At 42.6% G+C, this 57,671-nt stretch carries 40 protein-coding genes (2 of these 40 cut by a window edge); 16 read left to right on the forward strand and 24 right to left on the reverse strand.

Annotated elements, in window-relative coordinates:
* Positions 1–326 carry the 3' portion of a DUF1622 domain-containing protein gene (locus JMY00_RS02605; RefSeq protein WP_197707720.1) on the forward strand. The gene continues 76 nt to the left of window position 1, outside the view, so only the last 326 of its 402 coding nucleotides appear in the window; its start codon lies beyond the left edge, outside the window; the stop codon is at positions 324–326.
* A gap of 79 nt (positions 327–405) precedes the next feature.
* Here the strand turns inward: JMY00_RS02605 and dusB are convergent, their stop codons facing one another.
* From dusB to JMY00_RS02620, 3 genes are all read right to left on the reverse strand, one after another.
* Positions 406–1,437, reverse strand: coding sequence for a tRNA dihydrouridine synthase DusB (gene dusB, locus JMY00_RS02610; RefSeq protein WP_201579023.1), 1,032 nt, complete (start codon positions 1,435–1,437; stop codon positions 406–408).
* 121 nt (positions 1,438–1,558) lie between these two features.
* Positions 1,559–3,604 (reverse strand): BCCT family transporter, encoded by a 2,046-nt coding sequence (locus JMY00_RS02615; RefSeq protein WP_201579024.1) that lies wholly within the window; start codon positions 3,602–3,604, stop codon positions 1,559–1,561.
* A 313-nt stretch (positions 3,605–3,917) separates the two neighbouring features.
* Entirely contained in the window at positions 3,918–4,358 is a 441-nt protein-coding gene (locus JMY00_RS02620; RefSeq protein WP_201579025.1) for an HIT domain-containing protein, read from the reverse strand.
* Between the two features lie 233 nt (positions 4,359–4,591).
* On the opposite strand from JMY00_RS02620, the gene JMY00_RS02625 reads away from it, so the two are divergent.
* The 3 genes from JMY00_RS02625 to JMY00_RS02635 all read left to right on the forward strand — a co-directional run bounded on the left by JMY00_RS02625 (position 4,592) and on the right by JMY00_RS02635 (position 8,950).
* A complete protein-coding gene (locus JMY00_RS02625) occupies positions 4,592–5,347 on the forward strand; it encodes a hypothetical protein (protein WP_201579026.1) in 756 nt (251 codons plus the stop codon).
* A gap of 220 nt (positions 5,348–5,567) precedes the next feature.
* Positions 5,568–7,454 carry a dihydroxy-acid dehydratase gene (gene ilvD / locus JMY00_RS02630; RefSeq protein ID WP_201579027.1) on the forward strand — a complete coding sequence of 629 codons (1,887 nt, stop codon included), beginning with the start codon at positions 5,568–5,570 and terminating at the stop codon, positions 7,452–7,454.
* Positions 7,455–7,702: 248 nt separating this feature from the next.
* Positions 7,703–8,950, forward strand: a complete 1,248-nt coding sequence (locus tag JMY00_RS02635) for a cation:proton antiporter (RefSeq protein ID WP_201579028.1) — start codon at positions 7,703–7,705, stop codon at positions 8,948–8,950.
* A 55-nt stretch (positions 8,951–9,005) separates the two neighbouring features.
* Here the strand turns inward: JMY00_RS02635 and JMY00_RS02640 are convergent, their stop codons facing one another.
* The 4 genes from JMY00_RS02640 to JMY00_RS02655 all read right to left on the reverse strand — a co-directional run bounded on the left by JMY00_RS02640 (position 9,006) and on the right by JMY00_RS02655 (position 13,923).
* Entirely contained in the window at positions 9,006–10,442 is a 1,437-nt protein-coding gene (locus tag JMY00_RS02640) for a serine hydrolase domain-containing protein (RefSeq protein ID WP_201579029.1), read from the reverse strand.
* Between the two features lie 211 nt (positions 10,443–10,653).
* Positions 10,654–11,121, reverse strand: coding sequence for a sulfur transferase domain-containing protein (locus JMY00_RS02645; protein ID WP_240990637.1), 468 nt, complete (start codon positions 11,119–11,121; stop codon positions 10,654–10,656).
* Between the two features lie 162 nt (positions 11,122–11,283).
* Positions 11,284–12,198: a MaoC/PaaZ C-terminal domain-containing protein gene (locus JMY00_RS02650; RefSeq protein WP_201579030.1), complete on the reverse strand. Its 915-nt coding sequence runs from the start codon at positions 12,196–12,198 to the stop codon at positions 11,284–11,286.
* A 324-nt stretch (positions 12,199–12,522) separates the two neighbouring features.
* A complete protein-coding gene (locus tag JMY00_RS02655; RefSeq protein WP_201579031.1) occupies positions 12,523–13,923 on the reverse strand; it encodes a 3-oxoacyl-ACP reductase in 1,401 nt (466 codons plus the stop codon).
* A 549-nt stretch (positions 13,924–14,472) separates the two neighbouring features.
* Between JMY00_RS02655 and JMY00_RS02660 the strand changes: the two genes are divergently transcribed.
* Together JMY00_RS02660 and ppk2 are read left to right on the forward strand one after the other, a co-directional pair.
* Complete coding sequence (locus tag JMY00_RS02660) at positions 14,473–15,987, forward strand: acetyl-CoA C-acetyltransferase (protein ID WP_201579032.1); 1,515 nt, start codon at positions 14,473–14,475, stop codon at positions 15,985–15,987.
* A 185-nt stretch (positions 15,988–16,172) separates the two neighbouring features.
* A complete protein-coding gene (gene ppk2 / locus JMY00_RS02665; protein ID WP_240990629.1) occupies positions 16,173–17,252 on the forward strand; it encodes a polyphosphate kinase 2 in 1,080 nt (359 codons plus the stop codon).
* Positions 17,253–17,417: 165 nt separating this feature from the next.
* Here the strand turns inward: ppk2 and JMY00_RS02670 are convergent, their stop codons facing one another.
* The 10 genes from JMY00_RS02670 to rsmG form a co-directional block, all read right to left on the reverse strand.
* Positions 17,418–17,765, reverse strand: a complete 348-nt coding sequence (locus JMY00_RS02670) for a PilZ domain-containing protein (protein WP_101205408.1) — start codon at positions 17,763–17,765, stop codon at positions 17,418–17,420.
* Between the two features lie 111 nt (positions 17,766–17,876).
* Positions 17,877–19,007 carry a DNA polymerase III subunit delta' gene (locus tag JMY00_RS02675; RefSeq protein ID WP_201579033.1) on the reverse strand — a complete coding sequence of 377 codons (1,131 nt, stop codon included), beginning with the start codon at positions 19,005–19,007 and terminating at the stop codon, positions 17,877–17,879.
* A 104-nt stretch (positions 19,008–19,111) separates the two neighbouring features.
* Positions 19,112–19,924, reverse strand: coding sequence for a 3-deoxy-manno-octulosonate cytidylyltransferase (gene kdsB, locus JMY00_RS02680; protein ID WP_201579034.1), 813 nt, complete (start codon positions 19,922–19,924; stop codon positions 19,112–19,114).
* Positions 19,925–19,973: 49 nt separating this feature from the next.
* Positions 19,974–21,104: a tetraacyldisaccharide 4'-kinase gene (gene lpxK / locus JMY00_RS02685; RefSeq protein WP_201579035.1), complete on the reverse strand. Its 1,131-nt coding sequence runs from the start codon at positions 21,102–21,104 to the stop codon at positions 19,974–19,976.
* 66 nt (positions 21,105–21,170) lie between these two features.
* On the reverse strand, positions 21,171–22,940 hold the full coding sequence (msbA, locus tag JMY00_RS02690) for a lipid A export permease/ATP-binding protein MsbA (RefSeq protein WP_201579036.1): 1,770 nt from the start codon (positions 22,938–22,940) through the stop codon (positions 21,171–21,173).
* A 75-nt stretch (positions 22,941–23,015) separates the two neighbouring features.
* Positions 23,016–23,447: a biopolymer transporter ExbD gene (locus tag JMY00_RS02695; protein WP_201579037.1), complete on the reverse strand. Its 432-nt coding sequence runs from the start codon at positions 23,445–23,447 to the stop codon at positions 23,016–23,018.
* A gap of 65 nt (positions 23,448–23,512) precedes the next feature.
* Positions 23,513–24,238: a MotA/TolQ/ExbB proton channel family protein gene (locus JMY00_RS02700; RefSeq protein WP_201556020.1), complete on the reverse strand. Its 726-nt coding sequence runs from the start codon at positions 24,236–24,238 to the stop codon at positions 23,513–23,515.
* An 85-nt stretch (positions 24,239–24,323) separates the two neighbouring features.
* Positions 24,324–25,493 (reverse strand): ParB/RepB/Spo0J family partition protein, encoded by a 1,170-nt coding sequence (locus JMY00_RS02705; protein WP_201579038.1) that lies wholly within the window; start codon positions 25,491–25,493, stop codon positions 24,324–24,326.
* Between the two features lie 157 nt (positions 25,494–25,650).
* Positions 25,651–26,430 (reverse strand): ParA family protein, encoded by a 780-nt coding sequence (locus JMY00_RS02710; RefSeq protein WP_102078567.1) that lies wholly within the window; start codon positions 26,428–26,430, stop codon positions 25,651–25,653.
* Positions 26,431–26,670: 240 nt separating this feature from the next.
* On the reverse strand, positions 26,671–27,387 hold the full coding sequence (gene rsmG, locus JMY00_RS02715) for a 16S rRNA (guanine(527)-N(7))-methyltransferase RsmG (RefSeq protein ID WP_201579039.1): 717 nt from the start codon (positions 27,385–27,387) through the stop codon (positions 26,671–26,673).
* 357 nt (positions 27,388–27,744) lie between these two features.
* Here rsmG and JMY00_RS02720 point away from each other — a divergent pair, with 357 nt between their 5' ends.
* The 3 genes from JMY00_RS02720 to JMY00_RS02730 all read left to right on the forward strand — a co-directional run bounded on the left by JMY00_RS02720 (position 27,745) and on the right by JMY00_RS02730 (position 32,702).
* The gene (locus JMY00_RS02720; protein ID WP_201579040.1) at positions 27,745–30,585 is read left to right on the forward strand and encodes an ATP-binding protein; all 2,841 of its coding nucleotides are present in this window, start codon (positions 27,745–27,747) and stop codon (positions 30,583–30,585) included.
* A 227-nt stretch (positions 30,586–30,812) separates the two neighbouring features.
* Positions 30,813–31,955 (forward strand): WYL domain-containing protein, encoded by a 1,143-nt coding sequence (locus JMY00_RS02725; protein WP_201579041.1) that lies wholly within the window; start codon positions 30,813–30,815, stop codon positions 31,953–31,955.
* A gap of 99 nt (positions 31,956–32,054) precedes the next feature.
* Positions 32,055–32,702: a TerD family protein gene (locus JMY00_RS02730; RefSeq protein WP_201579042.1), complete on the forward strand. Its 648-nt coding sequence runs from the start codon at positions 32,055–32,057 to the stop codon at positions 32,700–32,702.
* 127 nt (positions 32,703–32,829) lie between these two features.
* Here the strand turns inward: JMY00_RS02730 and JMY00_RS02735 are convergent, their stop codons facing one another.
* Positions 32,830–33,813 (reverse strand): ion transporter, encoded by a 984-nt coding sequence (locus JMY00_RS02735; protein WP_201579043.1) that lies wholly within the window; start codon positions 33,811–33,813, stop codon positions 32,830–32,832.
* Between the two features lie 714 nt (positions 33,814–34,527).
* Here JMY00_RS02735 and JMY00_RS02740 point away from each other — a divergent pair.
* On the forward strand, positions 34,528–35,154 hold the full coding sequence (locus tag JMY00_RS02740; protein WP_201579044.1) for an OmpW family outer membrane protein: 627 nt from the start codon (positions 34,528–34,530) through the stop codon (positions 35,152–35,154).
* A 154-nt stretch (positions 35,155–35,308) separates the two neighbouring features.
* Here JMY00_RS02740 and JMY00_RS02745 read toward each other — a convergent pair whose 3' ends face one another.
* The gene (locus JMY00_RS02745) at positions 35,309–37,027 is read right to left on the reverse strand and encodes a 2-oxo acid dehydrogenase subunit E2 (RefSeq protein ID WP_201579045.1); all 1,719 of its coding nucleotides are present in this window, start codon (positions 37,025–37,027) and stop codon (positions 35,309–35,311) included.
* Between the two features lie 28 nt (positions 37,028–37,055).
* A complete protein-coding gene (gene aceE, locus JMY00_RS02750) occupies positions 37,056–39,866 on the reverse strand; it encodes a pyruvate dehydrogenase (acetyl-transferring), homodimeric type (protein WP_201579046.1) in 2,811 nt (936 codons plus the stop codon).
* A 556-nt stretch (positions 39,867–40,422) separates the two neighbouring features.
* On the opposite strand from aceE, the gene JMY00_RS02755 reads away from it, so the two are divergent.
* The 5 genes from JMY00_RS02755 (at position 40,423) to JMY00_RS02775 (ending at position 51,477) form a co-directional block, all read left to right on the forward strand.
* Positions 40,423–42,087 (forward strand): hypothetical protein, encoded by a 1,665-nt coding sequence (locus tag JMY00_RS02755; RefSeq protein ID WP_201579047.1) that lies wholly within the window; start codon positions 40,423–40,425, stop codon positions 42,085–42,087.
* Between the two features lie 270 nt (positions 42,088–42,357).
* The gene (locus JMY00_RS02760) at positions 42,358–42,822 is read left to right on the forward strand and encodes a hypothetical protein (protein ID WP_201579048.1); all 465 of its coding nucleotides are present in this window, start codon (positions 42,358–42,360) and stop codon (positions 42,820–42,822) included.
* 66 nt (positions 42,823–42,888) lie between these two features.
* Complete coding sequence (locus tag JMY00_RS02765) at positions 42,889–45,078, forward strand: DUF11 domain-containing protein (RefSeq protein ID WP_201579049.1); 2,190 nt, start codon at positions 42,889–42,891, stop codon at positions 45,076–45,078.
* Between the two features lie 151 nt (positions 45,079–45,229).
* A complete protein-coding gene (locus JMY00_RS02770; RefSeq protein ID WP_201579050.1) occupies positions 45,230–50,545 on the forward strand; it encodes a DUF11 domain-containing protein in 5,316 nt (1,771 codons plus the stop codon).
* A 155-nt stretch (positions 50,546–50,700) separates the two neighbouring features.
* A complete protein-coding gene (locus JMY00_RS02775; RefSeq protein WP_201579051.1) occupies positions 50,701–51,477 on the forward strand; it encodes a hypothetical protein in 777 nt (258 codons plus the stop codon).
* A gap of 116 nt (positions 51,478–51,593) precedes the next feature.
* Here JMY00_RS02775 and JMY00_RS02780 read toward each other — a convergent pair whose 3' ends face one another.
* The 4 genes from JMY00_RS02780 to glpK all read right to left on the reverse strand — a co-directional run bounded on the left by JMY00_RS02780 (position 51,594) and on the right by glpK (position 56,183).
* A complete protein-coding gene (locus JMY00_RS02780; protein ID WP_057759404.1) occupies positions 51,594–52,286 on the reverse strand; it encodes a TetR/AcrR family transcriptional regulator in 693 nt (230 codons plus the stop codon).
* 237 nt (positions 52,287–52,523) lie between these two features.
* Positions 52,524–53,546 (reverse strand): endonuclease/exonuclease/phosphatase family protein, encoded by a 1,023-nt coding sequence (locus tag JMY00_RS02785; RefSeq protein WP_201579052.1) that lies wholly within the window; start codon positions 53,544–53,546, stop codon positions 52,524–52,526.
* A gap of 266 nt (positions 53,547–53,812) precedes the next feature.
* Positions 53,813–54,325, reverse strand: coding sequence for a hypothetical protein (locus tag JMY00_RS02790; protein WP_057759401.1), 513 nt, complete (start codon positions 54,323–54,325; stop codon positions 53,813–53,815).
* Positions 54,326–54,572: 247 nt separating this feature from the next.
* On the reverse strand, positions 54,573–56,183 hold the full coding sequence (gene glpK, locus JMY00_RS02795) for a glycerol kinase GlpK (protein ID WP_201579053.1): 1,611 nt from the start codon (positions 56,181–56,183) through the stop codon (positions 54,573–54,575).
* Between the two features lie 547 nt (positions 56,184–56,730).
* Between glpK and JMY00_RS02800 the strand changes: the two genes are divergently transcribed.
* Positions 56,731–57,671 carry the 5' portion of a TolC family protein gene (locus tag JMY00_RS02800; RefSeq protein WP_201579054.1) on the forward strand. The gene runs 718 nt beyond the window's last position, so 941 of the gene's 1,659 nt are visible here — the first part of the coding sequence; the start codon lies at positions 56,731–56,733; the stop codon falls past the right edge of the window.

Below are 57,671 nucleotides of genomic sequence, written 5' to 3' on the forward strand. Positions count from 1 at the left end.
TTGGACTATTTCTTGCTTTATATAGAGCTTTTCGAGCGTCTGGTCATTTTAATAATGATACTTATGTAGAGATCAGACAGACCGTAGGCAAGTCTATATTGTTGGGGTTAGAGGTACTAATCGCCGCTGATATCGTGGCTACTGTCGTCACCGAGCCATCGCTACGCAGCGTACTGGTGCTAGGTTTTATCGTACTGATTCGAACCTTTTTAAGCTTATCATTACAGGTTGAACTAGAAGGTCGATTCCCTTGGCAAAATAGAAAACCTGCGCCTGATAAACCGTCTGATACTGATAATCATACTGTGCCAATTGATAAAGCATAGCTGTTGGATAAAAATGCCATCAAAAAGCGATGCATAGACATGATTAGCACTGGTTTATAAAACAAAATTTAAACGATTACTACTCGTGCGCCTGTAAAAAAGTCTCGACCACTTTGAATTGCCCAGCGGTACTTTCTTCACCATACATCGCCTGTCTAAAGGCGTTAGAATTTGGAATGCCTGTCGTATACCATGCAATATGTTTGCGAGCGATACGGCAGCCTGAGTACTCCCCGTAGAAATCATAAAGCTCTTGCAAATGGGCCAGTACGATCTCTTTTATTTCACTAACGCTCGGTGCCTCTAGACGCTCGCCAGTACGCAAGAAATGCTCAATATCGCGAAATATCCATGGTTGCCCTTGTGCAGCACGCCCAATCATCACTGCATCACAGCCTGTCATCTCATAGACGTGTTGGGCTTTTTGCGCGCTGTCGATATCGCCATTGGCAATGACAGGAATACTAATACTTTCTTTAACTTCGCGTATTAGCTCATAGCGTGCATTGCCTGTATACATGTCTTCACGCGTACGTCCATGAATAGCAATTGCTGCAATGCCTGCCTGCTCAGCACGCTTAGCGACTCGTAAGATGTTTTCACGACCGTTTTCGAAACCCAGACGTGTCTTTAGCGTGACAGGCGCATCCACGGCATTGACCGTTGCATCTAACAGTCGCGCGACCAAATCCTCGTCTTGCAACAATGCAGAGCCTGCCAGCTTACGGCAAACTTTTTTGGCCGGACAGCCCATATTGATATCGATAATCTGTGCACCATTATCAATTTGATAACGGGCGGCTTCAGCCAGTTTATCCGGCTCAGCTCCTGCTATCTGCGCCGAGATAGGCGCAATCTCATTGTCAAAATTGGCACGGTACAAGGATTTTTTGCGCGCATAAAGTGCCGTATCAGCGATGATCATTTCACTGACCGCATGACCTGCGCCAAATGATTTGCACAATCGACGAAAGGGGTTGTCCGTTACGCCTGCCATCGGTGCGACCATCAAACGGTTTTCAATCGTCAGGCCACCGATATTTAATGGCTGTAATAGAGGATGATCAGACAAAGTCGAAGAAGAAGGTAAAACAGGAGAATCAATAGGCATAAAAAAACGGCTTGATTTGTAAGGAAAACAAGCCGTTATTCTAAGGATTCCTGCGTTTATTGCAAGCGATTAACGTGAATAGCTTGCATAAGCATTACACGTTTTTGATACATTTCATGCATTATTTATCAAGCACACTGCCCTGCTCTAGTGTGATGTCATCATCATGCTCTTGCATACGCCACGGCAGGCTATCAGGCGACACATTGAGGAAATGTAAATACTTCTCAAACTGATCAATAATGTCATTAATCACTGATTCAGATTTGTAGCCGTATAAGTCATAGGTCTGACCACCACGGCGTAGATACACCTCAGCGCGATGATGATGCTCTTGTGGCAAGGTATCCGCACTGTCTTCAGTATAATAATCAGGCGCATCATGCTCAGATAAGCGAACTTCATACCAAAACTCGACATCGTCACCGCGTTGTAACTCAAGCACCGCACGGTTATTGACCGCGTCATAGTTGACCTCAGTCGTCCAGCCAGTTTCTGCAAATTTAGACGACACCTCCATCATCGAAGGCATAACCACTTCTTTGATATAACTTAAAACCTTGTCACGCGTTGGCTTATCGGTCATATAATCAATACGCTCGCGCCATGCAGACGGTTTGAGTAAATGCGGCGGCAGTCTGTTGTCATTACCAAGGCTCTGATTACGATGTCCTTCGATACGCAGCGCACGCCACATACCAAACATAGAAATAAGAATAATAATCGCAAATGGTAACGCACTAACGATAGCTGCTGTTTGTAGGGCTTCTAAACCGCCTGCAAGTAGTAATACTGCTGCGACAGCACCTTCAGTCACTACCCAAAAGCTGCGCTGCCACCATGGTGTATCACTGCGACCACCTGCCGCTAGCGAGTCGATTACCAATGAGCCAGAATCCGATGACGTCACAAAAAAGGTAATAATCAATAAAATGGTCAACGACGACACAAATTCAGTAAACGGTAGATTCTCTAACAGTTTAAATAAAGCAATTGCTTGGTTGTTTTGTACTTCACTGATTAATGAGGTATAACCATCGACCATGATCATGTGTAGTGCGGTATCGCCAAACACCGAAAACCAAAAGAATGTAAAGAAGGTCGGTACCAGCATCACACCCAAAACGAACTCACGAATAGTACGACCACGGCTAATCTTGGCGATAAACAGACCTACAAATGGCGCCCATGCAATCGTCCATGCAAAAATAAATAAAGTCCAGCTGCCGATCCAATTGCTATTCTCGTATGCCTGCAAGCTAAAGGTACGCTCGACAATATTACCCAAATAGCTACCCGTATTTTCCATAAAGGCATTTAAGATAAAAATGGTCGGACCGACAACAAATACGAACAGCATCAACGCAGTTGCTAATAGCATATTTAAAATAGATAAGCGTTTTACACCCTTATCCATCCCTGCCAATACCGATACCAATGCCGCGGCTGTCACCAAGGCAATGGCAATCACCTGTACGGTGGTATTTACTGGAATAATATCTGGCAATAGATAATTGAGTCCCGCATTGATTTGCGACACCGATAAGCCAAGACTGGTCGCAATACCAAACATCGTACCTAATATCGCAAACACATCGACTGTATGACCGATAGGGCCATGAATCCTTTCACCAATAATCGGATACAGCGTCGAGCGTATTGATAGTGGTAGACCATGACGAAACGCAAAATAAGCTAGTGATAAACCAACGACACCATAAATCGCCCAAATATGAAAACCCCAATGAAAATACGCAATTTGCATTGCCTCTTTTGCCGCAGCAATAGTCTGCGGATCCGACATTGGCGGACTAGAAAAGTGCATCACTGGTTCTGCTACCCCATAAAACAGTAGCGCAATCCCGTAACCTGCCGAAAACAGCATGGCAAACCATTCCAGGAATCCGTACTCCGCCTCAGCATGATCAGGGCCCAGCTTGATACTGCCATAAGACGAAAACGCCAGTACAATAATGAACATCAAAAACAGTGCCACTGCCAGCATATAAAACCAGCCGAATGTCTCAGTCGTAAAACTAAGCACATCACTAAACAGAGCACCCGCTGCTTCAGGATTAATAGCCGTACCAATGACCAATAACAGCATAATAATTGCTGCAGGTACAAAGACTGGTAATAAAATAGTCGAACGAGGTAATTTACTCATGAAAGATAATATCCTCAAAAGTTGACGATGCCTTTTTATAGAAAAGTTTTAATTAAGGCAAAGATTAGAAAATGTGTGTGAATGGTTATAATAATTATCACACTCTTTTCCAAAACCCTAGACAAGCGTTCAACTCGTAACATGACTTTAACGAATGTTACATGACTATTACCAAGAAAATAAAAAAGGCAGCTTGCTAGCTGCCTTTGGATTGTATATGTACTCTACTTTGGTAATTTATAATCTATAAATGCTCGCTAATTCATAAATACCAGTATTTGTTGTACCTAAACAGAAGCAATCTGTCTCCTAACTATGCATCAATCACTGCCGCCAACTTCTGCGCAATATCTGCCAAATCACTATTATCGGCTTGGGTCACTGCATGACGACCCAATTCATGAATACTTGATGGAATGAGATGCACATGATAATGAAAGACCGTTTGACCTGCTTGTGAGCCATTCAACTGCATTTGGATAACGCCTTCACGCTCAAATACTTGGCGCTGAGCTTGCATGACTTTCTTAGACGTCATTAGCACCGCAGCAGCATATTCAGGCTCAAGATCCGCCAAATCAACGGCTTTCTGTTTTGGTATGACCAATACATGGCCTTCTGCTTGTGGCATGATATCCATAAAGGCGAGCGTTTTATCATCTTCATATACTTTGTGATATGGAATATCACCATCTAACATTTTGGCAAAAATATTATTGTCGTCATAAGCAGTCTTTTGATTTACTTCAGTCATTATTTTTTCCTTTAAGAGTTTTATTATTAGTTAATTAATAGCTCAATAGCTATCCAAAATAGATAAAAGCATCTGTCATATAGTGGACGAAATATAACTTTAGTACAAGTCAGTATGACAACCGAATTTGAAAAATATCAAGCCATATTCCAACCATGCTAGCTCACTAATTTATTGGCGAGTCATGCCCTTAAAATGTTATATTAACCCTCTATTTTAATAACGCTATGTTTATGGATTTGCCTACTTTGCCAACTCAAACAAATATGGATAACACTACCGCAACCCTTGATAATCAGGAAGAACACTCTGATATTGAGAGTGAAAGTGGTACTCAAACCATTGATCCGAACGCTATCATATTAGCAGAAGCATTGACTGATAAAGCCATCAGCTGGCAGATACACAATTGTAAAATTATAAAGAAGACTGTCACGCAAGATTTGCCACTGCCCTTTTTGTATCACTATGACAGTTTAGATAATGCGATCAAACAGACGCACCCGCTTACTCCTGAGCTGCTGATTCAATTCAACACACCCATGTCGGCTCATGAAGCTGCCAAATTAATTGGCATTGACGAGGAGCTGCTGACCAGTCCTTGGCATGTAAAAATTATCGGCTCGTTGGTGGTATTTAGTGAGGCATTGCAATTGGCCGTACGACTCCACTGGACCAATACAGGTAAAGAGACGCAGCAGGTATATACCAAGGATGCCGCCGACGCTATTATTGCCGCTTTTAAAGACTGGCAGTTTTTTGGTCGTGTAGACGTCCTTTATAAAAACAATAAGCAAATATTAATTAGTATTGACGAGCAAGACTCCAATACGCAAGCACTACCTGTCGAATCATTGCTGACGATTGACGCTAGTGGCGATTATCAACAGCTACTGGCTACTCATGCGCTTGCAGCCATTGTAAAACTAGAAGCAGACAAAGCTGATCTTCCTTGGTTTGACAAAGCCATATTAGAACGTATTGAGTAGCTATTTTGAATAACTGTTTTTTCGCTCATCGCTTTTGGTTATTAATTCTTTATTATTAATTCACTGTTATTAGCATATTGTTTTTAGTTATTCATATCTAATGGTATGGTAACGAATTAGTATTATTCACTAGTACTCACTCTCTATAAAAAGCACACTATCCCTATTAAAACTGAGGGTGCACATTTTTATAACCCCGCCTATTTGTAAGGAATATCACATGGATTATCGCTCAAAAACCTCTACCGGCGGTCGTAATATGGCAGGCGCGCGCGCATTATGGCGTGCAACCGGCATGACTGACGGCGACTTTGGCAAGCCAATCATTGCGATTGCTAACTCTTTTACCCAGTTTGTACCCGGCCATGTGCATCTAAAAGACCTTGGACAACTGGTCGCCCGTGAGATTGAGCAAGCAGGCGGCGTTGCAAAAGAGTTCAATACCATTGCGGTCGATGATGGTATTGCGATGGGCCATAGCGGTATGTTGTACTCGCTACCAAGTCGTGATTTGATCGCTGATTCTGTCGAGTATATGGTCAATGCTCACTGTGCAGATGCACTAGTTTGTATTTCTAACTGTGACAAAATCACTCCGGGTATGTTGATGGCCGCCATGCGCCTTAACATTCCAGTGGTATTTATCTCAGGTGGGCCAATGGAAGCAGGCAAAATCTTAGCCAGTACCGTTGGTAAGAGCCACAATACCGATAGTAGTGACAGTAGCGCTGTTCGCAAACTTGACCTTGTCGATGCCATGATGGACGCGGCTGATGATAGCATCAGTGATGAAGACGTCGCCGCTATCGAAGCCTCAGCCTGCCCTACTTGTGGTTCGTGCTCTGGTATGTTTACCGCCAACTCGATGAACTGCTTGACCGAAGCTTTAGGCCTAGCACTACCAGGTAATGGCTCACTGCTAGCTACTCATTCATTGCGCCGCGAGCTATTTTTAGAAGCGGGTCGTACCATTGTGTCGCTTGCTAAGCGTCGTTATGAGCAAGATGATGACTCTGTGCTACCACGCTCTATCGCTACCAAAGCCGCTTTTGAAAATGCCATGAGCTTAGATATCGCTATGGGCGGCTCAACCAATACCATCTTGCATCTACTTGCTGCGGCCAATGAAGCAGAAATCGACTTTAAGATGGCTGATATTGACCGTCTAAGTCGCGGTGTGCCTTGTCTGGCAAAAGTAGCGCCTGCTTCACAGAAATACCATATGGAAGATGTGCATCGTGCTGGCGGTGTATTTGCATTACTCGCTGAGCTTGATCGCGCTGAGTTACTAAAAACTGACGTGCCAACTATCCATAGCGCCACGATGAAAGAAGCGATCGATAAGTGGGACATCATGAACCCTGACAATAATGAGGCACGCGCTCGCTTCCTTGCTGCTCCTGGTGGCGTACGTACCACAGAAGCGTTTTCACAATCAAAAGAGTGGTCAAACCTCGACGTCAACCGTGAGTCAGGCTGTATCCGTAGTGCCAAACACGCCTACTCTACAGATGGCGGCTTAGCCGTACTATATGGCAATATCGCTGAGCGCGGCTGCGTGGTCAAAACTGCAGGCGTTGACGAAAGCATCTTGACCTTTACTGGTCGTGCGCGACTATTTGAATCACAAGATGATGCGGTTGCTGCGGTATTGGCTGATCAAATCGTTGCAGGCGATGTGGTCATCATTCGCTACGAAGGCCCTAAAGGCGGCCCTGGTATGCAAGAAATGCTTTATCCAACGACTTATCTGAAGTCAAAAGGATTGGGCAAAGAATGCGCCCTACTGACTGATGGTCGTTTCTCTGGTGGTACATCAGGTCTATCAATTGGTCATGCTAGCCCAGAAGCTGCTGAAGGCGGGGCGATTGGTTTGGTTGAAGAAGGCGATAGTATTCATATCGATATCCCAAATCGTACCATCAACATGCAAGTAAGCGATGCAGACTTAGCTGCTCGCCGAGAAGCTATGGAAGCGCGTGGTCGTGATGCATGGAAGCCTGTCAACCGTGATCGTCATGTCTCGCCAGCATTACGTGCTTATGCTGCTATGACTACCAGTGCTGATACTGGTGCCGTACGTGACGTGAGCCAAGTCGAGCGCTAGTTTGTAAGCTATCAATGCTCCAGACATACTGATAAAAATATTAAGCCTGCGTAATGCAGGCTTTTTTTTCACCAAAAAACAACGTAGCTGTCGTTTTGATAACTATTTTTTGCGGTAATTATTTTATTTTGACGTCATGATAAAGAGTATCAGTGACTGACTATCAACTATTGCTGTGAATTATCATCAATATCTGAAATTACCCTCTTAAAATCGACCCTTAAAACATAACGACGTGCGTAAACCTTATGATTGAAAAATATAACTTATTCTTATTAATCTGCGGGATTGCCTTTTTACTCGGGGCCTTGTTTCCTGTTATTTTTAAGCGCACCTCTATCTCATTACCGATGCTCCAAGTCAGCTTCGGTCTGATGATGGGCTACTGGTGGACGTCTTTATCCTTTTTAGACCCACTTGATAACGGTTTACTCATCGAGAAGCTGACTGAGATTGTTGTATTGGTCTCATTGGTTGGTGCTGGTATTAAAATCGATACAGAGTTGTCTTGGCGATTGTGGCGACCAACAGTAAGACTGCTACTCATTACCATGCCTATTGGTATTTTTGCGATGGCAGTCTTGGGGTATTACGCGTTTGGTTTGAGCCTTGGTGCAGCTATTTTATTAGGTGCAGTGTTAGCGCCTACTGATCCAGTATTGGCTTCGAGCATTCAGGTGGGACCTCCTAATACAGGAGGAGAAGACACACCGCGCTTTACCTTAACGTCAGAGGCCGGGTTGAACGATGGTCTGGCTTTTCCATTTGTGTATCTAGCGATTAAAATTGCGGAAGTGTTCAGTGAAGGCAAAGCCTTTACTTACGAGATGCTATGGTCGTGGTTTACTCATGATGTCTTATGGAAGATTGGCGCAGGCGTAGTGGTAGGTGTATTGGTTGGTAAAATATTGGCCAAAGTCGTGTTTTCTAAACATACCCGTGAGACTACTATCTCGCAAGGCTATGTGGTTATTGCGTTGACGCTACTAGCCTATGGTCTTGCCGAGTATGTACATAGTTATGGCTTTATCGCTGTATTCGTGGCCGCATTTGCGTTTCGTCGCTCGGAGTGTGAGCATACCTATCACCAAAAACTGCATGATTTCGCTGAGCAATCAGAAGGCTTACTAATGTCATTAGTGCTGGTTATCTTCGGCATGTTCCTTGGTCAAGGATTGCAGGCAGATGTCGAGTTGACATGGCGCGTCTATATCGTCAGCTTTACCTTCCTATTACTTATACGTCCGATTGGTGGATTTATTGCCTTATCAGGATTGAACTTACCCCATACCGAGAAATACGCAATATCAGCTTTGGGTATTCGCGGTATCGGTACCCTATATTATCTTTCCTATGCGCTCAATCAAGGATTCTTCGCGGATGAGGATGCGCTCAAACTATGGATTGTTTGTTCGATTGTCATTTTGACTTCTATCTTTATCCATGGTCTCAGCGCATCAAGATTGCTTAAAATGACACCAAATAAGCAGCATTAACATTAATGCTGCTTATATTTGAAACAGAATCAATTCGCGATTGAAGTTGGCGTTATTAAAGTATCTCTTCTACCCAGCTCAAGACGGCTTCTGTCAGCGCAAACTGACGAACGTCATTGAGCATAGTGGTATCAAAATTATGAATAAAAGCAAATGACAATTGGCGCTCAGGGTCGCACCAAGCAACCGAACCGTTATACCCCATATGCCCAAATCCTGATAAAGCAGGACTCATTCCCTTATCCGTATCATCATTGTTAGCATACAAACTAAATAATCTATGGTAGCCCAATCGCCATTTCATAGCTGCTGGCATAACCGCATCTAAACCCTCAACCTGCGGAGTAGATAACTGCTCAAAAGTAGCACTATCGATCAGTGTTTTCCCTTGCCATACACCGCCATTAGCAAGCATTGCATAAATCGTTGCCAGTGCTTTAGCGGAAGCGACACCATTTGCCGCTGGAATGACAGCTTGTAGCGTCTGGCGCTTATGATAATCAAGGGCATGTTTGCCAGCAGGTATCAGCGCCGCCTTATAGTTCTTTAGATTAAGCTGACTGGTATTGAAATATAAGCTATTAATACGCGCAGTATTCAAGATAGATTGCACGCTGTCAGTATCAGGGCTATTTAGATTTTCATCAAGGCTGTTATCAAGGCTACTTTGCGTCTCAGCTGCACGCTTGTCACTTAGCATTTTCTCTTGCCAGCAATGATAACTAGGTAAGCTTGCATAAGTACGTAAAGTTTCTTGAGAGTCTACTTTTAAGGTTGGTTTTTGACGTCTCGATTTTAATTGGGAGCTCGTATCCTCTGTTTCTTCAAAATCTTTGGCCAATTTTGCCACCTGATCTACTTTGCTATCCGGCACACCAAAATAGCAGCTGTCGGCAATGCCCAGAGGCTCCGTTAGATACTGGCGCAGTGCTTCAGCGAACGATAGATTCGTGACCGCCTCTACTACGCCGCCCAATACCCAACCGTAGACCAATGCACTATAAGCGCTGTCATATTTGGGCGCATCTTCGGGAGAGGTAATGGGCATCGCTGCAATGTGGCGCAGCATCGTATCCCAATCGAGTACCGTCTCGCTATCGACATCGATACTTTGAATCGAAAACAAGTCGGCCTGATGCGACATGATTTGTCGCAACGTAATTTGATCTTTGCCGTTTGCAGCAAATTCTGGCCAGTAATGGGCAATAGGTTTGTCATATTCAAGCAGTTGCTGCGAAACCAGCACATGAACGAACGTTGCCAATACCCCTTTACCGGTAGAAAAATTAATGGCCAACGTATCGGGCTGCCACGGCATATCAGGACGCGCCATACCTGTACTGGCTTGTGCTATACAATGACCTGCTTGATACACGGCCACAGCCCCGCCAGCAGGTGCATCATCAAGCTGTAAGTCTGTCAGTAATTGCTGTAATTTTTTTTGAAAGTCAGCATTTATAGATGTATTAGAATTTTCTGTATTATGACCCATTATTATTACCTTACTCCAGTGATATGAATTATTCTATTTTTAAGATGATAGTAATACACAAGCTATATAAAATATTTGAACCAGTATAAATGAATTGTGAGCCAATAAAAAAGGCCACCTATTGGTCGCCTTTTTTATTATTTATTTCGATGATATTTTTAAAGTTTGCTAACGTCTAAGACAGCACTAACATTTAAAGCCGCAAATTTAGTTAACGCGGTACTAGCAAACGATTATGAACTTCTTGTTCAAGCTTGGTCAAACCATGACTGCGACCACGTTCCATCGCTGTATCCATCTTACGTCCACGCAACCATCCTGCCCGCAGCGCAATTGCGGCTCCTACTCTATTACCCGACCCACAGTGCATAGCGATTTTTTTGCCATGATGTTGACGTAGTACATTATCAAACGCCAATATCTTAAGCTGCTTTAGCTCTTTAGCACCGCTGATAGGCAGTTGTTCGTAGTGCATACCTGCTCGCTCAACTGCTGATGCCTCATCAAAGCTCAACTCATCATCAGGCTGCAAGTTGATGACCAGCTCGACGCCCGCTTTCGCTAAAGCCGTAACTTTTTCGTCATCTAATGCACCGCACACGATAGTGTTTGCATCTGGACGAAAATAAGGCTCAAAGATATCGGCCAAATCAACGCCATTATCGGCACTAATATGCATGTTAGCGCCGCTATCGTTAGCAGCGGCCGTATTAGTCGCTATCGAGCTATCTGTTTGATCTACGTCTATCGCGTTTTCTTCTGAAGGCATGTTTTGTGAAGTCATAATAATAAATATGTACGTTAAATATGGCTGTTAAATAGAAGCTTTATGATACTTACTCTACTTGCTGTCGCTCTTTAGGGTTACAACACCCGCCAAATGCGGTTTATTGTTTTTAGAGCTATATAATCCAAACTCACAAGTATCATCTACGTTTTTGAGCTGGGCTACTGGCTCAGCAATCAGCTCTACTTCAGCTGGCAAAAAGATAGGCAGCTTAAATGAGACGTCAATTGTATAAGCATCAGGCAAATCACCCATTAGAGCAAGACACTTAGCCTTTGACCACATACCGTGCGCAATCGCTTTAGGGAAACCAAAGGCACGTGCTGATAGCGGATGCAAATGAATCAAGTTAAAATCGCCTGAGACAAAGGCATAACGACGACCGATATCTTCTGGCACTTCAAAAATGCTATGAACACCTTCTTCGTTTACTTCAGGCTTGACCATGACCGGACGCGGTGTGCTCTTTTTATCTTTACTGCTAGGTTTTTTGCTACGTGATAAATAAGTCGACGTACCTTCCCAGATGACTTCATCTTCTGACTTTACGATAGTCACGAAGTCAAACTGCTGACCTTGGGCATGATCGCGCAGGTTATCAAAAGTGACCGACATTGCTACCGTTTCACGCTCTCCAATCGGGCGATACTGGGTGACGCTATTATCAACGTGAACAAGACCTAACATGGCAAATGGGAATGGCTCTTTGACCATCATATTCATCTGCAGCGTCTGTGACAATACCGAGAAGTAAGTCGCTGGCACTTTACCATCATCAGAAAAACCGCAAATTTTGCGATAGTCATCTAGGTTTTCTTGATCGATATGCAAGTCATCTACATAGTAAGTAGATTGTGGCAACTGGTCTCTACTGACCTTGCCACCATTACCGATAGGCAATAAGCTTTTGACAATATTGGCATAAGTGGTGTGCGCTTTTGGCAACGCATCATAATGTTTGTCTGACATAAGTACATCCTAAGTGTGGCTTGAACAAGTTCTTTAACGTATATAAAGACAATCTGCAGTCATTGACTAAAGCCTACTATTAAATCATCTAATAAGCATTAAATTTAATCAACCTCATGAGTATCTTTAATAGCAAAAAATAGTTTGGCTATTGGTTCTTGTGTTTTTATCATAAAAAAGCCACCCTTGGGCAGCTTTATTACACTTTATCAGAGATTATTTCGTAAGCATATGTGATACAAACGATAAATAATAGGCCATATGATACAACTACTGTCTCTATCTGTACCTTATTTCTCACATATACTCATCAATTAATCAACATTATGCACCAAGTAAGCTTTGACCACAGACGCGAACCGTGTTGCCATTTAGACCGCCAGACGCAGGTGAAGCAAACCATGCAATAGTCTCAGCCACATCTACTGGCAAGCCGCCCTGGCTCATTGAGTTCATGCGGCGACCAGCTTCACGAATAGCAAATGGAATGGCTTCTGTCATTTGGGTTTCGATGAAACCAGGAGCGACTGCATTAATCGTCATGCCTTTAGCATTGTCTTCTAATTGCTTGGCAGTTGCGTTAACCAAACCAATTACACCGGCTTTAGAAGTGGCATAGTTGGTCTGACCCATGTTGCCCGCGATACCTGAAATCGACGATACACATACGATACGTGCGTTTTCTTTCAACACATCGTTATCCAACAAGTAGCGGTTCAATCTAGCGATACTGCCCAAGTTGATATCAATGACCATGTTCCATTTTTTCTCATCCATCTTAGCCAACGTCTTATCACGAGTCACGCCAGCATTATGGATGATTGAATCTAGACCACCACGTTTCTGGGCAGCGTCAGCGATTTCTGCACCAGCGTCTTCACTAGTGATATCTACTGTCAAAGCAGAGCCGCTGATTTCGCTAGCAACTTTTTGTAGGTCAGCTTGCTGCTGTGGTACATCTAGACAGATAACATGCGCCCCTTCACGAGCCAATACACGAGCGATAGCTTCGCCAATACCACGACTTGCGCCAGTCACTAGCATCGTTTTTCCGCCCAAAGGCTGGTTCCAGTCAACATCGACTGAGCTGCCTTTACTGACACGTACTACTTGTCCTGATACATAAGCTGAACGAGCTGAGGTAAAAAAGCGTAAGGTTGAATCTAGGTTTTGCTCTGCGCCTTCTTCAACATAAATCAGCTGCGCTGTAATACCGCGCTTAAACTCTTTACCCACTGATTTCACAAAACCTTCAAGTGAGCGTTGAGCCATTGCTGTTTCAATATCCGTGATGTTCTCTGGCGTACGACCAACCACAACCACACGGCCTGATTTTTCTACGCGGCGTGCAACTGTATGGAAAAACTCATAAAGCTCTTTTAGCTGTTCAGCATTGCTGATATTACTGGCATCAAAAAGTAGTACTTTGAATTGATCATCGCTGCCCGTGTTGGCTTTTGCCTCTACGCCTGCATCAGCAAGTGCGTCTTTGATATCATCGCTGCTGTTTACATATACTTCGGCATGCACATCTGACAGGATACGGGCAACAGACTCACTGACACTCTTGTCATCACCAGTAGCTCGGCCAACCAAAACACTACCACGCACCAAACGCTCGCCGCTTTCGAAACGATCAAGCGTCGTTGGCATCGGCAAACCTAAGTTTTTTGCTACCTTTTTGCCAATAGAAGATTGAACAAAATCACCGTAACGGTCTGACATAATATAATCCTTATAATTAATGATTCGTATAATAATAAAAAATGCAATGAATCTATTATATAGAGACATTGACATCGTAATTATTTAAATTTAGTAAATCGCCTCAAAACTAGCCTAACTATACACTTCCCTTATAAACAAGTCCAAAAACAGATAATGTCTACAACAATCTGTAAACAAGTCAGTATACAAGCCAGTCGTTTTTAGCAGCGTTAAGCGCCACTATAACATGTTAAAATCTGACCTATAGGTTATGGCATACTTAATTATTGATAACAATATATTATCAAACGTACTGTTATGCAATGCTAATATTTCTTACTAGTCAGTCTATTAGAGCGATGCGTCATGGTCATGAATCTACTACCGACCTCATACAAGCGTCACATAGTTTGCTAAAGAGATACATTAAGTGAATAAAAAACGCCTTATGATAAACAGCTGTATTGCGTAATAAATGATAATATTTGCTTGTATAAAATAACTTAACTATTTTTTATTGTTACCTATCACTTTTTACTTCTACCCATACTTTTTAAGGATAATATTATGAGTAATAAAAACAATCATCCAGATAGCCCTGTTGTTGAAAGTACAGTTGTTAAAGCAACGGATACAAAATCAGATACAGCAAAAAAAGAAACCGCTGCAAAAAACACCTCGACTAAAGATACTAGCGCTAAAGAAACTGCTAGCAAAAAAGCGGTCGATGAAAAAGTAGAAACCCCTGCGGCCAAAAAACCTGCTCCAGCTAAAAAAGCCAGCACAACCAAACCAGCTTCAAACCTAAACCGTGTTGCGATCTTAGGTGGTAACCGTATTCCATTTGCGCGCTCGAACGGATCATACGCTGATGTTAGCAACACAGACATGCTAACCGCTGCATTGGACGGCTTGGTTGAGCGTTATAACTTGCAAGGCGAAACCGTAGGCGAAGTGGTATCTGGTGCGGTTATGAAACTTAGCCGTGATATCAACCTTACTCGTGAAGCCACGTTGAATACCGCGCTAAACCCACATACACCAACTTATGATATCTCACAAGCTTGCGGTACTGGCTTACAAGCGACCTTTGCTTCTGCTAACAAGATTGCACTTGGTCTGATCGATTCGGCAATCACTGGCGGTGTAGATACTACTTCTGACGCTCCTATTGCTATCGGCGATGGCTTGCGTAAAGTACTGATTAAACTTGGTGCGGCAAAAGACAACAAACAACGTCTAAAAGCACTAATGGGTCTCAATCCAAAAGATTTAATCGATTCACCACAAAACGGTGAGCCACGTACTGGCCTATCAATGGGCGATCATCAAGCGATTACCACGCTTGAGTGGAATATCAGCCGTGAAGCGCAGGATGAGCTTGCATTTAACAGCCATCAAAACCTAGCACGCGCTTATGACGAAGGTTTCTTTGACGACTTGATCACGCCGTACAAAGGCCTAACTCGTGATAACAACTTGCGTCCAGATACTACATTAGAAAAACTGGGTAAATTAAAGCCAGTATTTGGCAGAAAAAATGCCAATCCAACGATGACAGCTGCCAACTCTACGCCGCTTACTGATGGCGCTTCTTGTGTACTACTAGGTACTGATGAGTGGGCAAAAGAGCACGGGCTAAAACCACTTGCTTATATTGTCCATCAAGAAACCGCAGCGGTAGACTTCATTGGTAAATCTGGTACTACAGAAGGCTTACTAATGGCACCAGCTTATGCGGTACCACGTATGCTTGAGCGCGCTGGTCTGACTCTACAAGACTTTGACTTTTACGAGATTCATGAAGCCTTTGCTTCACAAGTACTATCAACCTTAGCTGCTTGGGAAGATGAGAAATTCTGTGAAGAACGCCTAGGCTTAGATGCCCCACTAGGTTCTATTGATCGTAGCAAGCTAAACGTAAATGGTTCATCATTAGCCGCAGGTCATCCATTTGCGGCAACTGGTGGTCGTATTCTAGCCACTGCTGCTAAATTGTTGGATCAAAAAGGTTCGGGGCGTGCACTTATCTCTATCTGCGCAGCAGGTGGCCAAGGTGTGACTTGTATCCTAGAAAAATAAGCTTAGTCACTTTTAAGTGAAAAAGATACGCTGACTTATTATTTCAATCAGTACATATTTATCAATAAAAAATGCCCTTTAATTTATTTAAAGGGCATTTTTTATTGTCTGTACTTTGCTATGATAGAAATGACCTAGATAGTAGCCTCTTAAAAAAGCCGATACGCAAAACAAAGGTAATATTTATGGGTAAGACAAAAATTTTATTAAGAAAAATGAGGCAAGTCATTTTTGGCTCAGAAAAACTGGTGATGACAGAACCGCTTGCAACCGCTGATTTTCAATCTCTAACGACTGAGGAAGATTTAGATCGGTACCATCAGGAGCAAGCCATTCTTACTGAACGCATCGAAAAAGACATTCTTGATGATGATTTACGTCGAAGAATGCACCAAGACTTAATCGATACATATGATGAAGAACTAGAAAATGAAATAGATGACTATGCACGTGACTTTCGTTTTAACGGACGTGAGATGAGCGAGCAAGAAAAACTGGATCGACGCACCTACTTTCAAGAGTTGGTACGACTACAGCGAGAACTGATAAAATTACAAGATTGGGTCGTTGATCGCGGTGAACGTATTGTCGTTATCTTTGAAGGGCGGGATTCTGCTGGTAAAGGTGGCGCCATTAAACGCATTACCCAACGATTAAACCCACGCGTGTGCAGGGTAGCTGCCCTGCCGGCTCCCACTGAGCGCGAGCAAACGCAATGGTACTTCCAACGTTACGTGGCCCACTTGCCTGCAGCAGGCGAAATCGTATTGTTTGACCGTAGTTGGTACAACCGCGGAGGCGTTGAGCGTGTCATGGGGTTTTGTACTGACGCGCAATATGAAGAATTTTTTCAATCAGTACCAGAATTTGAGCGTATGCTCGTACGCTCAGGCATTCGCTTAGTAAAATACTGGTTTTCTATCACTGATGATGAGCAACATGCTCGATTTATGAGCCGAATATATGATCCGCTTAAGCAGTGGAAACTCTCACCAATGGACCTACAGTCGCGCCGACGATGGGAAGATTACACCAAAGCAAAAGAAACCATGTTTGAGCGCACTCACATTCCTGAAGCACCTTGGTGGGTTGTTGAAGGCAATAATAAAAAACGTGCTAGGCTAAACTGTATTGCCCATTTGCTCGACCAAATCCCTTACAAAGAAGTGCCTCGTGACGAAATTGAGTTACCCAATCGCAAACGCGATGATGAATATTACCGCGAACCTATTCCCGATGATATGTATGTGCCGCCTCGTTATTAAGCGACTAGCGCCTACTACTATAAAAAATCAAATACACTTGATCTAAAAAAGCAGCCTTACTAAATAATAAGGCTGCTTTTTTATATTAATAAGTTAAAAACCACAGCCAAACTCATCAAAGATATAGGTGTGACTTCTAGATACTACCTAGTTATTACCTAGATACTACATAGTATAAGTCGATTGCAAGCTATCGATTTTTCCTGCTAGTAGGCGCTCAACTTCATTCTTAATTCTTTGGCCAGAGACATCACTACCAATTTGCACAGCAAACCCTGCTGGGCGACTGCCTTGACTCTTAGAGTTAATCCAAACCACCTTACCATTCATTGGTAGACGTTCACTAGAGTTGGGTAACGTGATAGCGATAAACACTTCATCACCCAATTGCTGAGGTTTGTCAGACGGTACAAACAAAGCGCCATTACTGACAAAAGATAAATAGCTGGCATATAACATTTCGATACTTTCATAATGACAGGTTAAAATCCCGCCACGTCCTGGCATTGCCATAGTCAGCTTCCTTCATCAACTGGGTTTAATATGTTTATATAAATAATTGATAGTATATAGTTAAGAACAATCACAAATTTTAGAACACAAATTAGATGCTAAAACATGGCTCTATAAGCTTGCCAATTCTTGCATTAGCTTATCATAGGCAAATTTTTCTTGCACATTTTGTTGCAGTGCAATTTTGGTCTGCTGTACGCTGTTGGCAAATGCCTCTAACCCGCTATCAGTAGGCTGATAAGTCGCCAATATCGTTGATAGATTGACATCCTTTTGTAGTTCAACAAGGCCCAAACAGACACGGCGTATATCAAGAAGCATCAGCTCAGATAGCTGTATAAATTCTTTAATATTGAGCTGACCTTGCCAATAGTCACTTGCCGCCACACCACTACGTTTACCACTACGTAGCGCCTGCCATGTGGTCAGCCATAGGCTGCGCTTGCTATACCATGATGCTTGCGCCAAAGCGATAGCAGCTAACGGCGCACCATTGGCTAATTGTATTAACTGTTCAATCGCAGCGGTACCGACGGCTTCGCGGTTAATCGTATGACCTAACGCCTGCGTCACGTAATCGACAGCAACAGTCGGCTCAATTGTCTGTAGTGCCAACTGTTGCACACGACTCTTAATCGTTGGCAACAGCTGAGCAGGCGTATCACTAATCAAAAACAGATGCACCTGCGCTTGCGGTTCTTCCAATGTTTTAAGCAGTGCATTAGCAGCGGCCACCGTCATTTTTTCAGCATGATCTAACACACAGATACGCATCCCTTGCCCGCCTTGATAAATAAAAGGCTGCAAGGCACGAATATCATCTACTTTGATCTTAAGAGCGCTATTGCTAGTAGCTTTAGCGCCTTTTTTATCTTTTGTACTACTTAATTTTTCTTGAAGCGCATCGCTCTCGGCACTGATAGGCATGCTAACGAGTGGTAATACTTGCAAGCTCGGATGAGTTCCCGACTTGAGCCACTGACAACTCTCACATACTTCGCAAGCACCTAGTGGGTGTGTACCACGCTCACGGCATAATAGCCAAGCGACCAATCGCCATACAAAGGCGCGTTTGCCCATACCTTGCATACCAGCAGCGAGCAATGCATGCGGCAAAGACTGCTGCTTAAGTACGCGCTCGGTCAACTGTAACCACAGTACTTTTTGCCATGGCAATAGTGGCGCAAAATACATACGGTCTGTGTTATCTAGTGCGTCCATATTTCCTGTCAAATTATTCATGGTTATGGCTCTATCACATTGATTAGGTATTTCAGGTATAGCCAAGATAACAATACTTTAGCGTTGTATGAAGCTTAGAATCGCACGCAACTTTGCTCAGACTATTACTTAGTAGGGTTCTGAAAGTTATCTAAGCTCATCGCGTTCAGACGGTCTAGATCTTCTTGTGTATCGACACCTGCTGGTAGCTGACAGGCAGCTTCTGCGATGGCGATATGCTGACCATTTTCTAAAACACGTAATTGCTCTAAGCTTTCGAGTATCTCAAGTGGCGTTTGTGGCCAGTTTACGAACTGCTGCAATAGACTGACACGATAAGCGTATAAACCCAAATGGCGATAGGCGTTCTTTGGTGATTGCATCTGATTATTATCAGCTAATACAACATCACGGTCACAAGGAATCGGTGCGCGGCTAAAATAGAGCGCACGCTGTAAGTTATTAGCAGATTGGCTGACCACTTTTACTACCGATGGTCTTTGGAACGTATCATAGTCATCGATAGGCTCACAGAGTGTGGCCATCACGCTATCCTCATCCGCTACCAAAAGCGCCTGTACTTGCTCCAAAAGCAATGGCGGTACAAGGGGCTCATCGCCTTGCATATTCACCACAATATCGTGGTCAGCCCAACCTTTGATAGCTGCTACCTCTGCCAAACGATCCGTCCCTGAAGCATGCTCGCTACTGGTCATAACCACATCAAAACCTGCATCGATGCAAACTTTTGCAATTTGCTCATCATCAGTCGCTATACACATGTCATCAGCAAAACTTGCTGTCTGCGCTTTTTCTGCTACCCAAAGTATCATCGGCTTACCATGAATAGTTAGCAATGGCTTACCAGGTAGTCTCGTACTCTTAAAACGTGCAGGAATCACGATATGGGTTTTGGCAGGTGTGGTGGCGAACGACATGGCGTATTCCTATAAAAATTATACGGCGACTTAAAATATTAGCTGATATTTATAATGAGGCTGACGTGTTCATATCATGGTCGATGCGAATCCCTAGCGCCTTTAGCTGCGCATCTAGATTATCATAACTATTCTCAGATAATGCAGCCGTCACTGGCAACACCCATAGTCTACTGACAAGTTCTACATACTCACCACTGAGTGCTTGTGTCGCTGTATAGTCTACCAATAATGCGCTGATTTTTACCGCATCTTTACTGGTTACGATGATAGGATAATCACCATATTGTAAAAGCTCAGCCAAACTAAAATCATAATGGTCAGGGTAAGGGTGCCCTATGACCTCAAAGCCAATAGATTCTAAGGTATCAAAAAACCGCTGCGGATAGCCGATACCACTAACAGCATGGACGCGGCTGTTATTAGTAGGCTTTACACTATTTATTTGAGCTGCACTCGATGTAGTATCCCATAGGCGCTGTAACTCAGCTGGTTGCAAATGCATGGTCAAACGATCAGTAGACTGTATCTTATTACCACTTCTAGAAGTCTGAGTTAAATCTGTACTTGGTTTTTCATGATAGATAACATTTGCACCCTCTAATCGTGACATAGGCTCACGCAAAAAACCCGTTGGCAATAGTTGCTTGTTGCCAAACCCACGGGCGGCATCTACCACAATCCATTCGATATCGCGCTGTAGTGCATAATGCTGCAAACCATCATCTGCAATAATCAATTGCAAATTAGGCTCTGTCTTTAATAGAGTGGCAATCGCTTGCTGGCGATTGGGGCACACTGCCATAGCAGCGCCTGTCATATGAGCAATCAAACACGGCTCATCCCCGACTATATGGGGTAAGCTAGTAGCACTAACCAATGCTGGCATTTGACTCGTATCACCACCATACCCGCGACTGATTACCCCTACTTTTACGCCTTTTTTTTGTAAGTAGTTGACCAGAGCAATAATCAGCGGCGTCTTACCACTACCGCCCACACTGATATTACCAATGACCATCACGGGAATAGGTGCTCGATAGCTTGATAACAGGCCAGCCTTATAAGCTTGACGGCGCAGCAAAGTGATTAAACCGTATAACCAACTGATAGGCAGCAACAACCACAACCAAGCAGCTTGACGTTGCCATGCGCGGGTAATTGTCGTCTCAATACTCATTAATCAATATCGCTTATCTTATTGGTTCATGGCTGCGTGAAAATTGGCTAAAAACTTCTAAACTGGCTACTCGAAATCTCGAGCATACATTTGCGCATAGTGGCCTTGTAGCTGCATTAGCTCATTATGTGTTCCTAACTCAACAATCTGACCGCCATCCATCACAGCAATACGATCCGCTGATTCGATAGTCGTCAATCGATGGGCAATGACCAGTGTGGTGCGGTCTTTCATCACATTATCGAGCGCTTGCTGAATGTAATACTCAGACTCATTATCAAGTGCGCTAGTGGCTTCATCTAAAATTAGAATCGGTGCATCCTTTAGTAGTGCGCGAGCAATAGATAAACGCTGACGCTGTCCGCCTGATAACTGTAATCCTTCAGCACCAATTTCACTCTGATAACCGTTTGGCATTTTCATAATAAAGTCATGAGCAAAAGCTTCTTTCGCTGCTCGTTCAACTTCAGCTTGAGTCTTATTAGCCAGACTTCCATAAGCAATATTGTTTAATACTGTGGTATTGAACAGTACAACTTGTTGGTTTACCATAGCGATTTGGGCGCGCAAACTCTCTAATTTAATGTCTTCAATTGGTATGCCATCCAGTGTAATCTGACCTGAGGTCGTGGTGAGCGTACGTGTCAATAAATTAACCAGTGACGACTTGCCTGCTCCACTTCGTCCGACCAACGCTACTGTTTCGCCTGCTCGGATATCCAAACTAAAATCACGTAAAGCGATGGTTGAGTCAGGATAGGTTAAACCAACATTATTCAGATTGACCTCACCTGATAAAGAAGGGCTTTGTATGCCTGTATCAACTTCTTCAGTCTCATCAATTAACGCAAAAATCGACTCACCAGCGGCAATGCCTCTTTGTAGCTTTTGGTTGACATCAGTGAGCGAGCGTACTGGTTTGCTGAGCAAGCCAGCGGCGGCAATATAAGATATGAATTCGCCCGCTGTGATATTATCGATTATTGATGGCTGTAGTGCTAGCCATACTACTACAGACATGGCCATCGCCATCAATAGCTGTACGGCTGGGGTGTTAATACTATTGGTAACCACGATTTTCATACCTTGACGCAAGTTCTTTTTCGATACTTCGTCGAAACGGCGTGCTTCATAAGGTTGACCACCATAGTTTTTTACCACTTGATAACCACCAACTACCTCATTCGTGATATGACTAACACCACCCATGGTTTCTTGGATACCTTTGGAAAGTTTAATATATCGTTTGGAAGCCACTCTAACCAACCATAAAATGGGCGGCAAGACTAAAAACAAAATTAAGGTCAATCGCCAATTGGTATAAAGTAAAAACCCTATTAACGCTATAACTGTCAAACCATCACGCACTAAGGTTTTCATTGAATCGGTACTGGCCGCTGTTACCTGCTCTACATCAAAGATAAGCTTCGATGAGATAACCCCAGAAGAGTTGGCCAAGTAAAAAGAACTTGGCAAGCGTAAAAGCTTATTAAAAACTTCCACCCGCAGCTCATAAACCAAGTTACGTGAGACCCAAGCAGAGTAGTAATTACCCAAAAAGCTACCGACACCCCGTACAAAGAATAGGGCAATAATTAAAAGTGGAAATAAAGCTTGTTTACTACGGTCATCTTGGTTAATCGCATCGGTGATGTATTGCAATAATTTAGCAATCCAAATCTCTGTTGCCGCATTGATTGCAAACCCTAATACAACTAACAATAAGGCCCACCAATAAGGCTTTAGGTAGTTTAGCAGACGTAATAACGTATTAAGTTTGGGTGGTGAAGATGACTGTACATTATTGAATGCTTTATTTTTTTTAGAATGGCTCATAGAAGCCTCAATTTGGGTAATATAATATGAATGGACCGTGTGGAACACAGTTTTATGATAGTAAGGCTATATATGTCACTGTTGCAGAGTTTGACCAAGTGGTACCACTGTACTGATGTTTAAATTCAAAAATCCGAGCTTTCCAGCGATATCCATCACTCGTACCACAGACTGATGAGTTGCATTGGCATCCGCTGTAATAACAAATAGCATATCGCGATTGCTGCCCGCCTCTTGCTGTAACATGCTGGTCAGTTCAGCCTCATTGCTACTAGCAAGTGTAATGCCGTTGACCAAATAGCTACCATCCTCTTGCACAGCTACTTCGATACTGTTGTTTTGTTCTGTCAGTGCGACACCTTCCGCTTCCGGAAGAATAATATTTAAACGACTAAAGTGATTGAATGAGGTAGCCAGTAATAAAAACACAATCAAAAACAGTAAACAATCAATCATCGGTGTCAGATTAATTTCAAGCGGTTCAACCGTTGGTTTTCTAAAACGCATATCAATCTCTTTAGTTCAGCTACCATTTATAGGCTTAAGATTTCTATTCTTCAAAACAGCATTGACTACACTGCCGCTATGCTAGTCTTATCCGAATCCAACGCACCGAATGAACGTTCTTGCACAATACTATCATCTATTGACTTATGGCTAGAAGATGTAGATGCCTGCGTACTAGCAAGCAAATGATAATCATACAGCTCTTGAATCATAAGCCCTGCTTGAGTCTCGAACTGAGCGTTAATATCAATGATACGGCGCTGAAAATAACGATAAGCAACCAACGCAGGGATAGCAACGATCATACCTGCAGCGGTAGTGATTAGTGCCTGTGATACACCAGCGGCTAGCATCGTCGGATCTTGCATGGCGCCATCGGTAATCGCTAAGAATGAAGAGATGATTCCTAGTACCGTACCTAATAGGCCAAGCAACGGAGCTATCGCACCGATAGTTCCTAACATATTGATGTTTTTTTCTAACTGATGAACTTGGACGCTGGCACGGTTTTGCATGTGCATCGTCATCGACTCTAGCCCATACTGACGGTACAGTAAACCCGTTGCCAAGATATCGCCAAGCGCCGTCTTTTCTTTTACATTCATCAATTGTGTGCGGCCAATATCGCCATTTTCACGTAAACGAGTTATTAGTTGTTCGCGCAACCTGCTAGGAGCGACTTTGTTAAACTGTAGCGTATGGCTACGTTCAATGATGATAACCAAAGCCAATATAGAACAGACCACGATAGGTGTCATTAGCCAGCCACCTGCTTTTACCAACTCCCACATACCCACTCTCTTCCATATTTTTGCAAAAATAGTTGTTCAGAGGCGACTTAGCATTTGGATAGATACGGCTAACTCGCAAACGTTATTAAGCTTGAGCTTCTATATGTTTAATCAACGCAGCTAATTGATCTTGATTGTGGAAAAATATCTCAACACTACCTTGACCATCTTTTTTATGTTTGAGTTTGACTTCAGCACCAAGCATGTCTGTCAATCTTTGGGTCAAACGCTCTGCATCACGAGATTGTGCTTGTTCAGCACGGTTGATCTTGGGCGCTGGCTGCAAGATTGACTTGACCAATTTTTCAGCTTCTCGCACGGTCATACCGCCATCGATAATCTTTTGCGCGATGATAGGTTGCTGTTCAGAGGACAATGCTAAAAGTGTACGAGCATGACCCATATCTAGCGCACTGTTGGCTAAATGGTCTTTTACTGTATCATGCAGCTGATTTAAACGAAGTAGATTCGATACTGTCGTACGCGCCTTGCCAACGACTTCAGCAATCATGGCATGACTCATACCAAACTCCGTATGAAAGCGTTGCAACGCCGCTGCCTGCTCAATCACTGATAAGTCTTCACGCTGGATGTTTTCAATCAATGCTAGGGCAATCGCCAACTCGTCGGATAAAGCGCGCTCAATCGCAGGGATAACTGCTTTTCCTGCCATTTTTGCTGCGCGCCAGCGGCGTTCACCAGCGATAATTTCGTGAGTGACAAATGCTTCACTTTTATCTTCGTTTGCCAACAGTGGGCGGATAACGATAGGCTGCATCACGCCATGCTGCTCGATAGAAGATGCCAACTCTGCAAGTGCTGTTTCACTCATATCACGACGAGGCTGATACTTACCTGCTTGCAAGCGTGTGACATCGATTTGTACAAGGCTAATCTGATCTTCGGTTGCGCTCGTATCTGCACTATTGCCACGTGATTTGTTGATCGACGCCTTACTAGTAGCACGAGATGAACGTGGCGCGCGAGTACTACTCTCACTAGCAGCATCGTTATCAGTAGTCTTCGCAGATGATTTTTTACTGGCTTTTGTTGGAGTGATATCAGGCGCTATATCTGTGGATACAGTATCTATAGGCGCATTAGTATCTACAGGCACATTAATATCTGGCGCAGCATTTTCACGCGCCACCATGTCGTCTTGCAAGGCAGAGGCGGTAATTTGCTTTTCTTTTTTGATTGACCCTAATAAGGCATCTAAGCCCCGATTAGCAGCCAACCCTCTTTTCTTCGCCATGATTACCTATCCTCTAACGCTAAAATAAAAGCCAATCGATTACTAATGCGGCTTACTAAATACAATGTTAAGTGTTCTATATTTATGCTATTCATTCACTGTGCTGATCAGTGACACTTTTTATCTAAAAATTCTTTGTAAGAACTTTAGATAATAACTAGCTACTTTGTTTCATCACTTCAGCGGCAAGCTTTTGATACGCGCGTGCACCTTTTGACCATCTCTCATACGCAATAACTGGTAAGCCGTGCGCAGGGGCTTCTGCCAAGCGAATATTTCTTGGAATATGAGTCTTGTACATGATATCGCCAAAATGCGCTTCTAGCTCAGTAGATACATCACGAGCAAGCGTATTACGCGCATCAAATAGCGTTCTGACCACACCGCGAATATATAGCTTAGGGTTCAACTCTGTAAGGCGTTCAATCGTTTGCGATAAGTCGGCCAATCCTTCTAGTGCATAGTACTCACACTGCATAGGAATAATCACACTGTCCGTAGCCACCAACGCATTAATCGTCAGTAGATTCAAACTAGGCGCACAATCGATAATCACATAATCGTATGGCTGTTTTTGTGTGGATACCTGATCGTTAACCAATTCAGCCATGGCGGTTTTGAACAGCTCATGACTATCTGTCTTACTCATTAAGGTAATGTCCATGCCAGCCAAATCGCGATTGGCACCGATGACATCGAACCCTGCAGGACTAGTAACAATTGCTTCAGACAACGCGACGCCATCTAGCAAAACGTCCGCTATGGTAAGATCCAACTCGTTTTTGTCAACGCCTGTACCACTGGTCGCATTACCTTGTGGGTCTAAGTCAATCAGCAGTACATGCTTGCGTTTAGCAGCCAAGCTGGCGGTCAAATTTACTGCCGTTGTGGTTTTACCCACACCGCCTTTTTGATTCGCAATTGCTATGATTTCCATACACTCACTCAATTTTATTAGGGTCTATTACTTTTGACTCGGTTGGTACAATTATTTTTTTATTCAATCTTGTACAGCGACACTCGCTCAGTATTTAAAAATAAGCAATTTATGGTCTAAAATGCTCAGTTTGCGTTCGAGCATTTTAAATGCTTTTAAATACTATGTCATTTAGATACAGACGTAAACTGTGTTTCACAAAAAACTGTACCTGTTTCATGACTGCGAAGTGTTTATGCCTTAGCTGTCTTTGGCAGACATTTCAATTAAATGACGACTGTCGTGCAAACGTGGCACCGTCAGTTTAATGGTTTTGATATGCCAATCACTATCGAGTGCTTGCAGCTCTTCTTCACTCGGGACTTTACCTTTCATAGCACATAAGAAGCCGCCATCTGCCAATCTTGGCTGCGCTACTTCTACAAAATCTATCAAACTGGCAAACGCTCGTGATGTCACCACAGCATAACTTGCTTCATGCGCTTCAATACGCGATGCGATCGGCTGCATATTACTCAAGCCGAGCTCGCTGCTGATTTGCTTAATAAAGCGAATTTTCTTCTGATTGCTATCAAGCGCAGTACACTGGCGCTCAGGCTGACAAATGGCAATAATAACTGCCGGCAACCCTGCTCCCGTGCCGATATCTAGCAACGATCCGGTGGGTAAATGCGTTATAATAGACAGGCAATCTATCACATGCTTGATCAGCGCTTCTTCTGGATCAGTGATCGCGGTCAGATTATACGCTTTATTCCATAGTAAAAGCTGGTCTAAGTACAATAATAACGTGCGCTGCTGCGTTTCACTTAACGGCAGACCTAGCTCATTTATCGCTTGCGCCAAGGTATTAGCCAGCTTTGGCAGTTGCGCACCAAGCTTTACGAAACCAGACGGATCAATATTGATATTACCCATACTAGCAGACGATGAAGAGTTTTTAGCGGAAGCTGACATACAACGAGTTATCCAGTTTTGACTTGTGAACCGTTTATTTTATCATGCAGTCTGCCCATTGAATAGTTGCAGATTGCGCCAATGTGGGACATCTTATACTATCTACGCTTATCATGAGGCGTTATTCTGCTTTGATTGCCTCCAATTCGCTGATTAAGTCATTTGTTTTTTACCAGTTTTACTCAATCATTTGTCTAAATATGATACAAAACTGCGCTTAATGACTTCGCTAATAGGTGACTATATCTTGTAAGATGTCATGATTGATTATAAAAAACTCAGAATACGCATGAACAGATAAGATCAATCACTTCTCATATCCCTTTAATACTTTTTAAGATGATTTTTCAAACGCCTATGACAGAACAACCCTACACCCCTATATCGCAAGTATCAAAAGACGCTAACAATATGGTAGTACCTACTACTGACTCAAAAAATACTAAGCAAACAGCACCTGATACCCCAAACCCTATCTTCATAGAAGTTCAGCAAAATTGTCGCATTTCCGCTGAGCAATTAAAACGCTATAGCGACCCTGATGAGTTACCTACAGATACACGTACTGCGCCTGACTTAGATGTTGGTTTCGGCCAACAACGCGCGCTTAAAGCATTGCATACAGCGCTGGATATTAAAGCCAGTGGTTACCATGTGTTTGCCGCTGGTGAAAACGGTTTGGGCAAACGTACTGTGATTAGTCGTCTTTTGACGCGTATTGCCGCCGACGCACCAACGCCAGATGATTGGGTATATGTGCATAATTTCACCGATCCACGCACACCATTGGCGCTGCGTCTACCAGCTGGTCAAGCCTCGCTATTACAGCAGCAAGTTAATAACTTATGGCAGCAAGCAAAAAAGCGTTTAAGCCAACGCTTTCGTAGCGATCAATACCAGAGCAAAATTGAAGCCATCAAAAATAGTACTCATCAAAAAGAAAGTCATGCCTATGACGCGCTTAATGCTGAAGGCAAACAATATGACCTAGCACTGACGTTTCGCTCGTTCGATAATAAAGCCGTATTTGTTCATCCTAGTCAGCTGCCTACAGAAAGCAACAGCGGTGATAACAAACAGGTAGAAACACCTAACAAGCAAAAAAATTCAGAAAAGCTCGATGATAGCGAAAAAGTTAATATCTTGAGCAATAAAGATAATGAGAGTAAAGAAAACCAAGACTCTACATATGGCAATAATGAATACGAAGCTGAGCTGAATAACTTCGTGCAAAAGAACCATATGCAAAAGCGCCTGAGTCAATTGACTATCGCCTTAGAGCAACTAGAAGACGAAGCCAATGATGAAATAGAGGCATTACATCGTAGTATTGCCCAACGTGCTTTACAGCCATTATTTACTCCTATTTATGAGCAGTTTGCGACTCATCCACTTGTCGTAGAATATCTCAAGACTGTATTTGATGACATGGTCACTCACGTAGAGCGTATCGTCAATGGCGATGATGAGGAGTTTGTGACGGCAGTGTTGGCTACGACGCCCAGTCGTTATGCAGTAAATGTTATTGTCAGTCACACACCTGACAGTGGCGCACCCGTGGTCTTTGAGGATTTGCCAACCCATCTCAATTTATTGGGGCATGTCGAACAAATCACCCAATTAGGCACAGTAACCACTGACGTGAGTATGATTCGTGCAGGTGCTCTACATCGCGCTAATGGCGGCTATTTACTGTTAGAAGCCAGCCACGTCCTTGAGCATCCTTATGCATGGCAGGGCTTAAAGCGCGCATTACAATCACGAAAAATCAAACTATCAAGTCTAGAGCAAATGCTGACGCTAACCGGTAGCTTATCTCTCTCACCAGCGCCTATTGATTTAGATATCAAAGTTATCTTGTTAGGTGAAGCAGATTTATATTATGAGCTGCTAGAGCTTGAGCCTGAATTTGATGCGGTATTCAAAGTCCGCGCTGACTTTCATGACGATGTGCCTCGTACCACTGAACATGAATTGGCATTGGTCGCAAAAATGGCTGATATCATCGACTATGCCAACCTTTATCCGTTTGAGAGCAGTGCACAGGCCACGCTACTTGAACATCTAAGCTTACAAGCTGAAGAACAAGATCGCTTAAGCCTACACAGTGACTTATTGATTAAACTATTGCATGAATCAAACCGTCACGCTCGATTAAATAATGAGGCTATGGTGACGGCAGATCATGTCACTCAAGCAATCGATGACATGGATGAGCGTTCAGGATATTTACGCGATCTGTACTGGGATGAGCTGAAAAACGGCCAGCAGTTGATCCAAACGCAAGGCGATGCTATCGGACAAGTTAATGCATTGACTGTGGTCAGTTATGCTGATAGTGAGTTTGGCATGCCAGCACGGCTTACTGCGGTCATTCAGCCAAACATTGGCACAGGTGAAATTCTTGATATTGAGCGTGATGTAGACTTGGGCGGTAGTTTACACGCCAAAGGCATGCTGATTATGACCAGCTATTTGCGAGCGCTGTTTAGTCAACATCATGCACTGAATTTTAGTGCCTCACTGGCGTTTGAGCAGAGCTACGCGCAAATCGATGGCGATAGTGCTACTGTAAGCGAAGGCTGTGCATTGCTATCCGCATTAGCAAACGTGCCTATCAATCAGTCTCTCGCGATTACTGGATCAATGAACCAGCTAGGCGAAGTACAGGCAGTTGGTGGCATCAATGCCAAAATCGCAGGTTTCTTCGACGCTTGCCGCGAGCAAGAGCTAACAGGCGATCAAGGCGTCGTCATTCCCATGGCTAATGTCAAACAACTGATGCTACGTGACGACATTATCGATGCGGTAAATAGAGGCAAATTTCATATCTATGGCGTCTATACTCTAAGTGAGGCCCTGACGCTGATGACTGGCTTGCCCATCGACACCATGAATAAGAAAGGCCGTTATCGTAAAGATACTTTATTTGGCAAAGTATTAAGCCGTCTGATGCTGTGGGATGAAAACCAGGAAAACACTGATGACATCGATGATGAAAAGTCCAAAAAGAAAGCGAAGAAAAAGCGTAAAGAAAAACGTCAAAAGAAAGAAAAGCATAGAATAAAAGAAAAGCAAAAAGGCGAGAAAAGTAATGAGAAAGGTAGCGAGACAAGTAACAAGCAAAGCGATGCTGAGCCTATTGGTGACGCCTTAAATGATAGTGAGACAACAGCTATCGACAGGAATGACAGTTAAAATTTAAACGGTACTACAGATACGCACGCACATTGCTGTTCGACTAGATTCATTGTGATGTCTATGGCTAGATCGATCAGCAACCATCGAATAGCAACTATTAAATAAACATACGCATGCATGAACGTCGCTAGACGCTACGCTGCTTTTCTGAGATGATTAACGGTTCCTGATCGAGCAATATCGTGCCAGAAACCGACTTGTAACTTCATAAAGGGTATCTCTTAATGACTGTACATCCTACTGATGCTGATAACATCCAAGCTCAGTCCAATCCTAGTGAGCCGGCAGGTGCGCTTGCAACTGTAGACACTGGTACCTCAAAAGAGGCCAATGCCGCCAATATTAGTGACAATCGACATGGTGCGGCAACGACTGCTCGGCAATGGCAAGTACTATCACAACTGCAGCGCAATCGCTGGGTAGGTACCACGCATATTTATGAGCAGCTGATGATGGCAGGCTTTGATATCAGCCTACGTACTGTCCAACGCGATTTGAATGCCCTTGCCAAACGCTTCCCTATCGAAAAAAACAATGCCAATCCTCAAGGATGGCGCTGGAAAGAAGACGCACCATTACAAAGTTTGCCGCACATGAACTTATCACAAGCGGTTGCTTTTAATATGGTCGAGGCCAATCTGACCCAGTTACTGCCACCTGTTATCTTAGATGAATTATTTCCTTGGTTTGACTTAGCACGGCGACAGCTCAAGAACAGCAAAGTGACCCACTCTTGGATAGACAGAGTGCGTATCGAGCCTGCCACGCAGCCGCTTATTGCACCAGATATCGATTTGGACAGTAAAGACAATATTTACCATGCGCTATTTTATCAGCTGCAGATTCATGCTTGTTATACTCGTAGCAACAAATTACAAGCCAGCGAATATATCCTAAATCCAATCGCAATTATCCAGCGTGGCGTGATTATCTATCTGCTGGCAACTCGTACTGACGATCCAAAAGCCATCATTCGCACCTTTGCCTTACATCGGTTTGATAGTGTTGAGATTCTCGAAACCGCTGCAAAAACGCCAGAAAAATTTCAACTCGACACCTATTTGGATGAAGGTAGCATGGGCTTTAGTCACCCACTGTTTGGCGAATTGGATGAGCGTGGCAAAAATACTGCTGTTGAGCTTAGGTTCACTAGGCAAGCTGGTAAGAGTATGACCGAAAGTAAGCTTAATGACGATCAAACCGTGACGCTAAATGAGGATAATACCCTTACTGTAAAAGCTACTGTTAATTTAACCTCACAGTTGGTCTGGTGGCTGCGTGGATTTGGTAGTGGGTTATTAGATGCTAAGCCTGAACTACTTTATCAAGCGGTATTAGACAAACCTGCGACAGCAACTAATGAATGACGTCACTGACATGAGACAGGCTTATTACATAGCACGCCTTAAGTAAGCAAACACCAAATCTAGATAACGGTTAAAAATTAAGAATAAAAAAGGAAATTTATGTCGACCACTGCCCCATCACCACTGTTGTCAGATAGTTTACGAGGACTGGGACTAGACGCAGGAACGTTGTTCTTTGCACTCAATTATGAATTTACCAAAATTGAGCCAAAAGGCATGTTTAAGCGCTTCAAAAAAAATCAAAGCGCGATGGATATTGATCTGGCTTGCGTGTTGTACGATGACAATTGTGTCATCAGTGACATCGTTTGGTTTAAGCAATTGCGAGATAAAGCTGAATCGGTCAAGCATCAAGGTGACAGCTTAAATGGTAAGGATCGCGGTGAACAAGCCATGTATCTGGCCCCGCTTGATCAAGAGCAAATCAGATTGGAGCTTGAGAAAATACCCGCTCATATTACTCATATTGGTTTAATTGCCAACTCATACCATGGACATTCATTTTCTAGGGTGAAAAAAGGCGAAATTCACCTGAGTGACGATGAAGGAAACCGTCGTTTTGAAGTCAACCTTAAGCAGCTCCCACGCGACTGCACCACGTTATGGGTAGCGCATTTGCGTCGATCTGTTGACGACTGGCATTTAACATTGCAAAACTTACCACTCACTGCAGAACATCTAGCCGACGCAGCACAAGAAGTGGCTCATGAGTTAGCACGTGCACTGCCCATTCCTCAGGGTATATAAGAGCAACTGGTCATCGAATATAAAAGAGGTCTTGTGCTCGCATAGCACAAGACCTCTTTTTATGAGTAAAGCATTAGCTGCAATTAACTACTAAAAACCTATCTGTTCTAAATCATTTCACACTTGCCTATAAAACTTCACCGCAATGCGGACAGAAGTTCTTTTGGCGCGTCTCAACTTCCTTCTCACGCCGTTCAAGCTCTTGTTCTCGAAGTACTTGTAGAACAATATTCTGTGCCTGTTCTTTATCTAAGCCTAGCTCTCGACGAATTTTATCAATCATCATCTGATTCTGTACCAGATCAAAGTCACTATCAATAAGCTGCTCACGAAAATGCTGTTCAAGCTCTTCACGGCGCTGGGCCAACTCATTCGCCAATCCCGTCGCTAGAATACCAGCCGGTAGGGCTGCGAGACCAACGCCCAATATCGTAATGACAGCACCCAATATTTTTCCCGCATTAGTAATTGGCGTGACATCTCCATAGCCTACTGTTGTCAGTGTCACTACAGCCCACCACATCGCTTTAGGTATGGACTCAAACTCGTCTGGCTGTGCATGATTCTCCACTAGATAAATACCGCTAGAGGCGGTCACAATCATAATGATAAGAATAAAGATAACAGCCTGAAATGAGCCTCTCTCTTTACTAATCACGACTAGCAAAATACGCATGGAAGCAAAATAACGAGTCAGTTTTAGGATTCGAAACAAGCGTAAAATGCGTAAGAAACGCAAGTCAATATTGACAAAGAAATTCAAAAATGCTGGCACGATCGCTACTAAATCAATCAACGCTGATGGGCTTCTAATCCAATTCCAACGCTGTTTCCATGTTGTGTTATCAGGCTTGGCTTCAGCCACACTCCATAGACGCAATAAGTACTCAATAGAAAAGACAACAATAGAGAAGTTTTCGAATAAGGTGAAATAATCTTGATAAGGGTAATACCACTGATCGACAGACTCGGCTATCACAGCCGCTACGTTAGTCATAATCAAAAATATAAGAAAATAATCAACGTAACGGCTAAATAACGTGTCATGTTCTTCATTTTGTAAAATATCATAAACAAAATGACGCAAGCGCCGTATAGATTGGAATAACATGCCAGCCCTATGCGGTGAAATACCGATTTGATATTAGTAGAATAAAACAACGGTCAAACCATAAAAACCAAACTTTCATCACAGGACATAGGATATATTTGCAGCAATCATCCGTGACTTTTATCAGAAGCACTTCATTTCAGTACTGACCTATCCATTATTAGCCATGACTATCGGCTATACAAAATGCAGATAATAAATATAGACCGATACCAGCAGTATAAACACAATTAGTAGAATAGAGAACCTTAAGAACTGTTCGTCAGCGCGAAGCTGTTGGCTAATATCTTGCGCAGGTATCAAAAACAAGTGACATTCAGGACAACAAGAGTCTACCTGACTCAGTATTTTCATCGTACGCGCATTCGTACAGCGTAGAGGGGAGTTACTGCAATAGCCAAGCATAATATATTGCACCTCTTTTTGAATCATAAATAAGAGATACCGACTTACGTCAATGACACTTACTTAAAAAGCAGCTTTTGTTGTGTTTAATTATAGACTGTAGACAATTGAATTACACGTAAATGTAATTTATTGCAGAAACATTGCTAATTTATATTTAAAACCTTACCAATAATAATGATTTTCGTATTATAATAGACATTAAATGTTAAAGATTAAACTTTAATCATAACATTATGTATCAGTAGCTAATGCCATCCCTCATTAGAAAACTGCTGATAATTTTTTATTACGTTAAGGAATGAAATGATGAAACTACAATCCCTAGTTTTAGCAACTGCTGCTGCACTTACAATGACAACTGCTTTTGCAGTCCCTGCTGGTACTTGGTCTGTTGCTGCTGGCGCACATTACGTTGATCCTAAAAGCGACAACGGTACTCTAGATAATGGTTTATCTGTTGATGTTGATGGCGATGTACGTCCAACTATCAGTGGTGAGTACTTTATCGCTAACAACGTTGGTGTTGAATTGCTAGCTGCACTTCCGTTTCATCATGATTTTGACTTGAATGCTGCCGATGGCACAACGGTTCTAACAGGTAAAACCCAGCATTTACCACCTACTCTTTCCGTACAGTATCACTTTGACTATGAAAACATGCCAATGAACATCAAGCCTTTCATTGGTGTTGGTGTGAACTATACAACATTTTTCAAAGAAAGAATTTCTACTGGTGGTGACTTGGACCTTGACGATAGCGTTGGCGTGGCTGGTCATGTTGGTCTTGATATCCCTTTTGCTCCTACCGAAGCTTTCCGTATCGATGCCCGTTATATGGACATCAAAACAGACGCTACTCTAGATAACGTAAATCTTGGCGAGATCGACATTAGCCCTTGGGTATACGGTGTAGCATTCGTTAAACAGTTCTAATTTAGTAAAGATATCATGTGCAATAAAAGCCAGCTTGATAGCTGGCTTTTTTGTGCCTGCTAGTTACGATTATATTAGTGTTGGCCCTAGCTACCAGATAACAGCGCATAAAAAAGACCACCCGTGGGCAGTCTTTTCTAATTGCTAGCTAGCTTTAGATTAAGATACGACGCGGATCTGCTAATAGCGTTGCTATATAACGAGTGAATACAGCAGCGTCTGCGCCATTAATCACACGGTGGTCATAAGATAAAGACAGTGGCAGCATCAAACGTGGCTCAAAGCTTTGTGTTTTAGCATCCCAGCGCGGCTGCATACTTGCTTCAGAAACACCTAAAATACCAACTTGTGGCCAGTTAACTAACGGCGTAAAGGCGGTACCACCCAAGTTACCTTGGCTAGATATGGTAAAGCTTGCCCCTTGCAAATCTTTGGTACTGAGCTTCTTATCACGAGCTTTTACAGCAAGCTCGCCGATCTCAATTGCAATTTGCTTCAGACCTTTATCTTGTACGTTTTTGATAACCGGTACGATAAGACCATCATCTGTTGCCACAGCAATACCCATATTGACACTTTTACGCAATATAACCTGAGTATTGTCATCGCTCAAATGACTGTTGAATCGTGGATGCTGGGTCAACGCGTAAGCAGTAGCTTTAACCACAAATGCCAAGATAGTAAAGCCAACACCTTCAGCTTTCATGCCACCTTTTAGCTCACCACGTAGTTTCTCAGTTTCAGTAATATCAGATAGATCGAACTGCGTTACTTGCGGTAGCAAAGTATTGTAGTTGAGCTGTGGTATCGAAACTTTCTGCAAGCGGCTGAGGTCTTGTGTTTCTGTCTCACCCCAGATCTCAGCATTACTCATGTCAGGCAGCTTCGGTAGACCTGAGCTAACAGCATTACTGCTCACAGGTGCCGCTTTCTGCTTGGTTAGACTATTCTTAACATGTGCAAACAAGTCTTCTTTTAGAATGCGATCGTTTAGAGCTGAACCATTCACTTGTGTGATATCAACACCTAACTGACGCGCTAGCTTGCGAACAGCAGGACCTGCATACACATCGACCAATTTTTCATTGACCTGTGCTTCAGTTAATTTACCCTCTGCTTTGCTAGCAGCTGTATCAGTATTGGTCAGTTTGGCCGCCTGTTTTGGCTCACCAGTAGTTTTAGCAGCTGGTTTATCTTCTGTTTTGGCTGGTGCTGACTCTTGTGGCTTAGGAGCTTCAGATTCACTATCAATAGCATCATCTGTACCACTCGCCATGATGACGATAAAGTCCTGACCATTAGCAACCATATCACCTGCTTCGACCAAGATTTTTTCAATCTTACCGGCAACTGGCGCTGGTACTTCAACCGAAGCTTTATCTGATTCGATTAGCAAAATTGACTGTTCAGCGCTAACAATATCACCAACACTAACCATAATTTCAGAAACTTGTGCCTCGTCAACACCTAAGTCAGGTAATGCATGAGTAGTTGCTTTACCAGCATTAGCGGCTGGCTTGGCAGCAGACTCTGATTGCGTTGATTCAGTTGCAGCAGGTTCAGGTTTTGATCCTGGTTTAACATCGTCTGTGCTGTTCACTTCTTGCTCTTCAGCAGCAGCAGCATCATTGCTTTCTGCGCTATCATCTGCACTTTCAAGCTCAATTAGTACCATACCTTCGCTAACTTGATCACCGATAGCAATACTAATCTTAGTCACTTTACCAGCAGCAGAGCTTGGTACTTCAACTGATGCTTTGTCAGATTCTAATAATACGATGTTGTCGTCTTTTGCGATGACATCACCAACTTCTACCATAATCTCGCTGACTTCGGCGCTATCCACACCTAAATCGGGGGCTTTAATGTCCATGATTTATTTCCTCGTCTTATGGTTATTATTATTTGACATCTTTATCATCAAGTACATTTGCATCTGCTTGATCTTCAGCACGACCTTCATTACTGATTTCATCATCGTCTTCAGCAATAAATTCAGGTACAGGATTTGGATTCACGTTACCTGGTGCTGGTGCATCTGGAGACTGATCATAGTAAGACTGCTGCTGCCATGCAGGTGGATGATCCACATCGATACCTAAGCTTGAAATCGCGTCTTTAACCAAACGCATCTCAACTTCGCCTTCATCGGCTAGACGTTTAAGCGTTGCCACAACGATATGCGCAGCATCAACGTTGAAGAAACTACGTAGGTTTTCGCGCGTATCGGAACGGCCATAACCATCGGTACCTAGAGTCGTGTAAGGACGATTATCTGGTAACCAAGCACGGATTTGCTCTGAGTAGTTACGCATATAATCTGTCGCTGCAACCACGATACCTTCGTGCGGTGCTAACTGTTCAGTAACCCAAGGCACTTTCTCTTCATCCATTGGATGTAGACGGTTGTAATCGTCACAAACCATACCATCACGAGTCAGCTCATTAAAGCTGGTTACGCTCCAGACGTTAGACGTAATATTGAACTCGTCTTTTAGTATCTGTGATGCTTTTTGTACTTCGCGTAAGATAACACCAGAACCTAATAGCTGTACTTGTGTTGAACCATTGTCTTCAAGCAAGTACATACCACGTTTGATACCTTCCTCTGCACCTTCTGGCATAGCAGGTTGTTCGTAGTTTTCGTTCATCAATGTCAAGTAATAATAGACGCGCTCGCCTTCACCATACATACGACGTAAACCGTCATGCATGACCACAGCTAGCTCATAACCAAAGCAAGGATCGTAGCTGACGCAGTTTGGCACGACATTGAATAGAATCTGTGAATGACCATCTTGATGCTGTAAGCCTTCGCCATTAAGTGTTGTACGACCAGCAGTTGCGCCTAACAAGAAGCCTTGTGCTTGACAATCACCTGCCGCCCAAGCCAAATCACCCACACGTTGGAAACCAAACATTGAGTAATAGATATACATCGGAATCATCGGTAATGCGTTGACAGAATAACTGGTTGCCAATGCAATCCAAGTACTCATTGCGCCTGCTTCATTGATACCTTCTTCTAACATGTGACCATCGATAGCTTCTTTATAGCCCATCAATGCTTCACTGTCTTCTGGCGTGTATTTTTGACCAACAGCCGAGTAGATACCTAACTGACGGAACATACCTTCTAGGCCAAATGTACGCGCTTCGTCAGGTACAATTGGTACGACGCGATCTTGGATGTCTTTGTTTTTGAGCATTGCAGATAGTAAGCGTACAAATACCATCGTCGTAGACTGCTCTTTACCATTACTGCCTTTTAATACCCGATCAAACATTGATAATTCAGGGATATTCAGTGGAATATGACCACTGCGGCGGTTTGGTAGATGACCACCTAACGACTCACGACGACCTTTTAGATACTTCATTTCCGCCGAACCCTCTTCAGGGCGGTAGAATGGTAGGGTCTCTAGCTGCGCGTCAGTAAATGGCAAATCAAAACGATCGCGGAAATACATCAACGCTTCTTGATCAAGCTTCTTCACCTGATGCGATTTGTTGACTGCTTGCGTTTGGGCAGACAAGCCATAACCTTTAACGGTTTTAACCAAAATAACTGTTGGTTGGCCTTTGGTTTTCATAGCTTCGCTAAAGGCAGCATAAACTTTAACTGGATCATGGCCACCGCGGTTCAGACGTGAAATTTCTTCGTCAGTCAACGCATCTGCCATTTCTTCTAACTCTGGATATTTACCAAAGAATTCTTTACGGGTAAATTCAGGCGTACGCGCTTCATATAGCTGATACTCGCCATCCACCACTTCTTCCATACGTTGTTTAAGCACGCCTGTATGATCTTTACCAAGTAATGAATCCCAGTTTCCACCCCAAATAACTTTGATAACTCGCCAGCCTGCGCCGCGAAATACTGACTCTAGCTCCTGAATGATTTTACCGTTACCACGGACTGGACCATCAAGACGCTGCAAGTTACAGTTAACTACCCATATTAGATTGTCCAACTTCTCACGACCAGCAAGAGAAATAGCACCTAAGCTTTCTGGCTCATCAGTTTCACCATCACCTAAGAATGTCCAAATCTTACGACCTTCTTTTTCTAGTAAGCCACGATTTTCCATATAGCGATGTACATGGGCGTGATAGATAGACATGATTGGGCCAAGTCCCATCGATACCGTTGGGAACTGCCAGTAATCCGGCATTAGATATGGATGCGGATAGCTTGATAGACCTTTGCCGCCTACTTCACGGCGGAAATTATCAAGCTGATCTTCGGTCAAACGACCTTCTAAATAAGAGCGTGCATAGATACCTGGCGCTGAGTGACCTTGATAATAAATCATGTCACCACCGAAGTGATCGCTAGCTGCGCGGAAAAAATGGTTAAAACCCGTTTCATAAAGCGTTGCACTAGAAGCAAATGTCGCTAAGTGACCACCTAGATCATCGTCGTTTTTATTGGCGCGCATAACCATAGCAAGTGCGTTATAACGAATCAAAGCACGAATCTTACGCTCCATGCCTAGATCGCCTGGGTACATTGGCTCGTCTTCAACAGCGATACTATTGACGTACGCGGTGTCTAGTCTGTTGAACGGCAGTCCTTCTTGAACCGCCATATTGTATAAGGCTTTTAGGAGGAACTGAGCACGGTCCTTGTCTGCGTGTTTAACCACAGACTCAAAGGCTGCCAGCCATTCCTGAGTTTCGGTGCTATCAGCATCCTTATAATAATTCATTCTTGTTAATCCTTTTATATCAGTCATACCTACCTAATGGCAGGGCTTCATTGAAAAATGCATGATGAGAAATTGGCTTACTTATGACATCCTTGCTACGTCCAAGCATTCCATTGTTTTGTGCGATGATATACAGCTTGATTATAAAAATAGTATTACTTGTACCGACAAATGCATCAAATTAACACACCTATCAAATCGTCATAATGCTATAGCTATTCGTTTAATCGTTATTTGACTATGACATTCCATTATAAGCGTTTACGGGCTAGTTGTTTATGGCTGTAGAGAAATGATGAAATAACAAGTATTTTTTAAATAAATAATGATTAGTTTTTTAAAAAATGATAACAGTAATCACTTATTCCTTCATATAGAAACGAGCTATTTGAAACTGAATGAATAGTTTCTGCTCTCTGTCGTACTAAATCGACCATTGGTAACTTTGCACTAGATTTATGACAAATTGCTTATTATTATCTCATACTGGTATATTTGTATAAATATGGTTAAGTTCCATATCGATTGAGCAACCTTGATTCTTAGGAATAGTGACATGTATAAAGCTAAAACATCCTCGAATATAACGAACGCTTTTTCTTTTAGTAAGTATCAATCTCAAATACTGAATTTTATAGGCTTTATCATATTGTCACTGATAAGCACCTCATCGTTTGCATTTTTAGCAAACCCGGGAGCTAATTGTGATGGGGTTGCAGATGCTGCCCAAGGTGCTTTAACTAATGGTGATTATAACAATTTGGTTGCTAGTTTTGGTACTTATGTCAACGTAGCTGGTAACGATGGAGGCAAGATTCCTTTACAAATAAGAATGAGTACTGAAGAATCTAGTACTAGTACAGTGGCAGATAGGCTTAGTGTTATTAGCGCGCCTTCCAATGGCTCTACTTTTAACGCTATTAACGTTAATCGTAACTTTCCTTCTAATTTAGACTTTACAACTATTACTTTAGACTTCCGAAACAGTATAACGTCTCAACCTATCTTTTTGACTAATGTAGCATTAAGTGCTTTCGATATTGATTATGCAAACTCTAACGGCAATCTTTTTGATGATTTTGTCCAGATAACAGGAACTACTCAGTCCGGAGCGATAATCAATGGTACTTTTCAATCCATAGCAGGTTCAAATGTAATTAATGCTAACGGACTAAATAATGCTACTGCCACAAATTGTCTTGCCAAAAATCTAGAATTTAGATGTCAAGGCTCCATACAATTTAACCAAGCTGTCAATAACGTTATTATACGTTACACAAATAACCCAGTTTTTGTAACTAGAACACCGACTAATCAAGAGATTGATTTCCGTTTAGACAACTACTGTTACGTTCCTCAGTACATTTTTTCTGGTACGGTATTTGACGATAATGGTGGTATCACAGCAGCGCAAGCCACAGCAGTACAAGCAAGCGCTAATCCTGCCAACTTTAATTCTGGGGCTTACGACAATACAAACTACTTTAACGGTGTTTTTAATCAGTCCCAAGAGAAGGGGATCAGCGGTAGTACTGTCAGACTAGCTAGTTGCGATAGTAACAACCCTCTCACTTATGCTACACAAACTGTTAATAGTAGCGGCGCGACTATCGGTTGGTTTCAATTTAGTGTCCCTCTCTCAACCTTTGGTAGTAATAGAAGCATATGCCTTATAGAGAGTAGAACAGGCAGTTCTTACCCGATCCGAACCACGACAGACAATATCAATACTGCATTTGCAACCACCACCTACCACTATCCCAACAGGAACTTTGGTCGTGTCATTGCAGAAAACGCCGCCTTAGTCCTTAGAAAAGCTCAATACGTTAATAACTGTCCTTCTACCATCCTTTATACTGATCCTGCTCTCAATCGTGTAGGTGAAACAGATCCTAGATCTGGCTTTAGCGAGAGTGGAATCAGCGGCAGTGATTTAACTCCTGGTCAATGTATTGCCTATAGGATCACGGCGACTAATCGTGCAAATCTTACGATTAATAATTTCGTGATGCGCGATGTATTGCAGAAGAAAGGAGAGAATAATGCTTTAGTTACCTCAGTATTAATAGGTGTATCTAATGCTTCCGACTATGCTTCTAATAGTGTGGCCATCGGTAATAACGGTACAGTAATAACCAATCCCTTTACCCTAAACGCCAGATCATCAAACCGCAACTTTTATTTTAATACCAAATATGGCACTACAGTGAACACTCAGTAGCTACTATCTATTGCAATTCTAGACTATTACTATTTCCTTTTCTAATACAAAAAAGCCCTGTCTACCCAGACAGGGCCTTTTACCGTTTAGCTACCTCGAATTACCATTTGTCGTCTTTATAATGAATATTTGTATTGGTTACGTGACAATAGCCTAAAGGGAATATGTGTGCTTTTTACAGACGATCCTGATATCAAATTATAGACAGCTTCACTATAGCCCAAAGCATTAACATCCCAATGATAGCAACGGTATAAGAAAGGATTTTATATGAAACGTTTCAAGATTCTACGCAATGTTCTATTGGCAACTATAGCGTCTAGCTCTTTACTAAATATAGCGCATGCTGAAGACGCTCTAAAAATGGAACTAACAGCTAATCAAGTCATAAAGAATGCGGAAGGTAAAACGGTCTATACACCAGTACGTACTGCGCCAGCAGGTACTGTGATTCAGTATAAAGCGAATTATACCAATACCATTAATAAAGACATTAACGATCTGATGGTGACGCTACCTATCCCTGCAAATATGACATTTACTGGTGATGCGATGCCTGCAAGCGCACAAGCCAGCACTGATGGTAAGAACTATGCTGATATGCCGCTAATGCGTAAAGTCGATGGCAAGATGGTCAAAATTCCATATTCTGAGTACCGCACTCTGCGTTGGAATATTAAGTTACTACCAGCTAAGAAGTCAGCTGCCGTTGCTCTCAATACCACCGTTAATTAATTCAATAAACATTAAACTTTCACTCTTTTAAAGTTTCAATCTTTAATCTTAATTCTGGAGCATTACATGAAATCGAATACCTTTAATTATAGCCTGCTTACCGCCGGTGTCGCCGCGGTAATGGGCTTATCTACTGGCGTTAATGCTGCTGAATCTACACCTGTCGGCAATAATGCGGTACCTATTAATAACGTAGCGACAGCGACTTATGTGGTTTCTGGAGTAAGCCAGAGTGCAACTTCTAATACAGTGACAGTAAATATTAGTGAAAGCGCTAACTTTTCATTAGTAGCTTCGAGTGATGCTGATACCAACATTGACGCAAACTCGGATCGACCCGCTGTCCCAGGTGGTACAACTTCGTTTACTCATACTTTATCTAACATTGGTAACGTTGCTGATACTTATACAATCAACACGATAGCTGAGAACAATGCTGCCATCAACACTCCTAATGCCACAACTCCAGTAGCTGTTGGTAGTGAGAACTATTTGTTTGGTAATAAAACTGTAACATACACTATTGTTCCTTCGGCTGGTAACAATGATGATGCAAATCAACAAACTGCTGCATTAGCTGCTGTTGGTCAAGCTGCTACTGGTAGTGTAACCAATGGCCAAACTATTAAATTACCGCCAAAATATCAAGCTAATTTAACTTATTCTACGGTAACACCTACTGAACAACTAGGTGGTAATGTAGGTATTGGTACACTAACAGCAACCAGTAATTTTAAGGCTCAAGTACGTACGTTAACTAACGAAAACCAAACGCTCGTAAAACTCCCTGTCTTCAAAATTGAAAAATCAGCGACTTGTGGTCCTACTAGTAGTAACTGTACTTCTTTAGACCTAAACTCTGCTACGCCGCAGATAACCTATTCTATTAAAGTTACTAACGTCAATCTAACCTATAGTGATACGGCTACCAATTTTATCGTAAGAGATGTATTACCAGCAGGCATGACTATATCTACAGCAAATGCCACCGCTGCAGAGGTTACTGCGACTACTGCTAGTAATATTACTACTCTCAGTAAAACCATTGCGTCTTTAGCACCTGGTGCAAGTCAGACTATTACGTTTATAGTCGATGTGGCTAAAGCTAGTTATACTGCCGCTGGTAGCTCTGCTACTAACAATGCCACTGTTTACGATAAATTTGATAACACTCTTCCTACCACAACTAATTTTGACATTGTTGATAGTACTGACGCGATTACTGCTAATAATGTAACTAGATTACCTTCTTCAGTTGATACAGTGGGTGGAGCTGGTCCGAATGGTGGAACAGGCGTCGATACAACAACAACTATTAACTTTACCAATCGTAACATCGTTCTAAGTAATGTGACTAACAGAGAAATCGCACCTATATCAGGAGTAGCTGGTCAAGTTACTCATCAAACTGTTATTACTAATAGTGGTCAAGATGCTGAAGGCACTACTGCTAACGCCTTAACTTTTACTATTACTGACGGTGTTGCTGGTAATGAAGTCCGTCCTGTAGGTGGCGACATTAGTGTTGTCTACACTGCTCCTCCAGTTGGTTCAACACCTGGAGTGTCTGGAACAGCTGTGACATTGCAGCCTACTACTACTGGCGGTAACACATATACTATCAGTACCAACTCTGCTATCAATGGTGGTAACGGTATAGCACCTGGCGGTAAACTGACTATTAGCTATAAAGTTTCTTCAGGAACTGCTGGTACTCCAGATACTCTTGCAGCTCTCGATACGGTAGAAACCACTACTGTCACGTTGACGAATATTGCTGGTAATGGCGCTCCTAACGTAGCGAACATAGCAGCAGTTAATGATATTACTACTGTTAAGGGCTTAAAGTTAGATAAATTTCAAGCTTTGGATAAAAACTGTAATGGCACCATCGAAACAGCAAGTGGAGATGTTGACTTTGCAAAAGCTACTATAACTGCTAGTCCTAGTGAATGCGTCATTTACCGTATTGATGGTACAAACACTTCATCTGCGATACAGACAACAAGTACAACAGCAGTTTCTGGTTTCAATATCACAGGTTTAACTTTGTCGGATTCGGTAGCTAACTTCACAGCAGGCGCTACCTATGTAGATAATACTGCAGTCTCTAGTGGTCCTATCGGTGCTGCTAGTGCTAACTCTACTTCTATTAGTGCAACTATGAGTGGCACTAATGTACTAACACCACAAGGTTCAGCGTCATTAAGATTCAGAGTCAAAATCAAGAATACTGGTCTTCCTACTGCTCCTTAATTAATTACTGTTCTACATTGATTTTATAAACCCTTCAAGTAGCAAAAGCTGCTTATAGGCTAAACCCTCTAGCTTGAACTAATTAACTTATATTAGCCAAGCTAGAGCGTTACTACCATACCCTATTTATATTTTATTGGATAAGCGACATATGACTCTATCTACCTTGACACAGTCTAATCGTACCGCATTGTGTACAGCGAAGATCTCTGCGCTGTCATTGGCAATGTTGCTTATGCAATCAAATATGGCCTTTGCTGCGCCAAACCCAAATCTGCAAATTATAAATAACATTGCTAATGCTAGCTATGACGTTGATTCAGTTCAGCAGAGCAGCAATTCTAACCAAGTACAAGTTGAGTCATCAGAGCTTCCTAAGTATGGCATCAGCTTATCTAGACAGCCTCTAAAAACAGTCGCGCCTAATACTATTGTTAACTGGGTTAATGTCCTAACCAATACTAGCTTTAGTGATGAAAACGTCGAGCTGACGCTTGAAGTTCCAGCTACCTTATCGAACGTTAGAGTTTATCAAGACCTTAATAGAAATGGCATCGTTGACAGTGCTGATAGAGAGATTATTCTTGGCAATCTAAGTGCACAAATAGCGCTTGGTCAAAGCGAAAGCATTCAGCTTATTGTCCAAGCTTTATCTGATCCTAACGGCAAAAACGGTGATACCGCAAATATCAAACTTGGCGCGGTGGTGTTAAATGATACCTCTGTAACCGCAGCTAGCGATAATGCTACAGATGCACTAGTTATTGTTGAAGCTGATATTGGCTTTACTACGGCTAATTTTGATAGTACCAAAACCATCTCGCAAGTGGATGAAAATGTCTATATTGAAACTAGCTATGCACAGTGTAACTTTAACCCTAGTGTCAAAGATGAAGTTTGGATCACTATCAAGTCTTCTAATCCACCTGTTGGCAGTGGTGATACTTATAGCCTAAAAGCGGTCGAGACTGGTGAGAATACTGGTAAATATCAGATATTCGCGCCAACCCAAAATAACGCTAACGCTATTAACGATAGCATTGTCCAAACTCTGAAAGGGGATATTTTAACCGCGACTTTAGATGCCTGTATTAATCCTGACACTGGCAACCGTGTTGGTGTTACTGGTGATATAAGTAGCAAAATCGATATCGTTGATGAAAGCCCAACTTTAGTAGTTACCAAAGAGAGCGAAACTAGAAATGCTGAACTTGGTGATTATGTTAACTACACTATCAGCGTTACCAATAACGGTAATGCCACCGCTTATGATGTACAGCTAAAAGACGCTTTACCACGTGGCTTTGATTACGTTAAAGGTAGCGTACGGGTTACTCCAACGACCACTATCAATATTAATCAACCGCAAACTACTGAATTTAAAGCAGAAGGCAAATACCAAGTATTAAACTTAGGCGATTTAGCGGTTAACGAAACTAGAGAAATTACTTATAGAGTATTGATCGGTGCTTCTGCCTTAGGTGGCGACGGTATCAACCGTGCTACCGCACAAGCTCGTAATGCTGATAACGCTCAAGCAAAAACCTTAATCTCCAGAGAAGCTCAATGGCAGATTGAAGTTGAGCGCGGTGTGATGAATACTGACGGTATTATCGTTGGTAAGGTCTACCATGATATCAACCGTGATGGCATTCAGCAAAAAGAAGATGGCGAGCTTGGTGTCGCTGGCGTACGTATTTACATGGAAAACGGTAACTTCATCGTTACTGATCCTGAAGGTAAATATAACTTCTATGGCGTGAATGCCAAGACTCACGTTCTCAAAGTAGATCAAACTACTATCCCCAATGCTACTGAGCTAGTGATTCAAAGTAACCGTAATGCTGGTGATGCTGGTAGTCGCTTCGTTGACCTAAAATATGGCGAATTACATCGTGCTGATTTTGGTATCGTTGGTGGTATGGGTGATAGCACTGAGCGCTTAAACGCAGAGCTAGTCGCTCGTAGTAAATCAGTAAGCGCCAAGAACGATACTCTTGAGCAAGCGGTAAAGACTGAGCTAACCTTAGATCCTGATTACAACCGCGACTACAATAATAATATAGAAGCTAGTGGCTGTAATATTAATGGTGACTTAGATCTAGGCAATAATTGTGATTCAGCTATTGTTAATGAATTAGTCAATCCAGCAGCTAGCCGTGTCAATATGGCAGTAACCACTGTAGCGCCACCCGTTGAAAAAGTGTTAGAGGAATATCTAAAAGAAGTTGCTACTAATGACGTTGCTTTTATTAACTTAAATGAAGGTCAGCAGCTCAGTACTTACAAGCAAATGGTACAGGTGCAAGCACCACTAGGTTCAAACTTTACTTTATATGCTAATGGCAAAGCGGTATCCGCTACCCAAATCGGTAAAACGGCTGAGCAAGAAAAGCAAAACGTCACGGCCTTTGATTATTATGCGGTCGACTTGCAACGTGGTAGTAATACCTTGCGCGGCGTAGCGACTGACGTCAATAGTAAAGTTATCTCTGAGCAAACTATTAAAGTTTTAACTCCAGATACGCTACAAGCTATCAACTATCGCACTCAAGCTCAATTAGTTCCAGCTGACGGCGTTAGTGATTATCAAATTGTTATCAGTCTAAAAGATAGTGATGGCCGTCCTTATGTTGCCTCTACGCCGATTACTATCGATACCAATATCGGCCGTATCAACCTAAAAGACGGTAGTAAAGAAGCGGCAGGCACCCAGATTACCGTCAATGGTGGTGAGCTACTGATACCCGTCACCGCGCCAAGCGTACCAGGTAAGGGCGAGCTAGTAATTGACACTGGTAGCAGCAAACAAATCATTCCGTTACAGTTTACTGCTCAACTACGTCCACTACTTGCTGTTGGTATTGTAGAAGGTGCTATTTCACTAAAAGACTTTGATGGTAGCAGTATTACTGATGCTCAAGGTGCATTTGAGCAAGAGCTAAATGACTTTGCTGGTAATGATGATTACACAGCTTCTGGTCGTGCCGCGATGTTCCTCAAAGGAAAAATACGCGGCGACTATCTGCTAACGCTTGCTTATGATAGTGATAAAAAAGGCGAGCGTTTGTTCCGTGATATCGATCCTGGCGAATACTATCCTGTCTATGGCGACTCATCAGCTAAAGGCTTCGATGCGCAGTCTACTAGCAAGCTTTACGTGCGCCTTGATAAAGGTCGTTCGTTCGCTATGTATGGTGATTTGAAAACTCAAATTGATGATGACGAAGGCATAAAGCTTGGTCAATACAACCGTACATTAACTGGTCTAAAGGCTCAATTTGAAGATAGCAATACTCGCGTTACTGCCTTTTTAGCAGAGACCAGTACTAGCCAACGTGTAAATGAGACTCGTGGTTTGGGCATTTCAGGCCCATATCCATTGGCTGAGAACTTCGATGCGGTATTAGAAAACTCTGAAACGGTTGAAGTTATTACTCGTGATGCCAACAACCCTGGGTTGATTATCAATCGTGAGACGCTTACTCGCTTTGCTGACTATGAGATCGACCCTATCAGCCGCAGCTTATTCTTAACTGCACCGACTGCTAGTCAAGACATCGAAGGCAATCCTATCTATATCCGTGTCACTGTCGAAGTTGATGAAGGTGGTGAAGATTATTTGGTCGGTGGTATTGCCGCGAAGCAGCAACTAACGAATAAAGTCGCCATCGGTGGTAGCTATGTGAATAGCGATGACCCAATGAACAAAGAAGAATTGGCTAGTGTTAATAGTGTTGTTAAATTCAATGATAAGCTAAAGCTGGTCGCTGAATATGCGATGAACAAAGCTGAGAATCCAAATTTTCAGTCAAGTAATCAAATCAACGCGACAGAATTGACTGATAGTGATGTTGAAGGTAACGCACTACGTATTGAGCTTGATTTTGATAATAAGAAAAATACGCGAGCTAAAGCTTATTATAATGATGCTGACGAAGGTTTTGTCACTGGTGCATCACCACTTACTGCTGGACGTACTGAGTCTGGTGTAGAGGTTACTCATACTCTAAATGATAAGCAGACTGCTCTTAAATTAGAAGGTATACGCACAGAAGAGCATACTACTGACGCTAGCCGCGAAGGCGTGCAAGCAAGCGTTGAGCATCGTTTAAGCGAGAACATCGTTGGTGAAATTGGGGTTCGTTATTACAAACAAGACGCAACTGCTGCCTCACGTAATACTCAAGCCGCGACAGACGTTGTAGATATTACAGACGACACTTTGTTTAATGATGACATCATCAATCAGTCAGCGTTGAGCAGCGTTAGTGACGCTGAAGAAGATATTGAAGGTACGACTGTTCGTGCTCGTATTACTTCTCGTCTACCTAAGTTGAATAACAGCTTGATATTTGCAGAGTATGAGCAAGATATCGAAAACAGCTCACGTAATGCGACTTCTATCGGCGGTGAGACACCGCTCGGAAATCTAGGTCGTCTATACGCACGTCATGATTTGATCAATAGCTTGTCTGGTAGCTATGGTCTTGATGATACAGATGAGCGTCAACGTACCACTGTTGGTTTTGACGCGACTTACATGAAAGATGGTAAGGTTTATAGCGAATACCGCATGCGCGATGCCATCAGTGCGCGCGAAGCAGAAGCAGCTATTGGTCTAAAAAACAAGTGGTATGTTCAAGAAGGTCTAACTTTAAATACGTTATTTGAGCGTGTCGAGTCTCTGGAAGGTGAAGAAAGTAACACTGCAACAGCGGCAGGTATCGGTGTTGAATATCTTGCCAAAGAGAATTATAAAGCATCAGGACGTTTTGAAAAACGTTGGGGTGAAACAAGTGATACGCTACTTGGTAGCGCTGGTATCGCCTATCGCTATACCGATGAGGTTACCTTCTTAGCTAAAGACATCTATTCACGCACTGACTATAGTGACGGTGATCGCACTATCAATCGTTTTCAGCTAGGTGCTGCGTATCGTGACTACGATAGCAATCAGTTAGATATGCTTGCAAAATTTGAATATCGTTTGGATGATAATAATACTGGCGATGACGCTTACCAAAAAGACACTATGGTTTGGTCATGGAATGGTAATTACCATCCTACGCGTCCTTTAACGTTGTCTGGACGTTATGCTGGTAAGTATACAGAATACGAAGCAGACAGCTTAACCAGCGATAATACGGCTCACGCTGTTTATGGCCGCGGTCTTTATGACATCAGTGAGCGCTGGGATATTGGTTTACAAGCAGGTACTTATTGGAATGATCAGGCTAATGACTTGGCTTATATGCTTGGTGCAGAAGTGGGTTATAGCCCAATGACCAATCTTTGGTTATCACTTGGTTATAACTTCATGGGCTTTGAAGATGAAGATATTGCTTATGATGACAGTACTCAGCAAGGTGCTTACTTTAGATTGCGCTTTAAGTTCGATGAAGATTTATTCAAACGTGAAGACCCACGTAAGAACCAACGTCTGAGCAGCAATTCTGCATTTTAATTGTTTGATACTAATGATACTGTCGTAAGTACCTCCTTATGACAGTATTATGATTGTCTTATGATGAATTATTTTATCATTCAATAAACAATTAAGTCAGCCCTAGCAATGGTAAATAATACCAACGTTTATTACCTTAACATAAGGTTTATACCATGTTTGATTCAGCCATCAAAGCAGCTCCTTTCAAGCGCTCAGTATGCGTTACACTGTCAGCTTTATTCTCGTTAACCTTTATGCAGCCAGCTTTAGCTAAGAGTGAGACTGTCCAAGTGGCTCACTCAACTAGCATGGCTGAATATTGCCGCGATGATAGTCAGACCCAAGCACACTCTTATAGATATCAAAGTGAACAACAGCGCCTATTAAATTGTATGGTCGCGCAGTTAAAACCCTATCAACAAAAAGACAAGACAGCAGCTCAACAGTATTTCGCTTACAAAGCGCAAGCGTGGTTGAACTATGCTATTCATCAAGACAGTATGAATAGCCGCTCATCCGCTGGTCAAGTTGCGTTAGAAATGGCAGAGCCTATATTGCAAGCGCTAGATAATGACACGGTACAAGACTTGGGCTTGCATCAAGATATTCCGTCTACCTCTGCCTTGATGCGCCCTGATCTATGGGCAACTTTAAGCGCACTTAAAGACGGTGATGGCATAGCGTCAGCACCACGTGAGATGGCTTTTAGTGAAGTGGCTTTAATTTGGGCAGCAACCAATCAATGCGCACGAGGCTGGCGCGAATCTGGTATGCATTTTCGTATGGCCGATCGCTGGCTTGAACAAGCCCGCGAAGCTTACGTCAATGCCAATGACTCACAGACCAATGTAGCGCTAGAGAAGTCAATAGTCAGTTATCATAAGCAGTACTCGCCTTTAGATGCGAGCGATGATACTTGCCGTGGACAAGATTTGACTTCTAACCGTTAGAATAGTCGCTGTTTTATTGGAGATATTAATCTCTATTACTTCAAATCTTATACTAAAAATTAGACGCGAAAAAGCCGACATATTTGTCGGCTTTTTTATGTTTAAAGTAAGCTCAATTATCGGTTTTTACGTGGCAACTTTTCTGGTAGGTAACAACGTAAATAAGCAATAAATGCTGTATTTGCTTCTTGGATATACTCTTCAGTAATACTCTGATGACGGCGATAAGACAACGTAAAGATAGCATTTACGATGCTATAAGCAATCAACAAGGTATCTTGGATATCATGGAAGTTTGGCATCTCATAACGCTCTGACAAACGCTTATAGACCAGATCAACAATTTGATGATCCATATCTTCACCAAAACTGTCACCTTCAAAATCGGGTGTATTGGTGTCATAGATAAGCTTGGCTTTGGTCTCATCATTATGGAATATCGTAATACAACGATCGATAAGCGCCGTTAAATACCCTTGCCATCTGTCATAGTTGCCAATATCAACCGTCTCTACCATCTCTAATATTTCAATCGCATTCAAAAAACGCAATGCTAAAAATATTGCTTCAATATTAGGGAAAAAATGGTAAGCAGACGCTCTTGGTATGCCTGCTTCTTCACACACAGCTGCTAACGTAATATCGTTAATAGCATGCGTTTCGCTCAATTTTTTGGCACCAGCCAATAGTTTTTGACGACGTGCACGGCCTTGCTGGCTAGTAAACTTAAACTTATTAGGTACAAGCTTCTTTGCCAATTCCGAATCTACCAACACATCTTCAATCTTTTCGTCTTTGTTATCACTCATTGTGAATCTCTTAATGTTGCGCCCTATTTTATAAATATAATCTTCATTGAATAGTATTTATCCTCAGATAAAGGATGGTTGACTGTTGGCTAAAATACAAAGCCTATATGGTCACTACTATGTTCAATGTAGAGGCATCATAAACGCTTGCACATTATCAAGCAAGGGACATGAATAGGTTGAAAAATAATACTACGATCAGCAATTTAATAGAGCTAACCGTCTAATTTTATAAAGTTAATCATTGAGTTTTATTTTCGCCCTTATAATACCATGATCAGTGACTCTATCGGCATAGTCCCACTTCAAATGATCATTAAAATAATCAACTCGTTCGACATAACCGAGCGAAAATTTACTATCGGGCAAAAACTCTTCTGAGACAAACAGCTGGTCGATAACTTCTGGCATACCTTGATATATATGGGTATAGGCAACATCCTTCATCCAGCCATATCGTGCTTGAATACGAGCAGCATCAAAAAGTGCAACATCACGCATACTTTTATCGTAATTAACCTCCCCAGTTTCTGTCATCAACTGAGTAGTCACGCTACCTGTGACATCATTCATATCGCCCAATAGAATCAATGGTTCACGGGTATGTTGCAATCGCTCTATAATAGACATACGGATAGAGGCCGCTTCTGCCGCGCGCATACATAAACTACGAAGCTTGGCGCGAACTCGAATATTCGGATCGTCCATGTCTTCTAATAGGTCACCATTTTCGTCGCGTAAGAAAAAAGCACGTTTGCTTTTTAGGTGCGCTGTAATAATTGTAATGGGCTGCCCGTACGCGTCAACACGTAACACTAATGGAGGACGGTTGAAGCGTTGATAAGGACCAATATCAGGTACATCAATAATGGCTTTTGGTGCTATATCTTTTAGCAAACTGGTTTCTAACTGCTCAAATCGGCTGATAATACCGACAGCAGGTGTATTCTGTGCACCCATGCCTTTGGTGTATATACTGGCGCTATCATTACTAGCAAGTGGAATGACCGCATGCTCGGGCTTGAAACCTAGTGAAACAGCCAGCGCTTCTAATGCATCACTATCCCAAACCTCTTGTACTGCGATAATGTCAGCATGCGCTTTAGCCAATAAATCTGTAAGACCTCGCAGCTTATGTTCATAGGCTTTATCGTTATAAGCTGGCGCATTTTCATAATAAGTTCGATTAGGGTTCGCAAAGTTCAGCAAGTTTGCCGTTGCGATATAAAACTGTTTATTGCCTTCAGTGTTATTACTCATATATTCCCCATCGTTCTCATTATTATAGTACATAATATTCACGTATGTGTATACGCTGCAAATTTTATGCCTAAAAAAACTCCCAAAGTTAAGCCTTGGAAGTTTTAAAATAGCATAAATGTTGATAAGTAGATTTACTAATAGAACTAGACATACAATTAATCTATTTTAGGTAATGGTATAGCAACCTCTAATGTTAGCTAATTACTAAATGCATTGGCTGCCAAGATGTTTGCCTAACCATTCTATTAGTTACCTAAAATTTCTTATGATACGCGGTTCCATGCATCACGTGATGCTTGACGCGCTTCGTTCCATTCCATACGAGACTCACCTTTTACTTCGTGCCATGAACGCTCTAGATCTGCTTCATGATCTTCAAAACGAGCATCTACTGGATAACGAGCACGGTTCGCATAACCGACTGCATATGCTGGATGCAAGTCACGGTCGAAATCGTATTCTTCTCTATGATAATCTGCATTTGCATACTCTGCACGCCAGTACGCTTCTTCGTGAGTTGGGTCAATAGCTTCTGCTGCTGCATGACCTGCGCCGCCACCAACGATAGCACCAATAGCACCACCGATTAGCGTACCTAGTGGACCTGCCATCGTACCAATAGCTGCACCTGCTGCTGCACCGCCTACACCGCCGATACCTGTACCTACTGGATGCGAGCCTGGCTCACCGGTAATAATGTCTGCGTTTAAATCTTCTTTTGTCTCTTTTGACATATGTTTTACTTCACTGCGATCGATAGCATCATGGTTACTCATAGTATTGTCCTTAAATTATTTATTATTTATTGAATTATTTATCTGCTAAAAACTAGCGGTCTTACTAAATCCAATTGAAGTATAAAAATTTATAGGTAAAGACAGATAGGCCGATTTTGTAAACTGTGTCCGTATTGCGATTATCTTGCGTTACAGCCTGTATCTTTATCACACTTGTGTACGGCAGCCTCATACTTTGAGTAATTATAAATGTAGGATCACAATAAATTTACTAAGTAAATCAATCTTATAACGGCATCAGGGACCTTTTGATAGCCTGTTGCCATTTAACAAGATGTCGCTCACGAGTATCAGTCGACATACTTGGTTCAAACACGCGATCTACCTGCCATGAAGCTTTCATGGTCGATTCGTCATATAGCCCAGTTTTCAGTCCTGCGAGGAGTGCTGCGCCCTTTGCCGTAATCTCTGTATCTCTAGGACGTAATACTGGAACACCTAACAAATCTGCTTGGAACTGCATGAGTAAATCATTATTTGCAGCGCCGCCATCTACTCTCAGCTCAGTCAAAGGATGAGGGCTGTCTTTTTGCATAGCGATAAGCACATCATAGGTTTGATAAGCAACGGCCTCCAATGCAGCGCGTGCAATATGAGCTTTGGTAGTACCGCGGCTCATACCAGTGATGCTAGCGCTGATATCAGAACGCCAATAAGGCGCGCCCAATCCAGTAAAAGCAGGTAATAGAACGACATCTTCGCTACTGTTTACTTGACGGGCTAAGTCTTCGACGTCACTACTCTGCTGAATCATACCCAAATTATCACGCAGCCATTGAACGATAGCCCCTGCCATAAAGACACTGCCCTCTAGGGCATAAGTGACTTCCTTTTTAGGTGGCTGTAGCATGCGTTTGCCTGATTGTACGATTTGGTCAAATGATAAACTGTCCGGACGAATTGGTGACGTTTTACGTTGCCACGCGATGGTGGTTAGCAGCTTATGCTCACTCAGTTTTGGCTGTTGGCCAATATTCATTAGCATAAAGCAGCCTGTACCATAAGTGTTTTTGGCCATGCCTGCATCAAGACAACCTTGTCCAAAGAGCGCTGCTTGCTGATCACCCAATACCGCTTGAATGGGTATTTGCTTTGCAAACAGGCCTTTTTTGGTTTTGCCAAAATCGCCGTCGGACGGTAGTACTTTAGGCAATATATGCATAGGTATAGCAAAACGGTCACAAAGTGTCTCTGACCATGCCAGCTTATGGATATCAAATAGCAATGTACGAGAAGCATTGGTCACATCAATGACATGTTCCCCGCCTGTGAGCTTATAAATCAGCCAACTATCAATCGTGCCGACCGCTATCTCACCTCTGCTGGCTCGTACACTCAGCTTCGGGTTGTTTTCGAGTAACCAAGCAATCTTACTGGCACTAAAATACGGATCTAAACGCAGACCTGTAATACGCTGTACTTCATGTGCCATATTGACACTATCAATGCTCTGATGCACAGGGTCATTCATGCTATTGGTAGCGCTTTCAGTAGCGAGTGTCTTGCAGTAATTTGCGGTACGCCTATCCTGCCAAATGATGGCGGGAGCCAGTGGCTTACCAGTTTGCTTATCCCACATCACAATCGACTCACGCTGATTGGTAATCGCGATACTGGTAACGTCAGTGGCAAGCAACCCTGCCCGATTAATAACATCATGTGCACAGCTAATCTGAGTTTGCCAGATCTGCTGTGCATCTTGTTCAACGAATCCAGCTCTTGGTGTTTGCAGCGTCGTTGGCTGTTGTACCATTTTGATAGGACGCGCATGATCATCGTACAATATCGCTCGACTCGATGTGGTCCCTTGATCCAACGCTAAAATATACCCTGCCATGACACATCCTCTGCTAATATTGTTTATTCTGTTTGATAGCCATTTAGTGACTATTCATTGACTGATTCTTATTAATTGCTACTTATTGACTAATGCTTATTGAGCATTTTTTATTTTGTTAATTACTGCCTAAATGCTTTCATAATGAGATTAAAAACAAAATCTATTTAAAAATAAATCGCTTGTATCTAAAACGTCTTGTTGGCTATGTTGTTACTTATAAACAGATATTTAAAAATTAAATCAATCCTCTATCATACCGCTACTGGTCGCACAATAGAAAACGGCAAAATACTGAGCATTGACCCGTCACCATTGTGGCTCTACAGTGTACCTCTTATGACGAATGACCGCTTGTTAGCACTTTTAATATAGACGTATTTTTATATTAGAATATGAATGGTTTATTTAAGCATCATTCTTTCGCTAGCTAGCTAGCAAATAGTCTATAATAGTTCAGCAACTTTATATCCTGAGCAATGAAACCTATCGGTGCTGTTCCTTATTTTATAATACCTTACATTCTAATTAATGGCTTATGTGACTTATGAAATTCATTTTATCAGCGCTACCGACTGCTATGATGACAGTTGCAGTCATGAGCGTGCCTGTCATGACTTACGCAAGCACTGACGCTGACAGTATAGAAGTGTCAGATGATGTTACACCAGTGGCTGTGACACAAATCATAGATGCTAATAGTCTGACTGAGAATGATAAACCAGCTGTCGCGCCTTTTCTTACAGTACCAAACCCTAATAAGGCTAAATCGCAGGCACTGTCTACGCTTGTGGACCCTATTACACATAAAACAGTCGATAACAGCTACGCACTAGACGTCTCAAGCTTTTTGAGTTTAGAGCAAGCGCAGAAGCTGCTGGTACAAGTATCACCTAAAATCGCTGCCAATCAAGCAGCGATTGCCGCTAGCGAATACCAAACTGACGCGCTCAGAACCATCGACAATCCGCTCGTATTTGCTCGAGTATCTGCCAGTGCCTATCATTTAGATGAGGATATAGATTTATCTTCTCTCAGAAGTGGTATCGTCAACGAAGTAAACAATGGGGTAGATAACATAGTCCCTCCGACAGCAGACTTACCAGACTTTGGTGAGCTGGTCGGTGAGCGTATTCCCGACTCCTATAACCTAAAGCGCTCAGGCTCTACGTCGGGTGCAGGTCTTGGTGTCGTTTGGCCTATTTATACTGCTGGGCGTACAGACGCATTGACTGGCGCCTCGGATGCACGTACACAAGAAGCGATGGCTGATAGCGTACTGGATAAAAATGAGCTTTATAATACGTTAATTGAGCGTTATTTTAAGGCACAGCTAGCGATTATCGCTGCTTACTTACGAGAAGACGCTTACGATACATTGCAACAGACCGACCATATGGCCGAGCGTCTGTTTGAAGAAGGTTTTATCTCACGTGTCGATAGACTAGAAGCACAGTCAGCGCTTGCGGATGCCAAGAGTGAATCCGT

It is taken from the genome of Psychrobacter sp. Pi2-52 (genome assembly GCF_904846705.1).
Lineage (GTDB): Bacteria > Pseudomonadota > Gammaproteobacteria > Pseudomonadales > Moraxellaceae > Psychrobacter.

Coding starts and splice junctions, on each gene's coding strand:
- JMY00_RS02700 (WP_201556020.1), bottom strand. CDS start 24,238: ATGTGGGAGTTGGTAAAAGCAGGTGGCTGGCTAATGACACCTATCGTG.
- JMY00_RS02635 (WP_201579028.1), top strand. CDS start 7,703: ATGATTGAAAAATATAACTTATTCTTATTAATCTGCGGGATTGCCTTT.
- JMY00_RS02655 (WP_201579031.1), bottom strand. CDS start 13,923: ATGTCAGACCGTTACGGTGATTTTGTTCAATCTTCTATTGGCAAAAAG.
- aceE (WP_201579046.1), bottom strand. CDS start 39,866: ATGAATTATTATAAGGATGCTGATAGCACCGAAACTCAGGAATGGCTG.
- JMY00_RS02720 (WP_201579040.1), top strand. CDS start 27,745: ATGACAGAACAACCCTACACCCCTATATCGCAAGTATCAAAAGACGCT.
- JMY00_RS02615 (WP_201579024.1), bottom strand. CDS start 3,604: ATGAGTAAATTACCTCGTTCGACTATTTTATTACCAGTCTTTGTACCT.
- JMY00_RS02625 (WP_201579026.1), top strand. CDS start 4,592: ATGGATTTGCCTACTTTGCCAACTCAAACAAATATGGATAACACTACC.
- dusB (WP_201579023.1), bottom strand. CDS start 1,437: ATGCCTATTGATTCTCCTGTTTTACCTTCTTCTTCGACTTTGTCTGAT.
- JMY00_RS02735 (WP_201579043.1), bottom strand. CDS start 33,813: ATGTTATTCCAATCTATACGGCGCTTGCGTCATTTTGTTTATGATATT.
- JMY00_RS02765 (WP_201579049.1), top strand. CDS start 42,889: ATGAAATCGAATACCTTTAATTATAGCCTGCTTACCGCCGGTGTCGCC.
- JMY00_RS02740 (WP_201579044.1), top strand. CDS start 34,528: ATGAAACTACAATCCCTAGTTTTAGCAACTGCTGCTGCACTTACAATG.
- JMY00_RS02650 (WP_201579030.1), bottom strand. CDS start 12,198: ATGTCAGACAAACATTATGATGCGTTGCCAAAAGCGCACACCACTTAT.
- glpK (WP_201579053.1), bottom strand. CDS start 56,183: ATGGCAGGGTATATTTTAGCGTTGGATCAAGGGACCACATCGAGTCGA.
- JMY00_RS02775 (WP_201579051.1), top strand. CDS start 50,701: ATGTTTGATTCAGCCATCAAAGCAGCTCCTTTCAAGCGCTCAGTATGC.
- JMY00_RS02785 (WP_201579052.1), bottom strand. CDS start 53,546: ATGAGTAATAACACTGAAGGCAATAAACAGTTTTATATCGCAACGGCA.
- JMY00_RS02640 (WP_201579029.1), bottom strand. CDS start 10,442: ATGGGTCATAATACAGAAAATTCTAATACATCTATAAATGCTGACTTT.
- JMY00_RS02725 (WP_201579041.1), top strand. CDS start 30,813: ATGACTGTACATCCTACTGATGCTGATAACATCCAAGCTCAGTCCAAT.
- lpxK (WP_201579035.1), bottom strand. CDS start 21,104: ATGAGTATTGAGACGACAATTACCCGCGCATGGCAACGTCAAGCTGCT.
- JMY00_RS02675 (WP_201579033.1), bottom strand. CDS start 19,007: ATGAATAATTTGACAGGAAATATGGACGCACTAGATAACACAGACCGT.
- JMY00_RS02660 (WP_201579032.1), top strand. CDS start 14,473: ATGAGTAATAAAAACAATCATCCAGATAGCCCTGTTGTTGAAAGTACA.
- JMY00_RS02745 (WP_201579045.1), bottom strand. CDS start 37,027: ATGGACATTAAAGCCCCCGATTTAGGTGTGGATAGCGCCGAAGTCAGC.
- JMY00_RS02770 (WP_201579050.1), top strand. CDS start 45,230: ATGACTCTATCTACCTTGACACAGTCTAATCGTACCGCATTGTGTACA.
- ilvD (WP_201579027.1), top strand. CDS start 5,568: ATGGATTATCGCTCAAAAACCTCTACCGGCGGTCGTAATATGGCAGGC.
- JMY00_RS02670 (WP_101205408.1), bottom strand. CDS start 17,765: ATGGCAATGCCAGGACGTGGCGGGATTTTAACCTGTCATTATGAAAGT.
- JMY00_RS02695 (WP_201579037.1), bottom strand. CDS start 23,447: ATGCGTTTTAGAAAACCAACGGTTGAACCGCTTGAAATTAATCTGACA.
- JMY00_RS02790 (WP_057759401.1), bottom strand. CDS start 54,325: ATGAGTAACCATGATGCTATCGATCGCAGTGAAGTAAAACATATGTCA.
- JMY00_RS02705 (WP_201579038.1), bottom strand. CDS start 25,493: ATGGCGAAGAAAAGAGGGTTGGCTGCTAATCGGGGCTTAGATGCCTTA.
- JMY00_RS02760 (WP_201579048.1), top strand. CDS start 42,358: ATGAAACGTTTCAAGATTCTACGCAATGTTCTATTGGCAACTATAGCG.
- JMY00_RS02755 (WP_201579047.1), top strand. CDS start 40,423: ATGTATAAAGCTAAAACATCCTCGAATATAACGAACGCTTTTTCTTTT.
- kdsB (WP_201579034.1), bottom strand. CDS start 19,924: ATGTCGTTCGCCACCACACCTGCCAAAACCCATATCGTGATTCCTGCA.
- ppk2 (WP_240990629.1), top strand. CDS start 16,173: ATGGGTAAGACAAAAATTTTATTAAGAAAAATGAGGCAAGTCATTTTT.
- JMY00_RS02730 (WP_201579042.1), top strand. CDS start 32,055: ATGTCGACCACTGCCCCATCACCACTGTTGTCAGATAGTTTACGAGGA.
- JMY00_RS02710 (WP_102078567.1), bottom strand. CDS start 26,430: ATGGAAATCATAGCAATTGCGAATCAAAAAGGCGGTGTGGGTAAAACC.
- rsmG (WP_201579039.1), bottom strand. CDS start 27,387: ATGTCAGCTTCCGCTAAAAACTCTTCATCGTCTGCTAGTATGGGTAAT.
- msbA (WP_201579036.1), bottom strand. CDS start 22,940: ATGAGCCATTCTAAAAAAAATAAAGCATTCAATAATGTACAGTCATCT.
- JMY00_RS02620 (WP_201579025.1), bottom strand. CDS start 4,358: ATGACTGAAGTAAATCAAAAGACTGCTTATGACGACAATAATATTTTT.
- JMY00_RS02645 (WP_240990637.1), bottom strand. CDS start 11,121: ATGCATATTAGTGCCGATAATGGCGTTGATTTGGCCGATATCTTTGAG.
- JMY00_RS02780 (WP_057759404.1), bottom strand. CDS start 52,286: ATGAGTGATAACAAAGACGAAAAGATTGAAGATGTGTTGGTAGATTCG.